The 56,090-nt window shown below is 42.6% G+C and carries 71 protein-coding genes, 1 rRNA gene and 2 other annotated features (1 of these 74 running past the window's edge); all 72 genes read left to right on the forward strand.

Annotated features, from left to right (window positions below):
* The first annotated feature begins 8 nt into the window (after window positions 1–8).
* Window positions 9–124: ribosomal RNA gene (rrf, locus tag LWH95_RS18250) — 5S ribosomal RNA — on the forward strand.
* Between the two features lie 243 nt (window positions 125–367).
* Window positions 368–832, forward strand: coding sequence for a transcriptional regulator CtsR (gene ctsR / locus LWH95_RS18255; protein ID WP_003242054.1), 465 nt, complete (start codon window positions 368–370; stop codon window positions 830–832).
* Between the two features lie 13 nt (window positions 833–845).
* Window positions 846–1,403: a protein-arginine kinase activator protein McsA gene (gene mcsA, locus LWH95_RS18260; RefSeq protein WP_148983322.1), complete on the forward strand. Its 558-nt coding sequence runs from the start codon at window positions 846–848 to the stop codon at window positions 1,401–1,403.
* Window positions 1,403–2,494: a protein arginine kinase gene (locus LWH95_RS18265; protein WP_232920129.1), complete on the forward strand. Its 1,092-nt coding sequence runs from the start codon at window positions 1,403–1,405 to the stop codon at window positions 2,492–2,494. The genes mcsA and LWH95_RS18265 overlap by 1 nt, the downstream gene beginning before the upstream one ends.
* Window positions 2,491–4,923 carry an ATP-dependent protease ATP-binding subunit ClpC gene (gene clpC / locus LWH95_RS18270; RefSeq protein WP_019257273.1) on the forward strand — a complete coding sequence of 811 codons (2,433 nt, stop codon included), beginning with the start codon at window positions 2,491–2,493 and terminating at the stop codon, window positions 4,921–4,923. Before LWH95_RS18265 ends, clpC begins: the two co-directional genes overlap by 4 nt.
* 90 nt (window positions 4,924–5,013) lie before the next feature.
* Complete coding sequence (gene radA, locus LWH95_RS18275) at window positions 5,014–6,390, forward strand: DNA repair protein RadA (RefSeq protein ID WP_003242044.1); 1,377 nt, start codon at window positions 5,014–5,016, stop codon at window positions 6,388–6,390.
* 3 nt (window positions 6,391–6,393) lie between these two features.
* Window positions 6,394–7,476, forward strand: a complete 1,083-nt coding sequence (gene disA / locus LWH95_RS18280) for a DNA integrity scanning diadenylate cyclase DisA (RefSeq protein ID WP_003242042.1) — start codon at window positions 6,394–6,396, stop codon at window positions 7,474–7,476.
* A gap of 114 nt (window positions 7,477–7,590) precedes the next feature.
* Window positions 7,591–8,691, forward strand: coding sequence for a PIN/TRAM domain-containing protein (locus tag LWH95_RS18285; protein WP_003242040.1), 1,101 nt, complete (start codon window positions 7,591–7,593; stop codon window positions 8,689–8,691).
* Window positions 8,692–8,705: 14 nt separating this feature from the next.
* Window positions 8,706–9,404 carry a 2-C-methyl-D-erythritol 4-phosphate cytidylyltransferase gene (gene ispD, locus LWH95_RS18290; protein ID WP_003242038.1) on the forward strand — a complete coding sequence of 233 codons (699 nt, stop codon included), beginning with the start codon at window positions 8,706–8,708 and terminating at the stop codon, window positions 9,402–9,404.
* Entirely contained in the window at window positions 9,397–9,873 is a 477-nt protein-coding gene (gene ispF / locus LWH95_RS18295) for a 2-C-methyl-D-erythritol 2,4-cyclodiphosphate synthase (protein ID WP_003225745.1), read from the forward strand. Before ispD ends, ispF begins: the two co-directional genes overlap by 8 nt.
* 90 nt (window positions 9,874–9,963) lie before the next feature.
* A complete protein-coding gene (gene gltX / locus LWH95_RS18300; protein WP_003242037.1) occupies window positions 9,964–11,415 on the forward strand; it encodes a glutamate--tRNA ligase in 1,452 nt (483 codons plus the stop codon).
* A 2-nt stretch (window positions 11,416–11,417) separates the two neighbouring features.
* Window positions 11,418–11,649 (forward strand) — a binding site (T-box leader).
* Window positions 11,650–11,719: 70 nt separating this feature from the next.
* Window positions 11,720–12,373 (forward strand): serine O-acetyltransferase, encoded by a 654-nt coding sequence (gene cysE, locus LWH95_RS18305; RefSeq protein WP_019257276.1) that lies wholly within the window; start codon window positions 11,720–11,722, stop codon window positions 12,371–12,373.
* Entirely contained in the window at window positions 12,370–13,770 is a 1,401-nt protein-coding gene (cysS, locus tag LWH95_RS18310) for a cysteine--tRNA ligase (protein WP_019257277.1), read from the forward strand. The genes cysE and cysS overlap by 4 nt, the downstream gene beginning before the upstream one ends.
* 3 nt (window positions 13,771–13,773) lie before the next feature.
* Complete coding sequence (locus LWH95_RS18315; protein WP_003242030.1) at window positions 13,774–14,205, forward strand: mini-ribonuclease 3; 432 nt, start codon at window positions 13,774–13,776, stop codon at window positions 14,203–14,205.
* Window positions 14,189–14,938: a 23S rRNA (guanosine(2251)-2'-O)-methyltransferase RlmB gene (gene rlmB, locus LWH95_RS18320; RefSeq protein WP_003242028.1), complete on the forward strand. Its 750-nt coding sequence runs from the start codon at window positions 14,189–14,191 to the stop codon at window positions 14,936–14,938. The genes LWH95_RS18315 and rlmB overlap by 17 nt, the downstream gene beginning before the upstream one ends.
* Before the next feature lie 6 nt (window positions 14,939–14,944).
* Window positions 14,945–15,457: a ribosome-dependent mRNA decay endonuclease Rae1/YacP gene (gene rae1, locus LWH95_RS18325; RefSeq protein ID WP_003242027.1), complete on the forward strand. Its 513-nt coding sequence runs from the start codon at window positions 14,945–14,947 to the stop codon at window positions 15,455–15,457.
* A 62-nt stretch (window positions 15,458–15,519) separates the two neighbouring features.
* A complete protein-coding gene (gene sigH / locus LWH95_RS18330) occupies window positions 15,520–16,176 on the forward strand; it encodes an RNA polymerase sporulation sigma factor SigH (RefSeq protein WP_003225758.1) in 657 nt (218 codons plus the stop codon).
* Window positions 16,177–16,267: 91 nt separating this feature from the next.
* Window positions 16,268–16,417: a 50S ribosomal protein L33 gene (rpmG, locus tag LWH95_RS18335; RefSeq protein WP_003156421.1), complete on the forward strand. Its 150-nt coding sequence runs from the start codon at window positions 16,268–16,270 to the stop codon at window positions 16,415–16,417.
* Window positions 16,418–16,450: 33 nt separating this feature from the next.
* Window positions 16,451–16,630: a preprotein translocase subunit SecE gene (secE, locus tag LWH95_RS18340; protein WP_003242024.1), complete on the forward strand. Its 180-nt coding sequence runs from the start codon at window positions 16,451–16,453 to the stop codon at window positions 16,628–16,630.
* Between the two features lie 183 nt (window positions 16,631–16,813).
* A complete protein-coding gene (nusG, locus tag LWH95_RS18345) occupies window positions 16,814–17,347 on the forward strand; it encodes a transcription termination/antitermination protein NusG (protein ID WP_003225764.1) in 534 nt (177 codons plus the stop codon).
* Window positions 17,348–17,514: 167 nt separating this feature from the next.
* Window positions 17,515–17,940, forward strand: a complete 426-nt coding sequence (rplK, locus tag LWH95_RS18350) for a 50S ribosomal protein L11 (protein WP_003156430.1) — start codon at window positions 17,515–17,517, stop codon at window positions 17,938–17,940.
* Between the two features lie 94 nt (window positions 17,941–18,034).
* Entirely contained in the window at window positions 18,035–18,733 is a 699-nt protein-coding gene (gene rplA, locus LWH95_RS18355; protein ID WP_003242022.1) for a 50S ribosomal protein L1, read from the forward strand.
* 45 nt (window positions 18,734–18,778) lie between these two features.
* Window positions 18,779–18,919: a sequence feature (ribosomal protein L10 leader region), on the forward strand.
* Between the two features lie 65 nt (window positions 18,920–18,984).
* Window positions 18,985–19,485: a 50S ribosomal protein L10 gene (gene rplJ, locus LWH95_RS18360; protein WP_003242020.1), complete on the forward strand. Its 501-nt coding sequence runs from the start codon at window positions 18,985–18,987 to the stop codon at window positions 19,483–19,485.
* A gap of 45 nt (window positions 19,486–19,530) precedes the next feature.
* Complete coding sequence (gene rplL / locus LWH95_RS18365; RefSeq protein ID WP_003156436.1) at window positions 19,531–19,902, forward strand: 50S ribosomal protein L7/L12; 372 nt, start codon at window positions 19,531–19,533, stop codon at window positions 19,900–19,902.
* An 89-nt stretch (window positions 19,903–19,991) separates the two neighbouring features.
* Entirely contained in the window at window positions 19,992–20,597 is a 606-nt protein-coding gene (locus LWH95_RS18370) for a class I SAM-dependent methyltransferase (protein ID WP_003242018.1), read from the forward strand.
* 244 nt (window positions 20,598–20,841) lie between these two features.
* On the forward strand, window positions 20,842–24,423 hold the full coding sequence (gene rpoB, locus LWH95_RS18375) for a DNA-directed RNA polymerase subunit beta (RefSeq protein WP_019257278.1): 3,582 nt from the start codon (window positions 20,842–20,844) through the stop codon (window positions 24,421–24,423).
* Window positions 24,424–24,484: 61 nt separating this feature from the next.
* On the forward strand, window positions 24,485–28,084 hold the full coding sequence (rpoC, locus tag LWH95_RS18380; RefSeq protein WP_003225772.1) for a DNA-directed RNA polymerase subunit beta': 3,600 nt from the start codon (window positions 24,485–24,487) through the stop codon (window positions 28,082–28,084).
* A gap of 178 nt (window positions 28,085–28,262) precedes the next feature.
* Window positions 28,263–28,511 carry a 50S ribosomal protein L7ae-like protein gene (locus LWH95_RS18385; protein WP_003242012.1) on the forward strand — a complete coding sequence of 83 codons (249 nt, stop codon included), beginning with the start codon at window positions 28,263–28,265 and terminating at the stop codon, window positions 28,509–28,511.
* 112 nt (window positions 28,512–28,623) lie between these two features.
* The gene (rpsL, locus tag LWH95_RS18390) at window positions 28,624–29,040 is read left to right on the forward strand and encodes a 30S ribosomal protein S12 (RefSeq protein ID WP_003225781.1); all 417 of its coding nucleotides are present in this window, start codon (window positions 28,624–28,626) and stop codon (window positions 29,038–29,040) included.
* A 41-nt stretch (window positions 29,041–29,081) separates the two neighbouring features.
* Window positions 29,082–29,552 (forward strand): 30S ribosomal protein S7, encoded by a 471-nt coding sequence (gene rpsG, locus LWH95_RS18395; RefSeq protein ID WP_003225784.1) that lies wholly within the window; start codon window positions 29,082–29,084, stop codon window positions 29,550–29,552.
* Between the two features lie 52 nt (window positions 29,553–29,604).
* Window positions 29,605–31,683 carry an elongation factor G gene (gene fusA, locus LWH95_RS18400; protein ID WP_019257279.1) on the forward strand — a complete coding sequence of 693 codons (2,079 nt, stop codon included), beginning with the start codon at window positions 29,605–29,607 and terminating at the stop codon, window positions 31,681–31,683.
* Between the two features lie 119 nt (window positions 31,684–31,802).
* Window positions 31,803–32,993, forward strand: coding sequence for an elongation factor Tu (tuf, locus tag LWH95_RS18405; protein ID WP_003242008.1), 1,191 nt, complete (start codon window positions 31,803–31,805; stop codon window positions 32,991–32,993).
* Window positions 32,994–33,093: 100 nt separating this feature from the next.
* Entirely contained in the window at window positions 33,094–34,053 is a 960-nt protein-coding gene (locus LWH95_RS18410) for an alpha/beta fold hydrolase (RefSeq protein WP_232920130.1), read from the forward strand.
* A gap of 234 nt (window positions 34,054–34,287) precedes the next feature.
* On the forward strand, window positions 34,288–34,596 hold the full coding sequence (rpsJ, locus tag LWH95_RS18415) for a 30S ribosomal protein S10 (RefSeq protein WP_003156464.1): 309 nt from the start codon (window positions 34,288–34,290) through the stop codon (window positions 34,594–34,596).
* A 39-nt stretch (window positions 34,597–34,635) separates the two neighbouring features.
* Window positions 34,636–35,265, forward strand: a complete 630-nt coding sequence (gene rplC / locus LWH95_RS18420) for a 50S ribosomal protein L3 (RefSeq protein WP_003225791.1) — start codon at window positions 34,636–34,638, stop codon at window positions 35,263–35,265.
* A 27-nt stretch (window positions 35,266–35,292) separates the two neighbouring features.
* Window positions 35,293–35,916: a 50S ribosomal protein L4 gene (rplD, locus tag LWH95_RS18425; RefSeq protein WP_003242004.1), complete on the forward strand. Its 624-nt coding sequence runs from the start codon at window positions 35,293–35,295 to the stop codon at window positions 35,914–35,916.
* Window positions 35,916–36,203 carry a 50S ribosomal protein L23 gene (gene rplW / locus LWH95_RS18430; RefSeq protein WP_003225793.1) on the forward strand — a complete coding sequence of 96 codons (288 nt, stop codon included), beginning with the start codon at window positions 35,916–35,918 and terminating at the stop codon, window positions 36,201–36,203. The genes rplD and rplW overlap by 1 nt, the downstream gene beginning before the upstream one ends.
* Window positions 36,204–36,234: 31 nt before the next feature.
* Window positions 36,235–37,068: a 50S ribosomal protein L2 gene (rplB, locus tag LWH95_RS18435; protein WP_003225795.1), complete on the forward strand. Its 834-nt coding sequence runs from the start codon at window positions 36,235–36,237 to the stop codon at window positions 37,066–37,068.
* 57 nt (window positions 37,069–37,125) lie between these two features.
* Window positions 37,126–37,404, forward strand: a complete 279-nt coding sequence (gene rpsS, locus LWH95_RS18440; protein WP_003156472.1) for a 30S ribosomal protein S19 — start codon at window positions 37,126–37,128, stop codon at window positions 37,402–37,404.
* Window positions 37,405–37,420: 16 nt separating this feature from the next.
* Window positions 37,421–37,762, forward strand: a complete 342-nt coding sequence (rplV, locus tag LWH95_RS18445) for a 50S ribosomal protein L22 (protein WP_003156475.1) — start codon at window positions 37,421–37,423, stop codon at window positions 37,760–37,762.
* 3 nt (window positions 37,763–37,765) lie between these two features.
* The gene (gene rpsC, locus LWH95_RS18450; protein WP_003242001.1) at window positions 37,766–38,422 is read left to right on the forward strand and encodes a 30S ribosomal protein S3; all 657 of its coding nucleotides are present in this window, start codon (window positions 37,766–37,768) and stop codon (window positions 38,420–38,422) included.
* Between the two features lies 1 nt (window position 38,423).
* Entirely contained in the window at window positions 38,424–38,858 is a 435-nt protein-coding gene (rplP, locus tag LWH95_RS18455; protein WP_003225801.1) for a 50S ribosomal protein L16, read from the forward strand.
* Window positions 38,848–39,048, forward strand: a complete 201-nt coding sequence (gene rpmC, locus LWH95_RS18460; RefSeq protein ID WP_003156482.1) for a 50S ribosomal protein L29 — start codon at window positions 38,848–38,850, stop codon at window positions 39,046–39,048. The genes rplP and rpmC overlap by 11 nt, the downstream gene beginning before the upstream one ends.
* 22 nt (window positions 39,049–39,070) lie before the next feature.
* On the forward strand, window positions 39,071–39,334 hold the full coding sequence (rpsQ, locus tag LWH95_RS18465) for a 30S ribosomal protein S17 (protein WP_003225804.1): 264 nt from the start codon (window positions 39,071–39,073) through the stop codon (window positions 39,332–39,334).
* Between the two features lie 40 nt (window positions 39,335–39,374).
* On the forward strand, window positions 39,375–39,743 hold the full coding sequence (gene rplN / locus LWH95_RS18470; RefSeq protein ID WP_003225805.1) for a 50S ribosomal protein L14: 369 nt from the start codon (window positions 39,375–39,377) through the stop codon (window positions 39,741–39,743).
* Between the two features lie 36 nt (window positions 39,744–39,779).
* Window positions 39,780–40,091 (forward strand): 50S ribosomal protein L24, encoded by a 312-nt coding sequence (gene rplX, locus LWH95_RS18475; protein ID WP_003156486.1) that lies wholly within the window; start codon window positions 39,780–39,782, stop codon window positions 40,089–40,091.
* Window positions 40,092–40,117: 26 nt separating this feature from the next.
* Complete coding sequence (gene rplE / locus LWH95_RS18480; RefSeq protein ID WP_003225809.1) at window positions 40,118–40,657, forward strand: 50S ribosomal protein L5; 540 nt, start codon at window positions 40,118–40,120, stop codon at window positions 40,655–40,657.
* A gap of 22 nt (window positions 40,658–40,679) precedes the next feature.
* On the forward strand, window positions 40,680–40,865 hold the full coding sequence (rpsN, locus tag LWH95_RS18485) for a 30S ribosomal protein S14 (protein ID WP_003156488.1): 186 nt from the start codon (window positions 40,680–40,682) through the stop codon (window positions 40,863–40,865).
* Window positions 40,866–40,896: 31 nt separating this feature from the next.
* Window positions 40,897–41,295, forward strand: coding sequence for a 30S ribosomal protein S8 (gene rpsH, locus LWH95_RS18490; protein ID WP_003241998.1), 399 nt, complete (start codon window positions 40,897–40,899; stop codon window positions 41,293–41,295).
* 29 nt (window positions 41,296–41,324) lie between these two features.
* A complete protein-coding gene (rplF, locus tag LWH95_RS18495; RefSeq protein WP_003241996.1) occupies window positions 41,325–41,864 on the forward strand; it encodes a 50S ribosomal protein L6 in 540 nt (179 codons plus the stop codon).
* Window positions 41,865–41,896: 32 nt separating this feature from the next.
* Window positions 41,897–42,259, forward strand: a complete 363-nt coding sequence (gene rplR, locus LWH95_RS18500; RefSeq protein WP_003241994.1) for a 50S ribosomal protein L18 — start codon at window positions 41,897–41,899, stop codon at window positions 42,257–42,259.
* Between the two features lie 24 nt (window positions 42,260–42,283).
* On the forward strand, window positions 42,284–42,784 hold the full coding sequence (gene rpsE / locus LWH95_RS18505) for a 30S ribosomal protein S5 (RefSeq protein WP_029316747.1): 501 nt from the start codon (window positions 42,284–42,286) through the stop codon (window positions 42,782–42,784).
* Between the two features lie 13 nt (window positions 42,785–42,797).
* A complete protein-coding gene (rpmD, locus tag LWH95_RS18510; RefSeq protein WP_003156497.1) occupies window positions 42,798–42,977 on the forward strand; it encodes a 50S ribosomal protein L30 in 180 nt (59 codons plus the stop codon).
* A 30-nt stretch (window positions 42,978–43,007) separates the two neighbouring features.
* Window positions 43,008–43,448: a 50S ribosomal protein L15 gene (gene rplO / locus LWH95_RS18515; RefSeq protein ID WP_003225819.1), complete on the forward strand. Its 441-nt coding sequence runs from the start codon at window positions 43,008–43,010 to the stop codon at window positions 43,446–43,448.
* Window position 43,449: 1 nt separating this feature from the next.
* Complete coding sequence (gene secY, locus LWH95_RS18520; RefSeq protein WP_019257282.1) at window positions 43,450–44,745, forward strand: preprotein translocase subunit SecY; 1,296 nt, start codon at window positions 43,450–43,452, stop codon at window positions 44,743–44,745.
* A gap of 54 nt (window positions 44,746–44,799) precedes the next feature.
* Window positions 44,800–45,453 carry an adenylate kinase gene (locus tag LWH95_RS18525; protein WP_003241987.1) on the forward strand — a complete coding sequence of 218 codons (654 nt, stop codon included), beginning with the start codon at window positions 44,800–44,802 and terminating at the stop codon, window positions 45,451–45,453.
* Window positions 45,450–46,196 (forward strand): type I methionyl aminopeptidase, encoded by a 747-nt coding sequence (map, locus tag LWH95_RS18530; RefSeq protein ID WP_003225828.1) that lies wholly within the window; start codon window positions 45,450–45,452, stop codon window positions 46,194–46,196. Before LWH95_RS18525 ends, map begins: the two co-directional genes overlap by 4 nt.
* 311 nt (window positions 46,197–46,507) lie before the next feature.
* Window positions 46,508–46,726 (forward strand): translation initiation factor IF-1, encoded by a 219-nt coding sequence (gene infA, locus LWH95_RS18535; RefSeq protein WP_003156508.1) that lies wholly within the window; start codon window positions 46,508–46,510, stop codon window positions 46,724–46,726.
* Window positions 46,727–46,759: 33 nt separating this feature from the next.
* Window positions 46,760–46,873: a 50S ribosomal protein L36 gene (rpmJ, locus tag LWH95_RS18540; RefSeq protein WP_003156543.1), complete on the forward strand. Its 114-nt coding sequence runs from the start codon at window positions 46,760–46,762 to the stop codon at window positions 46,871–46,873.
* Between the two features lie 22 nt (window positions 46,874–46,895).
* Window positions 46,896–47,261, forward strand: a complete 366-nt coding sequence (gene rpsM / locus LWH95_RS18545) for a 30S ribosomal protein S13 (RefSeq protein WP_003235095.1) — start codon at window positions 46,896–46,898, stop codon at window positions 47,259–47,261.
* Between the two features lie 20 nt (window positions 47,262–47,281).
* Window positions 47,282–47,677 carry a 30S ribosomal protein S11 gene (gene rpsK / locus LWH95_RS18550; protein WP_009966385.1) on the forward strand — a complete coding sequence of 132 codons (396 nt, stop codon included), beginning with the start codon at window positions 47,282–47,284 and terminating at the stop codon, window positions 47,675–47,677.
* Between the two features lie 176 nt (window positions 47,678–47,853).
* Window positions 47,854–48,798, forward strand: a complete 945-nt coding sequence (locus LWH95_RS18555; protein WP_003225835.1) for a DNA-directed RNA polymerase subunit alpha — start codon at window positions 47,854–47,856, stop codon at window positions 48,796–48,798.
* 77 nt (window positions 48,799–48,875) lie between these two features.
* A complete protein-coding gene (rplQ, locus tag LWH95_RS18560; protein WP_003225836.1) occupies window positions 48,876–49,238 on the forward strand; it encodes a 50S ribosomal protein L17 in 363 nt (120 codons plus the stop codon).
* Window positions 49,239–49,368: 130 nt separating this feature from the next.
* Window positions 49,369–50,214, forward strand: a complete 846-nt coding sequence (locus LWH95_RS18565; RefSeq protein WP_003241976.1) for an energy-coupling factor ABC transporter ATP-binding protein — start codon at window positions 49,369–49,371, stop codon at window positions 50,212–50,214.
* Window positions 50,190–51,059, forward strand: coding sequence for an energy-coupling factor ABC transporter ATP-binding protein (locus tag LWH95_RS18570; protein WP_003241974.1), 870 nt, complete (start codon window positions 50,190–50,192; stop codon window positions 51,057–51,059). Before LWH95_RS18565 ends, LWH95_RS18570 begins: the two co-directional genes overlap by 25 nt.
* On the forward strand, window positions 51,056–51,853 hold the full coding sequence (locus LWH95_RS18575) for an energy-coupling factor transporter transmembrane component T family protein (protein WP_232920131.1): 798 nt from the start codon (window positions 51,056–51,058) through the stop codon (window positions 51,851–51,853). The genes LWH95_RS18570 and LWH95_RS18575 overlap by 4 nt, the downstream gene beginning before the upstream one ends.
* A 9-nt stretch (window positions 51,854–51,862) precedes the next feature.
* On the forward strand, window positions 51,863–52,606 hold the full coding sequence (gene truA / locus LWH95_RS18580; RefSeq protein WP_133489342.1) for a tRNA pseudouridine(38-40) synthase TruA: 744 nt from the start codon (window positions 51,863–51,865) through the stop codon (window positions 52,604–52,606).
* A gap of 161 nt (window positions 52,607–52,767) precedes the next feature.
* Complete coding sequence (gene rplM / locus LWH95_RS18585) at window positions 52,768–53,205, forward strand: 50S ribosomal protein L13 (RefSeq protein WP_003241966.1); 438 nt, start codon at window positions 52,768–52,770, stop codon at window positions 53,203–53,205.
* A gap of 20 nt (window positions 53,206–53,225) precedes the next feature.
* Complete coding sequence (rpsI, locus tag LWH95_RS18590; protein WP_003225846.1) at window positions 53,226–53,618, forward strand: 30S ribosomal protein S9; 393 nt, start codon at window positions 53,226–53,228, stop codon at window positions 53,616–53,618.
* Window positions 53,619–54,124: 506 nt separating this feature from the next.
* Window positions 54,125–54,889, forward strand: a complete 765-nt coding sequence (locus LWH95_RS18595) for a class I SAM-dependent methyltransferase (RefSeq protein ID WP_133489344.1) — start codon at window positions 54,125–54,127, stop codon at window positions 54,887–54,889.
* Between the two features lie 197 nt (window positions 54,890–55,086).
* The gene (locus LWH95_RS18600; protein WP_003241961.1) at window positions 55,087–55,530 is read left to right on the forward strand and encodes a YbaK family protein; all 444 of its coding nucleotides are present in this window, start codon (window positions 55,087–55,089) and stop codon (window positions 55,528–55,530) included.
* Between the two features lie 59 nt (window positions 55,531–55,589).
* Window positions 55,590–56,090 carry the 5' portion of an N-acetylmuramoyl-L-alanine amidase CwlD gene (gene cwlD, locus LWH95_RS18605; protein ID WP_003241959.1) on the forward strand. It continues 213 nt past the right edge of the window, so the window shows 501 of its 714 coding nt (coding positions 1–501); it begins with the start codon at window positions 55,590–55,592; its stop codon lies beyond the right edge, outside the window.

Here is a 56,090-nt window from a genome sequence, read left to right on the forward strand (position 1 = left end):
TCAATTTGTTTGGTGGCGATAGCGAAGAGGTCACACCCGTTCCCATACCGAACACGGAAGTTAAGCTCTTCAGCGCCGATGGTAGTCGGGGGTTTCCCCCTGTGAGAGTAGGACGCCGCCAAGCAAGTGAAAAAAGGGCAGCTCATATGAGCTGCCCTTTTTGTATTCTGGTTTATTGGTATCATAAAATTTCATTTAATTGTATAATATAATAACTTTACACTGAATTTTAAACCGACATCAGGTTTTATGGGCTGGGAAAATGGAAATAATAAAGGATAGAGCGAGAAAGTTGAAAATTCTCGAGAAACGCCTTATAGTAAGATTAAAGTCAAATATAGTCAAAGTCAGTAAAGGAGGGGGTTGAGTGGGACATAATATTTCTGACATCATTGAACAATATTTAAAACGAGTGTTAGATCAAAATGGCAAGGAAATTTTAGAGATTAAACGAAGTGAAATTGCAGATAAATTTCAATGCGTTCCTTCCCAAATAAATTATGTCATCAACACCAGATTTACAAGCGAAAGAGGATATATTGTTGAGAGCAAACGCGGGGGCGGCGGTTACATCAGAATCATTAAAATTAAAATGAACAATGAAGTTGTCCTGATCAATAATATTATTTCTCAAATTGGTATCCATTTGTCTCAAGCAGCCTCTGATGACATTATTTTAAGGCTATTAGAAGACAAGGTGATTTCAGAAAGAGAAGCAAAAATGATGGTCAGCGTGATGGACCGCTCGGTTTTACACATTGACTTGCCTGAGCGTGATGAATTAAGAGCGAGAATGATGAAGGCTATGCTGACCTCTTTAAAATTAAAATAAGCAGGTGAAAAGATTGATTTGTCAAGAGTGCCACGAGAGACCAGCCACTTTTCACTTTACAAAGGTTGTTAACGGAGAAAAAATAGAAGTTCATATTTGTGAACAATGTGCCAAAGAAAATAGTGATTCATATGGTATAAGTGCAAATCATGGTTTCTCTATTCATAATTTACTTTCGGGTTTGCTGAATATGGATTCTTCATTACAAAAAGCAGGAACTCAAATGTTCAGTCACTCGGAGCAAATATCTGCTTGTCCGAAATGCGGAATGACCTTTCAGCAATTTAGAAAAGTCGGCCGTTTTGGATGTTCTGAATGTTATAAAACATTTCATAGCAACATTACACCTATCTTACGTAAAGTGCACAGCGGAAACACTGTGCATGCTGGGAAAATTCCGAAACGTATAGGCGGCAATCTTCATGTCAGACGGCAGATTGACATGCTGAAAAAAGAATTAGAATCCTTAATCCATCAAGAAGAATTTGAAAACGCAGCTCATGTGAGAGATCAAATTCGTTCATTAGAACAATCACTCAAAAGTACAGATAGTGAGGAGGAACAGGAGTAATGTCGCTAAAGCATTTTATTCAGGACGCACTAAGCAGTTGGATGAAGCAGAAAGGACCTGAAAGTGACATTGTACTCAGCAGCCGCATACGTTTAGCAAGGAACTTTGAACATATACGGTTCCCTACGCGGTATTCCAATGAAGAAGCCTCATCCATCATACAGCAATTTGAAGATCAGTTTTCAGACCAAGATATTCCCGGAATCGGCAAATTCGTTTTGATCAGAATGAATGAGGCACAGCCTTTAGAAAAGCGTGTACTTGTTGAAAAACATCTAATCAGTCCGAATTTGACAGAGTCTCCTTTTGGCGGCTGTTTGCTTTCTGAAAATGAGGAAGTAAGCGTCATGTTAAATGAAGAGGATCATATTAGAATTCAGTGTCTTTTCCCTGGATTTCAGCTGTTAGAAGCAATGAAAGCCGCAAACCAAGTCGATGACTGGATTGAAGAAAAAGTTGATTATGCTTTCCATGAACAAAGAGGATACTTAACCAGCTGTCCTACAAATGTAGGTACGGGTCTAAGGGCTTCAGTCATGATGCATCTGCCGGCACTGGTTTTAACTAGGCAAATAAATCGAATTATACCGGCAATTAATCAATTAGGCTTAGTTGTTAGAGGAATTTATGGGGAAGGCAGCGAAGCAGTAGGGAATATCTTTCAAATTTCAAATCAGATCACGCTTGGTAAGTCAGAGCAGGATATTGTTGATGACCTTAACAGTGTTGCTGCCCAGCTGATTGAACAAGAACGATCTGCCCGAGAAGCGCTTTATCAAACCTCTAAAATTGAACTTGAGGATAAGGTGTATCGTTCTTATGGGGTCTTGTCCAATTGCCGGATGATAGAATCGAAAGAAACTGCAAAGTGCCTTTCAGATGTTCGGTTAGGCATTGATCTAGGCATTATTAAAGGACTTTCAAGCAACATACTTAACGAATTAATGATTTTGACACAGCCAGGATTTTTACAGCAGTACTCGGGAGGCGCTTTGCGTCCGAACGAAAGGGACATTCGAAGAGCGACTCTCATCAGAGAACGGCTTCACTTAGAAATGAATGGGAAAAGACAGGAGGATGAATCGATATGATGTTTGGAAGATTTACAGAACGAGCTCAAAAAGTACTGGCGCTTGCACAGGAAGAAGCACTTCGTTTAGGTCATAATAACATTGGCACTGAGCATATTTTATTAGGACTGGTACGAGAAGGAGAAGGCATTGCTGCTAAAGCTCTTCAAGCGCTTGGACTTGGTTCAGATAAAATTCAAAAAGAAGTTGAAAGTTTAATCGGACGCGGACAGGAAATGTCTCAAACGATTCATTATACTCCAAGAGCTAAAAAAGTCATTGAGCTTTCAATGGATGAGGCAAGAAAACTTGGTCATTCTTATGTTGGAACAGAACATATTCTTCTTGGTCTGATTCGCGAAGGTGAAGGTGTTGCTGCGAGAGTCCTGAATAACCTCGGTGTCAGCTTAAATAAAGCAAGACAGCAAGTGCTCCAGCTTCTTGGAAGCAATGAAACAGGATCATCAGCAGCAGGAACAAACAGCAATGCGAATACGCCTACGCTTGACAGCTTGGCAAGAGACTTAACTGCTATTGCGAAGGAAGACAGTCTTGATCCTGTCATCGGCAGAAGCAAGGAAATCCAGCGTGTAATCGAAGTGTTAAGCCGCAGAACGAAAAACAATCCTGTTCTCATTGGAGAACCAGGTGTAGGTAAAACGGCGATTGCAGAAGGTTTGGCACAGCAAATTATCAACAACGAAGTTCCCGAAATCTTGCGTGATAAACGCGTGATGACATTAGACATGGGAACAGTGGTTGCCGGCACAAAATACCGCGGAGAATTTGAGGATCGCCTGAAGAAGGTCATGGACGAAATTCGCCAGGCAGGAAATATCATTCTATTCATCGATGAACTCCATACATTAATCGGAGCGGGCGGAGCAGAAGGTGCAATTGATGCATCTAACATTTTAAAACCTTCACTTGCTCGCGGCGAGCTACAATGTATTGGGGCGACGACTCTCGATGAGTACCGTAAATATATTGAAAAAGATGCAGCGTTGGAACGCCGTTTTCAGCCGATCCAGGTTGATCAGCCGTCTGCAGATGAAAGTATTCAAATTTTAAAAGGCTTGCGTGACCGATATGAAGCTCACCACCGCGTATCAATTACAGATGATGCCATTGAAGCTGCGGTTAAGCTTTCTGACAGATATATTTCTGACCGTTTCCTTCCGGATAAAGCAATTGACTTGATCGATGAAGCGGGTTCAAAGGTGAGACTGCGCTCCTTTACAACGCCGCCTAACTTAAAAGAGCTTGAACAGAAACTTGATGAGGTTCGTAAAGAGAAGGATGCGGCAGTGCAAAGCCAAGAGTTTGAAAAAGCAGCTTCCTTGCGTGATACTGAGCAGCGCCTGCGCGAGCAAGTAGAGGATACGAAGAAATCATGGAAAGAGAAGCAAGGACAGGAAAACTCAGAGGTTACTGTTGATGATATTGCGATGGTTGTTTCCAGCTGGACTGGGGTACCTGTATCTAAAATCGCCCAAACTGAAACAGATAAGCTTCTTAATATGGAAAGCATTCTTCACTCTCGTGTCATCGGCCAGGATGAAGCAGTTGTAGCTGTTGCAAAAGCAGTCAGACGTGCAAGAGCAGGGTTAAAAGACCCTAAACGACCAATCGGCTCATTTATTTTCTTAGGCCCTACAGGTGTAGGTAAAACAGAGCTTGCGCGAGCACTTGCTGAATCCATTTTCGGCGATGAAGAAGCTATGATCAGAATTGATATGTCTGAATACATGGAAAAACACTCAACTTCAAGACTTGTCGGTTCACCTCCGGGATACGTAGGATACGATGAAGGCGGCCAATTAACAGAGAAAGTCAGAAGAAAACCTTACTCTGTCGTGCTACTTGATGAGATTGAGAAAGCGCACCCTGATGTTTTCAATATTCTTCTGCAAGTTCTTGAAGACGGACGGTTGACTGATTCTAAAGGACGTACAGTCGATTTCCGCAATACCATTTTAATTATGACGTCAAACGTCGGAGCAAGTGAGCTGAAACGCAATAAATATGTCGGCTTTAACGTTCAGGATGAGACGCAGAATCATAAAGACATGAAAGATAAAGTGATGGGTGAGCTGAAACGTGCGTTCAGACCGGAGTTCATCAACCGGATCGATGAAATCATCGTCTTCCATTCACTTGAGAAAAAACACCTGACTGAAATCGTGTCACTGATGTCTGATCAATTAACGAAACGCCTGAAAGAACAGGATCTTTCTATCGAATTGACAGATGCTGCAAAAGCGAAAGTCGCGGAAGAGGGCGTTGATCTGGAATACGGTGCCCGTCCGTTAAGAAGAGCTATCCAAAAGCATGTAGAGGACCGTTTATCCGAAGAACTCCTCAGAGGAAATATTCATAAAGGACAGCATATTGTTCTCGATGTAGAAGATGGCGAATTTGTCGTAAAAACGACTGCTAAAACGAATTAATATAGAGACGGAAATGAGGCATACAGCATGTAAGTGTATGCCTCACTTTCGTATCAAGAAATAGAACAAGGGAGAGGTCTTACACTATATATGGCTAAAACAAAATCGAAATTCATCTGCCAATCCTGCGGCTACGAGTCTCCAAAATGGATGGGGAAATGTCCGGGATGCGGTGCTTGGAATACAATGGTGGAAGAAATGATTAAAAAAGCACCGGCCAATCGGAGAGCGGCTTTTTCTCATTCTGTTCAAACCGTACAGAAACCTTCACCTATTACATCAATCGAAACATCAGAAGAACCCCGGGTTAAAACCCAGCTTGGCGAATTTAACAGAGTGCTCGGCGGGGGCGTCGTTAAAGGTTCACTCGTTCTAATCGGCGGCGATCCCGGTATCGGAAAGTCAACGTTATTACTGCAGGTTTCCGCTCAATTATCAGATTCATCGAACAGTGTGCTGTATATTTCGGGAGAAGAATCGGTCAAACAAACGAAACTGAGAGCAGACCGTCTCGGCATAAATAATCCGTCGCTGCATGTTTTATCTGAAACCGATATGGAGTATATTTCGTCTGCTATACAAGAGATGAATCCAGCGTTTGTCGTTGTTGACTCTATTCAAACGGTTTACCAAAGCGATATCACATCAGCTCCCGGCAGTGTGTCACAGGTCAGGGAATGTACGGCTGAGCTGATGAAAATTGCAAAAACAAAAGGCATTCCGATTTTTATCGTAGGGCACGTGACGAAAGAAGGGTCCATCGCAGGGCCTAGACTGCTGGAGCATATGGTTGACACTGTTTTATATTTTGAAGGAGAACGTCACCATACTTTCCGTATTTTGCGGGCTGTAAAAAACCGTTTTGGATCTACAAACGAAATGGGCATTTTCGAAATGCGCGAAGAGGGGCTCACTGAGGTTTTGAATCCTTCTGAAATTTTCTTAGAAGAACGCTCGGCGGGATCCGCAGGCTCGAGCATAACTGCTTCTATGGAAGGCACAAGACCGATTCTCGTTGAAATCCAGGCGCTCATCTCGCCAACAAGCTTTGGCAATCCGCGGCGTATGGCAACGGGAATAGACCATAACAGGGTTTCACTGTTAATGGCTGTGTTAGAAAAAAGAGTTGGGCTGCTGCTGCAAAATCAGGATGCTTATTTGAAAGTGGCCGGCGGCGTTAAGCTTGATGAACCGGCAATTGATCTTGCCATTGCGATCAGTATTGCGTCAAGCTTTAGAGACACACCTCCAAATCCTGCAGATTGTTTTATAGGAGAAGTGGGATTAACCGGAGAAGTCCGGCGGGTTTCAAGAATTGAACAGCGTGTGAAAGAAGCGGCTAAGCTTGGTTTTAAACGCATGATCATACCCGCGGCAAATCTGGATGGATGGACAAAACCAAAAGGGATTGAGGTTATCGGAGTAGCAAATGTTGCAGAGGCGCTTCGTACTTCATTAGGAGGATAATAGATGGAAAAAGAGAAAAAAGGGGCGAAACACGAGTTAGACCTGTCATCTATATTGCAGTTTGTTGCTCCGGGTACTCCGCTCAGAGCTGGAATCGAAAATGTACTGAGAGCAAATACAGGCGGTCTGATTGTTGTTGGATATAATGATAAAGTAAAAGAAGTTGTAGATGGCGGTTTCCACATTAACACTGCTTTTTCTCCGGCACATTTATATGAGCTGGCTAAAATGGATGGGGCGATCATTTTAAGTGATTCTGGTCAAAAGATCCTATACGCCAATACACAGCTGATGCCTGAAGCCACAATTTCTTCATCAGAAACAGGAATGCGGCACCGCACCGCCGAAAGAGTAGCTAAGCAGACCGGCTGCCTTGTGATCGCCATTTCTGAAAGAAGGAATGTTATAACGTTATATCAGGAAAGCATGAAGTATACACTAAAAGACATAGGATTTATTTTAACAAAAGCGAATCAAGCCATTCAAACTCTTGAAAAATATAAAACGATTCTGGACAAAACCATTAATGCATTGAATGCTTTAGAGTTTGAGGAACTTGTTACATTCAGCGACGTTCTGTCTGTGATGCACCGTTATGAAATGGTATTGAGAATCAAAAATGAAATTAACATGTATATCAGGGAACTGGGAACAGAAGGTCATTTGATTAAGCTACAAGTCATTGAACTGATTACGGATATGGAAGAAGAGGCCGCTTTATTTATTAAGGATTATGTGAAAGAAAAGATTAAAGATCCATTTGTTCTCTTGAAAGAGCTGCAGGATATGTCCAGTTATGATTTGCTGGATGATTCCATTGTTTATAAGCTTCTCGGTTATCCGGCTTCTACAAATCTTGATGATTATGTATTGCCTAGAGGATACAGGCTGTTAAATAAGATACCGCGTCTTCCGATGCCGATTGTTGAAAATGTTGTAGAAGCATTTGGAGTCCTCCCAAGGATTATTGAGGCGAGTGCAGAAGAATTAGATGAAGTAGAGGGAATCGGTGAAGTACGAGCCCAAAAAATCAAAAAAGGTTTAAAACGCCTGCAAGAGAAGCATTATTTAGACAGACAGCTGTGATTTCGGTTAAAACCTTATGAAAACGGGTATATAAATCTTGGTTTTTGTTTATTCTGATATTCGTAGGATGCATAAAACCTTGTGAAATAAAATGTTTAAAAAGGAGGTGGGGGTATGTTAAAACGAATAGTTCAGGCGTTCTTCATTATCTTTGGCGGCGTTGTTGGTATATTTTTAATACCTGAATTGTTTGTACTGTTAAGTATACAGGACATACCTTTAATAACAAACGCATATACGTCTGCGGCAATAGGTGCAATTATCTTTTTTCTCATCAGTATATGGGGTACAGATTACGTTGTGAACTGGGTGAAGTGGATAGAGGATTCATTGTTAAAAGCGCCGGTTCCAGATTTGTTATTTGGAAGTCTTGGCCTGGTTTTTGGACTTATAATCGCTTATCTTATCGTAAATGTTATTCCTTTAGACAATATACCTTACCGCATATTCAGCACAATCATCCCTGTATTTTTAGCGTTCTTCCTCGGTTATCTCGGCTTCCAGGTGGGCTTTAAGAAAAAGGATGAACTGATCAGCCTGTTTTCTATTTCTGCCAGAATGCAAAAGAAAAAAGGAACAGCCGATGAAGAACATGAGGTTCAGGACAAGAAGCTGAAAATTTTGGACACAAGTGTTATTATTGATGGGAGAATAGCAGATATTTGTCAGACTGGTTTTTTAGAGGGAATAATCGTGATACCGCAGTTTGTCCTTGAGGAATTGCAGCACATTGCTGACTCTTCAGATGTTTTAAAACGAAACAGAGGACGCCGCGGTCTTGATATCCTGAACCGCATTCAAAAAGAGTTAGACATTGAAGTTGAAATTTATGAAGGCGACTTTGAAGATATTCAGGAGGTTGACAGTAAGCTCGTTAAACTCGCTAAGCTGACATCCGGGGTCGTCGTGACGAATGATTTTAATTTAAATAAAGTATGCGAGCTTCAAAAGGTAGCAGTATTAAACATTAATGACCTTGCCAATGCGGTCAAGCCTGTTGTGCTTCCTGGCGAGGAAATGAATGTTCAGGTCATTAAGGACGGGAAAGAGCATAATCAGGGAGTTGCCTACTTGGATGACGGTACGATGATTGTCGTTGAAGAAGGACGTAATTATATCGGCAAACATATTGATGTACTCGTTACAAGTGTGCTGCAGACAGCAGCGGGACGAATGATTTTTGCTAAGCCCAAGCTGTTGGAGAAGGCGCTGTAAAGGGAGAAAAAACAATGAGTTATGATGTGGTCATTCCTGCAGCCGGACAGGGAAAACGGATGAAGGCAGGGAGAAATAAACTGTTCATTGAGCTGAAAGGAGACCCGGTGATCATTCACACGTTAAGAGTGTTTGACAGCCACCGGCCGTGCGAAAAAATCATTTTGGTGATAAATGAGCGCGAGCGGGAGCACTTTCAGAAATTGCTGACGGATTATCCGTTTCAAACCGCTATTGAGCTTGTGGCAGGCGGAGATGAGCGACAGCACAGTGTTTATAAGGGGCTGAAAGCCGTAAAACAAGAAAAGATTGTCCTTGTACATGACGGCGCCCGCCCTTTTATAAAACATGAACAAATTGACGAACTGATCGCAGAAGCGGCACAGACAGGAGCGGCCATCCTTGCTGTCCCGGTAAAAGATACGATTAAACGCGTTCAAGATTTACAAGTCAGTGAGACGATTGAACGTTCAAGCTTGTGGGCTGTCCAAACGCCACAAGCTTTTCGTCTTTCTTTATTGATGAAAGCTCACGCTGAGGCCGAGCACAAGGGATTTTTAGGGACGGATGACGCCAGCCTCGTTGAACAGATGGAAGGCGGTTCGGTCCGTGTTGTAGAAGGCAGCTATACAAATATTAAGCTGACGACGCCAGACGATTTGACGTCAGCTGAAGCTATCATGGAATCAGAAAGTGGGAGTAAACATGTTTAGAATTGGACAAGGATTTGATGTGCATCAATTAGTGGAGGGCCGTCCTCTGATCATTGGCGGAATTGAAATCCCGTATGAAAAAGGGCTGCTCGGCCATTCTGATGCAGATGTATTGCTTCATACTGTCGCTGACGCATGCCTGGGAGCTGTGGGAGAAGGCGACATCGGCAAGCATTTTCCTGACACTGATCCTGAGTTCAAGGACGCTGACTCTTTTAAATTACTTCAGCATGTCTGGGGGATCGTGAAACAGAAGGGGTATGTCCTTGGAAACATTGACTGCACCATCATTGCGCAAAAGCCGAAGATGCTGCCGTACATAGAAGATATGAGAAAAAGAATCGCTGAAGGGCTCGAGGCAGACGTTTCTCAAGTGAATGTAAAAGCAACAACGACAGAAAAGCTTGGATTTACAGGCCGAGCGGAAGGAATAGCGGCTCAGGCGACAGTACTGATACAAAAAGGCTAACTTGTTTTGATGCCGGGTCTATTTGGTGGTAGAATAGATTCATACATTTTTGCCTGAGGCCATACATGACATGAAAGGAAGTATTTGAAAATGGGAAACGAAGTACGCGTCCGTTATGCACCGAGTCCAACCGGACATTTGCATATTGGAAATGCCAGAACGGCGCTTTTTAATTATTTATTTGCCCGCAATCAAGGCGGTAAGTTTATTATTCGTGTTGAGGACACTGATAAAAAGCGCAACATTGAGGGCGGAGAACAAAGCCAGCTGAATTATCTGAAATGGCTTGGTATTGACTGGGATGAGAGTGTGGATGTCGGCGGTGAGTACGGCCCATACCGTCAGTCAGAGCGTAACGATATCTATAAAGTGTACTATGAAGAGCTTCTTGAAAAAGGGCTTGCTTATAAATGTTACTGTACGGAAGAAGAGCTTGAAAAAGAGCGTGAAGAGCAGATTGCCCGCGGAGAAATGCCGCGTTATTCCGGAAAACACAGAAATCTGACTCAAGAAGAACAGGATAAATTTATTGCTGAAGGCAGAAAGCCAAGTATTCGTTTCCGAGTGCCGGAAGGAAAAGTGATTGCCTTTAACGATATCGTAAAAGGCGAAATTTCTTTCGAATCAGATGGCATTGGCGACTTTGTTATTGTGAAAAAGGACGGAACGCCGACTTACAACTTCGCGGTAGCTATTGATGACTACTTAATGAAAATGACACACGTATTGCGCGGTGAGGATCATATTTCTAACACACCGAAACAGATTATGATTTATCAAGCATTCGGATGGGATATTCCTCAGTTCGGACACATGACGCTGATCGTAAATGAAAGCCGTAAAAAGCTCAGCAAACGCGATGAGTCCATTATTCAATTCATTGAGCAGTATAAAGAGCTTGGCTACTTGCCGGAAGCGCTGTTCAACTTTATCGGCCTGCTTGGATGGTCACCGGTTGGAGAAGAAGAGTTATTCACAAAAGAACAGTTTATTGAAATTTTTGATGTAAACCGTTTATCTAAATCACCAGCTTTGTTTGATATGCATAAGCTAAAATGGGTTAACAACCAATATGTGAAGAAGCTGGATCTTGATCAGGTTGTTGAACTGACTCTGCCGCATTTGCAAAAAGCCGGCAAAGTTGGCACTGAGCTTACTGCTGAAGAACAAGAATGGGTTCGCAAACTGATTTCCCTGTATCATGAGCAATTAAGCTACGGTGCGGAAATTGTTGAGCTGACTGATTTGTTCTTTACGGATGAGATCGAGTATAATCAAGAAGCAAAAGCTGTTCTGGAAGAGGAACAGGTCCCTGAAGTGCTCAGCACATTCGCTGCGAAGCTTGAAGAGCTTGAGGAGTTCACTCCGGATAACATCAAAGCATCGATCAAAGCAGTGCAGAAAGAAACTGGCCATAAAGGGAAAAAATTATTTATGCCGATCCGTGTTGCTGTAACAGGGCAAACTCACGGTCCGGAACTGCCGCAATCAATTGAATTGATCGGTAAAGAGACTGCAATTCAGCGTTTAAAAAACATCTAAATAGATGATTGTTGACAGGGAAGAGTATAAAGCTTTAGGCCATTACAGAAAGGATCTTCATTGGCTGAGAGAGATCCATGAGCCGGGTTTTAGAAGTGCGCCCTTAAGACCTTTGAAGAACGTTTTTTCAAAATCAGTATTCAAAGGCGGCCGCCGCCGTTACAGGCTGAAGTTGGGAGAGCAGAAGTCTGCTTTTCAAACAGAGTGGAACCGCGCGGTTAAAGCGTCTCTGTCATGTTTTCATGCAGAGGCGCTTTTTTTATTGGGTAAAGAGGAAATCAGATAGAGAAATGGGGGGAAGCATGTGTTTTTTAGAATGCTAAAAGAAGACATTGATACAGTGTTCGATCAAGATCCAGCAGCAAGAAGCTATTTTGAAGTGATTTTAACTTATTCCGGTTTACATGCTATATGGGCGCATCGGATTGCACATGCTTTATATAAACGAAAATTTTATTTCCTTGCACGCCTTATATCTCAAGTAAGCCGATTTTTTACAGGGATAGAAATCCACCCCGGCGCTACAATCGGGAGAAGATTTTTCATAGACCACGGTATGGGGGTTGTCATTGGGGAGACATGTGAAATCGGCAATAACGTAACCGTTTTTCAGGGGGTTACCCTCGGGGGAACGGGGAAAGAAAAGGGAAAAAGGCACCCAACGATTAAAGATGACGCATTGATAGCCACAGGTGCTAAAGTGCTCGGTTCAATTACCGTCGGTGAGGGCTCAAAGATTGGCGCTGGTTCAGTAGTGTTGCACGATGTTCCTGATTTTTCAACAGTTGTCGGCATCCCTGGACGGGTCGTTGTACGAAATGGCAAAAAAGTAAGACGCGATTTAAACCATCAGGATTTGCCCGATCCGGTTGCTGATCGCTTTAAGTCTTTGGAACAGCAGATTTTAGAGCTGAAGGCAGAACTTGAAGACAGAAAAGAAAGGATCAATCAAAAATGACAATCACTCTTTATAATACATTGACTAGACAGAAGGAAACATTCGTTCCTCTAGAAGAGGGGAAAGTGAAAATGTACGTGTGCGGACCGACGGTTTACAATTACATTCACATCGGGAACGCGCGTCCGGCTATCGTTTATGATACGATTCGAAACTATCTGGAGTATAAAGGCTATGATGTGCAGTATGTCTCTAACTTCACAGATGTAGACGATAAATTAATTAAAGCGGCAAATGAACTCGGTGAGGATGTACCTACCATTTCAGAGCGTTTTATTAAAGCATACTTTGAAGATGTAGGGGCGCTCGGCTGCCGAAAAGCCGACCTTCATCCGCGAGTGATGGAAAACATGGATGCGATTATCGAATTCGTAGATCAGCTCGTGAAAAAGGGTTACGCTTATGAATCAGAAGGTGACGTTTATTTCAAAACAAGAGCATTTGAAGGATACGGTAAGCTTTCTCAGCAATCAATTGATGAACTGAGATCAGGTGCACGCATCCGGGTTGGCGAGAAAAAAGAAGATGCTCTTGATTTTGCACTGTGGAAAGCGGCGAAAGAAGGAGAAATCTCTTGGGATAGCCCTTGGGGAAAAGGACGTCCGGGCTGGCACATTGAATGCTCAGCGATGGTCAAAAAGTATCTGGGTGACCAGATTGATATCCATGCGGGCGGACAGGATTTAACCTTCCCTCACCATGAAAACGAGATTGCGCAATCTGAGGCGCTGACAGGCAAAACGTTTGCAAAGTACTGGCTTCATAATGGCTATATCAATATTGATAATGAAAAAATGTCAAAATCACTGGGCAACTTTGTGCTTGTGCATGACATCATTAAACAGCATGATCCGCAGCTTTTGAGATTCTTTATGCTTTCTGTTCATTATCGTCACCCGATTAACTATTCAGAAGAGCTTCTTGAGAATACAAAAAGCGCATTTAACCGTTTGAAAACAGCGTACAGCAACCTTCAGCACCGTCTGAACAGCAGCACCAATTTAACGGAAGATGACGGTCAATGGCTGGAGAAAGTTGAAGAGCAACGCAAAGCATTTGAAGAAGCGATGGACGATGATTTTAATACGGCGAATGCCATTTCTGTCCTGTTCGACTTAGCGAAGCATGCCAATTACTACCTTCAGAAAGATCATACGGCTGATCATGTGATTAAGGCGTTTATTGAGATGTTTGACCGCATTGTGTCTGTCCTCGGGTTTTCATTGGGTGAGCAGGAACTGCTCGATCAAGAGATTGAAGACTTAATCGAAAAAAGAAATGAAGCGCGCCGGAATCGCGATTTTGCATTGTCAGATCAGATCCGCGACCAGCTGAAAAGCATGAATATCATTCTTGAAGATACAGCTCAAGGCACTCGCTGGAAACGGGGAGAATAACGGATGCTTGATTTTGAAACGATAAAAGATTCAAAGCAGCTTAACGGTCTTGCGCTTGCTTATATAGGTGATGCCATTTTTGAAGTGTATGTCAGGCATCACCTGCTTAAGCAGGGTTTTACCAAACCAAATGATCTTCATAAGAAATCAAGCCGGATCGTTTCGGCAAAGTCACAGGCTGAGATCCTATTCTTTCTGCAGGATCAATCATTTTTTACGGAAGAAGAGGAAGCGGTGCTGAAAAGAGGCAGAAATGCAAAGTCGGGAACGACACCTAAAAATACAGATGTTCAGACGTACCGCTACAGTACAGCATTTGAAGCGCTGCTGGGCTACCTTTTTCTAGAGAAAAAAGAGGAAAGACTTAGTCAGCTCGTTGCCGAAGCTATACAATTCGGGACGTCAGGGAGGAAAACAAATGAGTCAGCAACATGATTACGTCATAGGGAAAAATGCAGTGATCGAGACGTTAAAATCAGATCGTAAGCTGTATAAGCTGTGGATGGCGGAAAACACCGTAAAGGGACAAGCACAGCAGGTGATTGAGCTTGCGAAAAAGCAGGGTATCACGATTCAGTATGTCCCGAGAAAAAAACTCGATCAAATGGTGACAGGGCAGCATCAAGGCGTAGTGGCACAGGTTGCAGCGTATGAGTATGCGGAACTGGACGATTTATATAAAGCGGCCGAAGAAAGAAATGAACAGCCTTTCTTCCTCATTCTGGACGAGCTTGAAGACCCTCATAATCTCGGTTCCATTATGAGAACAGCTGATGCGGTCGGCGCCCATGGCATCGTGATTCCAAAACGGAGAGCTGTCGGGCTGACAACAACAGTGGCAAAAGCTTCAACAGGGGCAATTGAGCACATTCCTGTAGTAAGAGTCACCAATTTGGCGCGGACGTTAGAAGAAATGAAAGAGCGGGGTATCTGGGTTGTCGGAACAGATGCATCCGCGCGTGAGGATTACCGCAATATGGACGGCAACATGCCTTTGGCTTTAGTCATCGGAAGCGAAGGAAAAGGGATGGGCCGCCTTGTTAAAGAAAAGTGTGATTTTCTCATTAAACTCCCGATGGCCGGGAAGGTAACTTCACTGAATGCATCTGTTGCGGCTGGTCTTTTGATGTATGAAGTCTACCGGAAACGAAACCCTCTGGGAGAATAAAGACCCATGGATATCCTGTTAGTAGACGGATACAACATGATTGGAGCCTGGCCGCAGCTGAAGGATTTAAAAGCGAACAGTTTTGAAGAGGCGCGAGACGTACTGATTCAGAAAATGGCAGAATATCAATCGTATACAGGAAACAGGGTTATTGTTGTTTTTGACGCGCATCTCGTAAAAGGGCTTGAGAAAAAACACACCAACCACAGAGTTGAAGTGATTTTTACAAAAGAAAATGAGACGGCTGATGAGCGGATAGAAAAGCTTGCTCAGGCTTTGAATAATGTCGCGACTCAAATTCACGTTGCGACATCTGACTACACTGAGCAGTGGGCGATTTTCGGACAGGGGGCATTGCGGAAATCGGCCCGGGAGCTTTTGAGAGAGGTAGAAGCGATTGAAAGGCGAATAGAAAGACGAGTAAGAAAAATCACTTCCGAAAAGCCGGCGGGTAAAATTGCTTTATCGGAAGAGGTTTTGAAAACGTTTGAAAAGTGGAGGCGGGGAGACTTAGATTAAGTTGACGCTTTTTTGCCCAATACTGTATAATATTTCTATCTACGTGCGCCGGGGGGATCGGAGTGAATCTACAGAACAACAAGGGAAAATTCAACAAAGAGCAGTTTTGCCAGTTGGAGGACGAGCAGGTCATTGAAAAGGTTCATGTTGGGGACAGTGATGCGTTAGATTACTTGATTACGAAGTACCGAAACTTTGTTCGGGCAAAAGCAAGATCCTATTTTTTAATAGGAGCGGACAGAGAGGATATTGTTCAGGAAGGTATGATAGGCCTCTATAAGTCTATTCGTGACTTCAAAGAGGACAAGCTTACCTCATTCAAAGCTTTCGCAGAATTATGTATTACCCGCCAAATTATTACCGCAATAAAGACAGCTACTCGCCAGAAACACATTCCTTTGAATTCCTACGTCTCATTAGATAAACCGATTTTTGATGAAGAATCAGACCGAACGCTGCTTGATGTCATTTCAGGAGCGAAAACCTTAAATCCTGAAGAAATGATCATCAATCAGGAAGAATTTGATGATATTGAAATGAAAATGGGAGAACTATTAAGTGATTTAGAGAGAAAAGTACTCGTCTTATATCTCGACGGAAGAAGTTACCAAGAGATTTCGGATGAACTGAACCGACATGTGAAATCGATTGACAATGCCCTTCAGCGTGTGAAACGCAAGCTGGAGAAGTACTTGGAAATTCGCGAAATCAGTTTGTAATAGGTATTTATGTTATATTGACAGTATTTTTCTGACTATGATATGTTACTAAAGATAAAGATAATGTCTATTTAGAAAAAGGTGTAATGACATGAGAAAAAAGATTACGCTAGCATGCAAGACATGCGGAAACCGTAATTATACGACAATGAAGAGCTCTGCATCAGCGGCTGAGCGATTAGAAGTAAAGAAATACTGCAGTACTTGCAATTCACATACAGCTCATCTTGAAACAAAATAGTTTTTGCGCTTTTAAATTGTGGAGGTCTTTTACATGCGTATTATGAGATTCTTTAAAGATGTTGGGAAAGAAATGAAAAAGGTAAGCTGGCCTAAAGGAAAAGAGTTAACGCGTTATACCATTACGGTGATTTCAACAGTTATCTTTTTTGTTATCTTTTTTGCCCTCCTTGACACAGGAATTTCTCAATTAATTCGTTTAATAGTTGAATAATGATCAGCAATACGTGCTATAATAGATCATAATATCACTTGCCAAAACCCGTTCAGCGGGTTTTTTATTGTGGCTTAAAATGAAAGTTATCATAGGCTTGCCGCCTATTTTTTGCTTGAAGCGTTATTGGTAATTCACAAAAACCAAATGCGGGGAGGGAAGGACTGGACAGTCCTGAAGAGAATGGAAAAGAATTGGTATGTTGTTCACACGTACTCTGGTTATGAGAATAAAGTAAAAGCCAACTTGGAAAAACGTGTTGAATCAATGGGGATGCAGGATAAAATTTTCCGTGTAGTTGTACCTGAAGAAGAAGAAACGGATATCAAGAACGGCAAGAAAAAAGTAGTGAAAAAGAAAGTATTCCCTGGTTATGTGCTTGTAGAAATTGTAATGACAGACGACTCTTGGTATGTTGTCCGCAACACGCCGGGCGTTACTGGATTCGTAGGATCTGCCGGCTCTGGTTCAAAACCGACGCCGCTTCTTCCAGGCGAAGCAGAAACCATTCTGAAGAGAATGGGCATGGACGAACGCAAAACTGACATTGACTTTGAACTGAAAGAGACAGTGAAAGTGATAGACGGACCTTTTGCCAACTTTACTGGATCAATTGAAGAGATTGATTATGATAAAAGCAAGGTCAAAGTTTTCGTTAATATGTTTGGCCGTGAAACACCGGTTGAGCTGGAATTTACCCAAATCGATAAATTGTAATGTGAAAAAACTTGAAATTGCTATATATAAATGATAATATAGCAAAGGTACGTCTTGGACTTATCCAAGGCAACTAGCTTGATATTTCGTCATTCATATAAAGAATGAAACCTTGAGTGGGAGGGTTTACCCTATTACCACATCACGGACTTAAGGAGGTGTGTCTCGTGGCTAAAAAAGTAGTAAAAGTTGTAAAATTGCAAATTCCTGCTGGAAAAGCTAACCCAGCACCACCAGTTGGACCTGCACTTGGTCAAGCCGGTGTTAACATCATGGGATTCTGTAAGGAGTTTAACGCTCGTACAGCTGACCAAGCTGGTTTAATCATTCCTGTTGAAATTTCGGTTTACGAAGACCGTTCATTTACATTTATTACAAAAACTCCACCTGCTGCAGTATTGCTTAAAAAAGCGGCTGGAATTGAGTCTGGTTCTGGTGAACCAAACCGTAATAAAGTGGCAACCGTTAAGCGCGATAAAGTACGCGAAATCGCTGAAACGAAAATGCCTGACTTAAACGCAGCAGACGTTGAAGCGGCAATGCGCATGGTTGAAGGTACTGCCCGCAGTATGGGTATTGTAATCGAGGATTAATTTGTTTCTTGTCGGGTTGCGAGTTTTAACAAGTTCGCAACCCTTATTCGTGGGAGGTTATTCCGCTATAACCACATAAGGAGGAAATTTTAAAATGGCTAAAAAAGGTAAAAAGTACGTTGAAGCTGCTAAGCTTGTAGATCGTTCAAAAGCTTACGACGTTTCTGAAGCAGTAGCTCTCGTTAAAAAAACAAACACAGCTAAATTCGACGCTACAGTTGAAGTGGCTTTCCGTCTTGGGGTTGACCCTCGTAAAAACGACCAGCAAATCCGTGGAGCAGTTGTGCTTCCAAACGGAACTGGTAAAACTCAGCGTGTTCTCGTTTTCGCAAAAGGCGAAAAAGCGAAAGAAGCTGAAGCTGCTGGTGCAGATTACGTTGGCGATACTGACTACATCAACAAAATTCAACAAGGCTGGTTCGATTTCGATGTAATCGTAGCTACACCTGACATGATGGGTGAAGTTGGTAAAATCGGTCGTGTACTTGGACCAAAAGGTTTAATGCCAAACCCTAAAACTGGTACAGTTACTTTCGAAGTTGAAAAAGCAATCGGCGAAATCAAAGCTGGTAAAGTTGAATACCGCGTTGATAAAGCTGGAAACATTCATGTTCCTATCGGTAAAGTTTCTTTCGAGGATGAAAAACTTGTTGAGAACTTCACAACAATGTACGATACAATCCTGAAAGCTAAACCTGCTGCAGCAAAAGGCGTTTACGTGAAAAACGTTGCTGTAACATCTACTATGGGACCTGGTGTCAAAGTAGACTCTTCAACTTTTAACGTAAAATAATATTGACATGACATCAACATTCTGATATGATTCAAAATGTTGTAAAATAGAATATCATTTATACCGTAGACAGTAGGGGCCTAACCGCTTAATTATCCTACCGAGGTGTATATTATCACAGCTATTACGTTACGTATGCTTGTATATACAGCCTCCATGTCTCATGGAGGCTTTTTATATGGAATCCGTCGTCTCAGTCGTGATCACCTAACGGTATAAGTGTTACACAAGAATCTACAGGAGGTGTAACCATGAGCAGCGCAATTGAAACAAAAAAAGTTGTTGTTGAAGAAATTGCTTCTAAACTGAAAGAAAGTAAATCAACGATCATCGTTGACTATCGCGGACTTAACGTTTCTGAAGTAACAGAACTTCGTAAACAGCTTCGCGAAGCTAACGTTGAGTTCAAAGTTTACAAAAATACGATGACTCGCCGTGCGGTTGAACAAGCTGAGCTTAATGGTTTGAATGATTTCTTAACTGGACCGAACGCGATTGCATTCAGCACTGAAGATGTTGTCGCTCCGGCTAAAGTTCTTAATGAGTTCGCTAAAAATCACGAAGCTCTTGAAATCAAAGCTGGCGTTATCGAAGGTAAAGTTTCTACTGTTGAAGAAGTGAAAGCTCTTGCTGAACTTCCATCACGCGAAGGCTTGCTTTCTATGTTGCTTAGCGTACTTCAAGCTCCAGTTCGCAACTTTGCTCTTGCTGCAAAAGCTGTGGCAGAACAAAAGGAAGAACAAGGCGCTTAATCTAATCAGTTTTTCATAAATTAAAACAAAATGGAGGAATTACAAATGGCTTTAAATATCGAAGAAATCATTGCTTCCGTTAAAGAAGCAACTGTACTTGAATTGAACGACCTAGTAAAAGCAATCGAAGAAGAATTTGGCGTAACTGCTGCTGCTCCTGTAGCTGTAGCTGGCGGAGCTGCTGCAGGCGGAGCTGCTGAAGAGCAAAGCGAATTCGACCTTATCCTTGCTGGTGCAGGTTCTCAAAAAATCAAAGTTATCAAAGTTGTACGTGAAATCACTGGTCTTGGCTTGAAAGAAGCTAAAGAACTTGTTGACAACACTCCAAAACCACTTAAAGAAGGTATTGCTAAAGAAGAAGCTGAAGAGCTTAAAGCTAAACTTGAAGAAGTTGGCGCTTCTGTAGAAGTTAAGTAATCTTCACTTACCTGTAGGGGAAGCTCGCTTTTATGAGGCGGGCTTTTTCTTTGCCATTCTTTAAGCCATGAAAAAAGGAGGTTCCGAGTATGAGTGAGCATTATTATTCAGAAAAACCTTCAGTAAAAAGCAACAAGCAAACCTGGTCTTTTAGGCTTCGTAATAAAGATTTCACGTTTACCAGTGACAGCGGGGTTTTTTCTAAAAAGGAAGTTGATTTTGGCTCCCGTCTGCTGATTGATTCTTTTGAAGAGCCTGAAGTTGAGGGCAGCTTTCTTGATGTAGGCTGCGGGTACGGCCCGATAGGTCTATCGCTGGCCAGCGACTTTAAAGACCGGACCATCCACATGATTGACGTTAATGAGAGAGCTGTAGAGCTATCAAATGAAAATGCAGAACGAAACGGAGTAACAAACGTTAAGATTTATCAGAGTGATTTGTTTTCGAACGTTGATTCTGCTCAAACATTTGCTTCTATTCTTACAAATCCCCCAATCCGAGCCGGAAAAAAAGTTGTCCATGCTATCTTTGAGAAAAGCGCTGAACACTTAAAAGCTTCAGGTGAGTTGTGGATCGTCATACAGAAAAAGCAAGGCGCGCCTTCTGCCATTGAAAAGCTCGAGGAACTGTTCGATGAAGTTTCTGTCGTTCAAAAAAAGAAAGGCTATTATATCATAAAAGCAAAAAAAGTTTGACTCGGTATTTTAGCTATGTTAATATTATAAAATGCCAATGTATATATTTTGCTTGATATGATGAATTGTCAATATCTATGTATAAATTATACAAGTATGGAAATGCTAATAAAATCGGTATTTGTTTTTGGATGTGGTTTTCTTAATTAGAAACCCTTTTTTCTTTTGTCTTGTAAAAGTATTTCTTTCTTTGGAAGAGATGCTTATTACACATATAATACGCATGATTTGAGGGGTGAATCAGTTGACAGGTCAACTAGTTCAGTATGGACGACACCGCCAGCGCAGAAGCTATGCTCGCATTAGCGAAGTGTTAGAATTACCAAATCTCATTGAAATTCAAACCTCTTCTTATCAGTGGTTTCTTGATGAGGGTCTTAGAGAGATGTTTCAAGACATATCACCAATTGAGGATTTCACTGGTAACCTCTCTCTTGAGTTCATTGATTATAGTTTAGGTGAGCCTAAATATCCTGTAGAGGAATCAAAAGAACGTGATGTGACTTACTCAGCTCCGCTAAGAGTGAAGGTTCGTTTAATTAACAAAGAAACTGGAGAGGTAAAAGACCAAGATGTCTTCATGGGTGATTTCCCTATTATGACAGATACAGGTACTTTTATCATTAACGGTGCGGAACGCGTTATCGTTTCCCAACTTGTTCGGTCTCCAAGTGTATATTTCAGTGGTAAAGTAGACAAAAACGGTAAAAAAGGTTTTACCGCAACTGTCATTCCAAACCGTGGCGCATGGTTAGAATACGAAACTGATGCGAAAGATGTTGTTTATGTCCGCATTGATCGCACACGTAAGTTGCCGGTTACGGTTCTTTTGCGTGCTCTCGGCTTCGGCTCCGATCAAGAGATTCTTGATCTCGTAGGAGAGAACGAATACCTGCGAAATACGCTTGATAAAGATAACACAGAAAACAGCGACAAAGCGCTGCTTGAAATTTACGAGCGTCTCCGTCCTGGAGAGCCGCCTACAGTAGAAAATGCGAAAAGCTTGCTTGATTCTCGTTTCTTTGATCCGAAACGATACGATCTTGCAAATGTAGGACGCTATAAAATTAATAAAAAACTTCATATTAAGAATCGCCTCTTTAATCAGAGACTTGCTGAAACGCTTGTTGACCCTGAAACAGGAGAAATCTTGGCTGAAAAAGGTCAGATTCTTGATAGAAGAACACTTGATAAAGTACTGCCATACTTAGAAAACGGAATCGGTTTCAGAAAGCTGTATCCGAATGGCGGCGTTGTTGAAGATGAAGTAACTCTTCAATCAATTAAAATCTTTGCTCCGACTGATCAAGAAGGAGAACAGGTTATTAATGTAATCGGCAATGCTTACATTGAAGAAGAGATCAAAAACATTACACCTGCTGATATTATTTCTTCTATCAGCTACTTCTTCAACCTGCTGCACGGAGTAGGCGACACAGATGATATCGATCATCTTGGAAACCGCCGTTTACGTTCTGTAGGTGAGCTTCTCCAGAACCAATTCCGTATCGGTTTAAGCCGTATGGAGCGTGTGGTTCGTGAGAGAATGTCAATTCAAGATACGAATACAATTACACCTCAGCAGCTGATTAATATTCGTCCTGTTATTGCGTCCATTAAAGAGTTCTTTGGAAGCTCTCAGCTTTCTCAATTCATGGATCAGACGAACCCGCTTGCTGAATTAACGCATAAGCGCCGTCTGTCAGCATTAGGACCGGGCGGATTAACACGTGAACGTGCCGGAATGGAAGTGCGTGACGTTCACTACTCCCACTATGGCCGTATGTGTCCGATTGAAACGCCTGAGGGCCCGAACATCGGTTTGATCAACTCACTTTCATCTTATGCAAAAGTAAACCGTTTTGGTTTTATCGAAACGCCATATCGCCGTGTTGACCCTGAAACAGGGAAGGTAACTGGCAGAATCGATTACTTAACTGCTGATGAAGAGGATAACTATGTTGTCGCTCAAGCGAACGCTCGTCTTGATGACGAAGGCGGATTTATTGATGACAGCATCGTAGCCCGTTTCCGCGGAGAGAACACCGTCGTTTCCAGAAACCGTGTGGACTACATGGATGTATCGCCTAAGCAGGTTGTTTCTGCTGCGACAGCATGTATCCCGTTCCTAGAAAACGATGACTCCAACCGTGCCCTCATGGGAGCGAACATGCAGCGTCAGGCTGTGCCTTTGATGCAGCCGGAAGCACCATTCGTTGGTACTGGTATGGAATACGTATCAGGTAAAGACTCTGGTGCCGCTGTTATTTGTAAACATCCTGGTATCGTTGAACGCGTAGAAGCGAAAAACGTCTGGGTTCGCCGTTATGAAGAAGTAGACGGTCAAAAAGTAAAAGGAAACCTGGATAAATACAGCCTGCTGAAATTTGTCCGCTCTAACCAAGGTACGTGCTACAACCAGCGTCCGATCGTAAGTGTCGGCGATGAAGTGGTAAAAGGAGAAATCCTTGCTGACGGTCCTTCTATGGAGCTTGGTGAACTTGCACTTGGCCGTAACGTAATGGTCGGCTTCATGACATGGGATGGCTACAACTATGAGGATGCCATCATCATGAGTGAACGCCTTGTGAAGGATGATGTTTATACATCTATCCACATCGAAGAATACGAATCAGAAGCACGTGATACGAAACTTGGACCTGAAGAAATCACTCGCGATATTCCAAACGTCGGTGAAGATGCGCTTCGCAATCTTGATGACCGCGGAATCATCCGTATTGGGGCAGAAGTAAAAGACGGAGATCTTCTTGTTGGTAAAGTAACGCCTAAAGGTGTAACTGAACTGACTGCTGAAGAACGCCTGCTTCACGCCATCTTTGGTGAAAAAGCCCGCGAGGTTCGTGATACTTCTCTTCGTGTGCCTCACGGCGGCGGCGGAATTATCCACGACGTTAAAGTCTTCAACCGTGAAGATGGAGACGAACTTCCTCCGGGTGTTAACCAGTTGGTACGCGTATATATCGTTCAGAAACGTAAGATTTCTGAAGGGGACAAAATGGCCGGTCGTCACGGTAACAAAGGTGTTATCTCTAAGATTCTTCCTGAAGAGGATATGCCTTACCTTCCTGACGGCACACCAATTGACATCATGCTTAACCCGCTGGGCGTACCATCACGTATGAACATCGGGCAGGTATTGGAGCTTCATATGGGTATGGCCGCTCGTTACCTTGGCATCCACATTGCATCTCCTGTATTTGACGGAGCGCGTGAAGAGGATGTTTGGGAAACACTTGAAGAAGCCGGCATGTCTCGTGACGCCAAAACGGTGCTTTACGACGGACGTACTGGAGAGCCGTTTGATAACCGCGTATCTGTCGGTATCATGTACATGATTAAACTGGCTCACATGGTTGACGATAAACTTCATGCGCGCTCTACAGGTCCTTACTCACTTGTTACGCAGCAGCCTCTTGGCGGTAAAGCGCAATTTGGCGGACAGCGTTTCGGTGAGATGGAAGTTTGGGCACTTGAAGCTTACGGTGCGGCTTACACTCTTCAAGAAATTCTGACTGTTAAGTCTGATGACGTGGTTGGACGTGTGAAAACATATGAAGCCATCGTTAAAGGCGACAACGTTCCAGAACCAGGTGTTCCGGAATCATTCAAAGTATTAATCAAAGAACTTCAAAGCTTAGGTATGGATGTCAAAATCCTTTCCGGTGATGAAGAAGAAATAGAAATGAGAGATTTAGAAGACGAAGAAGATGCGAAACAAGCTGACGGTCTGGCATTATCAGGTGATGAAGAGCCGGAAGAAACAGCATCTGCAGACGTTGAACGCGATGTAGTAACAAAAGAATAATCTCTAGTTATAAAGGCAAGTGACATCGGTTAATCCGAAGATAAAAAGGGAGGTAGGCCCCTTGCTAGATGTGAACAATTTTGAGTATATGAACATCGGTCTTGCTTCACCGGATAAAATCCGTTCATGGTCTTTTGGTGAAGTGAAAAAGCCTGAAACGATAAACTATCGTACGTTAAAACCTGAAAAGGACGGTCTATTCTGCGAACGCATTTTCGGACCGACTAAGGACTGGGAATGTCATTGCGGGAAGTACAAGCGAGTTCGTTATAAAGGCGTAGTTTGTGACCGCTGCGGAGTCGAAGTAACACGGGCTAAAGTCCGTCGTGAGAGAATGGGGCACATTGAACTGGCTGCCCCAGTTTCCCACATTTGGTATTTCAAAGGTATTCCAAGCCGTATGGGTCTTGTGCTGGATATGTCACCTCGTGCTTTAGAAGAAGTCATTTACTTTGCTTCTTACGTTGTAACTGATCCTGCAAACACACCGCTTGAAAAGAAACAGCTTCTGTCTGAGAAAGAATACCGTGCTTATCTTGATAAATACGGTAATAAATTCCAAGCATCAATGGGTGCAGAAGCGATTCATAAACTTCTTCAAGATATCGATCTTGTAAAAGAAGTTGATATGTTAAAAGAAGAGCTGAAAACATCACAAGGACAGCGCCGTACTCGTGCGATCAAACGCCTTGAAGTTTTAGAAGCCTTCCGTAACTCAGGAAACAAGCCTTCTTGGATGATCCTTGATGTGCTCCCTGTTATTCCTCCTGAGCTTAGACCGATGGTTCAGCTAGATGGCGGACGTTTTGCGACTTCTGATTTGAACGACCTTTATCGTCGTGTCATCAACCGTAACAATCGTTTGAAACGCCTTTTGGACCTTGGTGCGCCTAGCATTATCGTTCAAAACGAAAAACGTATGCTTCAAGAGGCTGTCGATGCCCTAATTGACAACGGCCGCCGCGGACGTCCTGTAACGGGTCCTGGTAACAGACCGTTAAAATCTCTTTCTCACATGCTGAAAGGGAAGCAAGGCCGTTTCCGTCAAAACCTTCTTGGTAAACGTGTCGATTACTCCGGACGTTCTGTAATCGTTGTTGGTCCTCATTTGAAAATGTACCAATGCGGTTTACCGAAGGAAATGGCGCTTGAGCTTTTCAAACCTTTCGTTATGAAAGAACTTGTTGAAAAAGGTCTTGCTCACAACATTAAGAGTGCGAAACGTAAAATTGAGCGCGTACAGCCTGAAGTATGGGATGTACTGGAATCAGTTATTAAGGAGCATCCGGTACTTCTGAACCGTGCCCCTACACTTCACAGATTAGGTATTCAGGCGTTTGAACCAACGCTTGTTGAAGGACGCGCAATCCGCCTTCACCCGCTCGTATGTACAGCTTATAACGCTGACTTTGACGGTGACCAAATGGCGGTTCACGTACCATTATCTGCTGAAGCACAAGCTGAAGCACGCATCTTGATGCTTGCTGCTCAAAACATCTTGAACCCTAAAGATGGTAAACCGGTTGTAACACCGTCTCAGGATATGGTACTGGGTAACTATTACCTGACACTTGAGCGTGCCGGTGCTGTCGGTGAAGGTATGGTCTTCAAGAATACAGACGAAGCGCTTCTTGCTTATCAAAACGGATATGTTCACCTTCATACGAGAGTAGCTGTTGCAGCTAACTCCCTTAAGAATGTGACATTTACCGAAGAACAGCGCTCAAAATTGTTAATTACAACTGTTGGTAAGCTTGTCTTCAATGAAATTCTTCCGGAATCATTCCCTTACATGAATGAGCCAACGAAGAGCAACATTGAAGAGAAAACACCTGACCGTTTCTTCTTAGAAAAAGGTGCCGATGTTAAAGCTGTCATTGAACAGCAGCCAATCAATGCACCGTTTAAAAAAGGTATTCTGGGTAAAATCATCGCGGAAATCTTTAAACGATTCCATATCACGGAAACGTCTAAAATGCTTGACCGCATGAAAAACCTAGGTTTCAAATATTCAACAAAAGCTGGTATTACAGTTGGGGTTTCTGACATCGTCGTACTCGATGATAAACAAGAAATTCTTGAGGAAGCGCAAAGCAAAGTTGATAACGTCATGAAGCAATTCCGACGTGGTCTAATCACAGAAGAAGAACGCTATGAGAGAGTTATCTCTATCTGGAGTGCTGCAAAAGACGTTATCCAAGGCAAACTGATGAAATCACTTGATGAGCTCAACCCGATCTACATGATGAGTGACTCTGGTGCCCGTGGTAACGCGTCTAACTTTACGCAGCTTGCCGGAATGCGCGGCCTGATGGCCAACCCGGCTGGACGTATCATTGAATTACCGATCAAATCAAGTTTCCGTGAAGGTCTGACAGTATTGGAGTACTTTATCTCCACTCACGGTGCGCGTAAAGGTCTTGCCGATACCGCCCTTAAAACTGCTGACTCAGGTTACCTTACACGCCGTCTCGTTGACGTTGCGCAGGATGTTATCATCCGTGAAACTGATTGCGGAACTGACCGAGGCATCCTTGCTAAGCCACTTAAAGAAGGAACTGAAACCATTGAGCGCTTAGAAGAACGCTTAATCGGCCGTTTTGCACGAAAACAAGTGAAGCACCCTGAAACAGGTGAAGTGCTTGTAAATGAAAACGAACTGATCGATGAAGATAAAGCACTGGAGATTGTAGAAGCCGGCATTGAAGAAGTGTGGATCCGTTCTGCCTTCACATGTAATACGCCTCATGGTGTATGTAAACGATGCTATGGCCGAAATCTTGCAACTGGCTCCGATGTTGAAGTCGGTGAAGCGGTCGGTATCATTGCTGCCCAATCAATCGGTGAGCCTGGTACACAGTTAACAATGCGTACATTCCATACAGGCGGGGTTGCCGGAGACGATATCACACAGGGTCTTCCGCGTATCCAAGAGCTTTTCGAAGCGCGTAATCCGAAAGGTCAGGCAACAATTACAGAAATCGACGGTACAGTCGTTGAGATCAATGAAGTTCGTGATAAGCAACAGGAAATTGTGGTTCAAGGCGCAGTGGAAACACGTTCTTATACGGCACCTTATAACTCCCGCCTGAAAGTAGCGGAAGGAGATAAAATTACTCGAGGCCAAGTACTGACAGAAGGTTCAATCGATCCGAAAGAGCTTCTTAAAGTGACTGACCTGACAACTGTTCAAGAGTATCTTCTCCATGAGGTTCAAAAGGTTTACCGTATGCAGGGTGTTGAAATCGGTGATAAACACGTAGAAGTAATGGTTCGCCAGATGCTTCGCAAAGTTCGTGTGATTGACGCTGGTGACACTGATGTGCTTCCAGGTACATTGCTTGATATTCACCAATTTACTGAAGCGAACAAAAAGGTATTGCTTGAAGGCAATCGTCCTGCTACAGGCCGTCCTGTCTTACTCGGTATTACAAAAGCATCTCTTGAAACTGATTCATTCTTATCTGCTGCTTCCTTCCAGGAAACAACACGTGTCCTTACAGACGCAGCGATCAAAGGTAAGCGTGACGAGCTTCTCGGCTTGAAAGAGAATGTTATCATCGGTAAGCTTGTTCCTGCTGGTACAGGTATGATGAAATACCGTAAAGTAAAACCAGTTTCAAATGTTCAGCCGACTGAAGACATGGTTCCGGTTGAATAACTGATTTAAAGCTGCTGAAAGACTGCCAAAACAGTCTTTCAGCAGATATTTTTAATAAAAAATCACTCTATGAGAAGTACGAAACTAAAAAATGTCATACCTTGTTGACATTCGTCTCCTAGAATGATAATATAACCAAGGTGCTCGAAATAAACCTGTTACTTTGGAGGATATGTTTATGTCTTATGATAAAGTATCACAGGCCAAATCAATTATTATTGGTACGAAGCAAACAGTGAAAGCTCTAAAACGAGGTTCAGTAAAGGAAGTAGTCGTTGCAAAAGACGCAGATCCGATCCTCACGTCAAGTGTTGTTTCACTTGCGGAAGATCAAGGTATCTCTGTCTTAATGGTTGAATCCATGAAAAAGCTCGGCAAAGCCTGCGGAATTGAGGTAGGAGCAGCCGCTGTTGCCATTATTTTATAACGTACTTTTGTTTTTACGTAAGATTTATCTTATGTAAAGACATTGTTTTTTGCCTTTTGATGAACCACCTGGGTATGTGGGTTATAAAACGTAACGAAGGGAGGAAAAAATCATGCCTACAATTAATCAGCTAATTCGCAAAGGACGCGTGAGTAAAGTAGAAAACTCAAAGTCTCCTGCACTTAACAAAGGATACAACAGCTTTAAAAAAGAGCACACTAATGTATCTTCTCCACAAAAACGCGGGGTATGTACTCGTGTTGGTACAATGACACCGAAAAAACCGAACTCAGCACTTCGTAAATATGCTCGTGTTCGTTTAACTAACGGAATCGAGGTTACTGCTTACATTCCTGGTATCGGTCACAACCTGCAAGAGCACAGTGTTGTACTTATCCGCGGCGGACGTGTAAAAGACTTACCAGGGGTACGTTACCACATCGTTCGTGGTGCGCTTGACACTGCTGGAGTTGAAAACCGTGCACAAGGCCGTTCTAAATACGGTACGAAAAAACCTAAAGCAAAATAATAAACGAAAATACGCATAATTGATGAAGGGAGGATATTCAGATGCCACGTAAAGGTCCTGTAGCAAAAAGAGACGTTTTACCTGATCCGATTTACAACTCTAAGCTTGTATCTCGTCTAATCAACAAAATGATGATCGATGGTAAAAAAGGTAAGTCTCAAACAATCCTATACAAGTCATTCGATATCATTAAAGAACGTACTGGCAATGATGCAATGGAGGTTTTCGAACAAGCATTGAAAAACATCATGCCTGTACTTGAAGTAAAAGCACGCCGTGTAGGTGGTGCGAACTACCAAGTTCCTGTAGAAGTTCGTCCTGAACGTCGTACGACTCTTGGACTTCGCTGGTTAGTTAACTACGCGCGTCTTCGCGGAGAAAAAACGATGGAAGAGCGTTTAGCTAACGAAATCCTTGACGCAGCTAACAACACTGGTGCTGCTGTTAAGAAACGTGAAGATACTCATAAGATGGCTGAAGCAAACAAAGCATTTGCTCACTATCGTTGGTAGGATTTATATACTAAAAAACACAATTTCCTAATAAGGAAGGAGAAATTACCCAATGGCAAGAGAGTTCTCCTTAGAAAATACTCGTAATATCGGAATCATGGCTCACATTGATGCCGGTAAAACGACTACTACAGAACGTATCTTGTTCTATACTGGTCGTATCCACAAAATTGGTGAAACTCACGAAGGAGCTTCACAAATGGACTGGATGGAGCAGGAACAAGAACGTGGTATCACAATCACTTCCGCTGCGACAACTGCACAGTGGAAAGGATACCGCGTAAACATCATCGATACTCCAGGACACGTAGACTTCACAGTTGAAGTTGAACGTTCTCTTCGTGTACTTGATGGTGCTGTTGCTGTACTTGACGCGCAATCAGGCGTTGAGCCTCAAACAGAAACTGTTTGGCGTCAGGCAACAACTTACGGAGTACCGCGTATCGTTTTTGTTAACAAAATGGACAAAATCGGTGCAGACTTCCTTTACTCTGTAGGAACTTTAAGAGACCGTCTTCAAGCAAACGCTCATGCAATTCAATTGCCGATCGGTGCTGAAGATAACTTCGAAGGTATCATCGATCTTGTAGAAAACGTTGCGTATTTCTACGAAGATGACCTCGGAACTCGCTCTGATGCGAAAGAAATCCCTGAAGAGTACAAAGAGCAAGCTGAAGAGCTTCGCAACAGTCTCATTGAAGCTGTATGTGAGCTTGATGAAGAGCTTATGGACAAATACCTTGAGGGTGAAGAAATCACTATTGACGAGTTAAAAGCAGGTATCCGTAAAGGTACATTAAATGTTGAATTCTACCCTGTTCTTGTTGGTTCTGCCTTCAAAAACAAAGGTGTTCAACTAGTACTTGATGCTGTTCTTGACTACCTTCCTGCACCAACTGACGTTGCTGCAATCAAAGGTGTACGTCCTGATACAAATGAAGAGATTGAGCGCCATTCTTCTGATGATGAGCCATTCTCTGCATTAGCATTTAAAGTTATGACTGACCCTTACGTTGGTAAGTTGACGTTCTTCCGTGTGTACTCTGGAACACTTGATTCCGGTTCATACGTGAAAAACTCTACTAAAGGCAAACGTGAGCGTGTTGGACGTATCCTTCAAATGCACGCTAACAGCCGTGAAGAAATCTCTACTGTATACGCAGGCGATATCGCAGCTGCTGTAGGTCTAAAAGATACGACTACTGGAGATACTCTATGTGATGAGAAGGATCTTGTTATCCTCGAATCAATGGAATTCCCAGAACCAGTTATCGACGTTGCTATTGAGCCTAAATCAAAAGCCGACCAAGATAAAATGGGTATCGCTTTAGCGAAACTTGCTGAAGAAGATCCTACATTCCGTACTCAAACAAACCCAGAAACTGGCCAAACGATCATCTCTGGTATGGGTGAACTTCACCTTGATATCATTGTTGACCGTATGAAACGCGAATTTAAAGTAGAAGCCAACGTTGGTGCTCCTCAGGTTGCGTACCGTGAAACATTCCGTTCCGGTGCAAAAGTTGAAGGTAAATTCGTACGTCAGTCTGGTGGACGCGGTCAGTTCGGACACGTTTGGATCGAATTCGAACCAAACGAAGAAGGCGCTGGCTTTGAATTTGAAAATGCGATTGTCGGTGGGGTAGTTCCTCGTGAATACATCCCAGCTGTTCAAGCAGGTCTTGAAGATTCACTTGAAAATGGTGTACTAGCAGGCTTCCCGCTTATCGACATTAAAGCAAAACTTTTCGATGGTTCTTACCATGATGTTGACTCAAACGAAATGGCATTTAAAATTGCTGCTTCTATGGCATTGAAAAATGCAGTCAGCAAATGTAACCCAGTTCTTCTTGAACCAATCATGAAAGTAGAAGTGGTTATTCCAGAAGAATACATGGGAGATATCATGGGTGATGTTACTTCACGTCGCGGACGCGTAGAAGGTATGGAAGCACGCGGTAACGCTCAAGTTGTTCGTGCTATGGTTCCTCTTGCTGAAATGTTCGGTTACGCTACTGCACTTCGTTCTAATACGCAAGGTCGCGGTACGTTTACTATGCACATGGATCACTACGAAGAAGTGCCGAAGAGCATTGCAGAAGAAATTATCAAAAAAAATAAAGGCGAATAATTGATTTTGCCGCTTAACTCAAGTATAACTACTATTGTAAGATGAGGAAGTGAAAGCTTTCTTTCACTTCCTATCACTCTATACATTACTAATTAAAAGCTCTTAAGGAGGATTTTAGAATGGCTAAAGAAAAATTCGACCGTTCCAAATCACATGCCAATATCGGTACAATTGGACACGTTGACCATGGTAAAACAACTTTAACTGCTGCTATCACAACAGTACTTCATAAGAAATCTGGTAAAGGTACAGCTATGGCGTACGATCAAATTGATGGTGCTCCAGAAGAACGTGAGCGCGGTATCACAATCTCTACTGCACACGTTGAGTACGAAACTGAAACTCGTCACTATGCACACGTTGACTGCCCAGGACACGCTGACTATGTTAAAAACATGATCACTGGTGCTGCGCAAATGGACGGAGCTATCCTTGTAGTATCTGCTGCTGATGGCCCAATGCCACAAACTCGTGAGCACATCCTTCTTTCTAAAAACGTTGGTGTACCATACATCGTTGTATTCCTAAACAAATGCGACATGGTAGACGACGAAGAGCTTCTTGAACTAGTTGAAATGGAAGTTCGCGATCTTCTTAGCGAATACGACTTCCCTGGTGATGATGTACCAGTAATCAAAGGTTCTGCTCTTAAAGCTCTTGAAGGTGACGCTGAGTACGAAGCGAAAATCTTCGAACTTATGGATGCGGTTGATGAGTACATCCCAACTCCAGAACGCGACACTGAAAAACCATTCATGATGCCAGTTGAGGATGTATTCTCAATCACTGGTCGTGGTACAGTAGCAACTGGCCGTGTAGAACGCGGACAAGTTAAAGTCGGTGACGAAGTTGAAATCATCGGTCTTCAAGAAGAGAACAAGAAAACAACTGTTACAGGTGTTGAAATGTTCCGTAAGCTTCTTGATTATGCTGAAGCTGGTGACAACATTGGTGCCCTTCTTCGCGGTGTATCTCGTGAAGAAATCCAACGTGGTCAAGTACTTGCGAAACCAGGTACAATCACTCCGCACAGCAAATTCAAAGCTGAAGTTTACGTTCTTTCTAAAGAAGAGGGTGGACGTCATACTCCATTCTTCTCTAACTACCGTCCTCAGTTCTACTTCCGTACAACTGACGTAACTGGTATCATCCATCTTCCAGAAGGCGTAGAAATGGTTATGCCTGGAGATAACACTGAAATGAACGTTGAACTTATCTCTACAATCGCTATCGAAGAAGGAACTCGTTTCTCTATTCGTGAAGGCGGACGTACTGTTGGTTCAGGCGTTGTTTCTACAATCACTGAGTAATAGTATGATGATAAACGAGACCCCCTGTGGGTCTCGTTTTTTTGTTTACTTGTCTTTTTCTTGTATAATAAGACCTATCATATCCGAGGGGCTAATTTTTATGATTCCTGAAAAGAGATCAATCGCAATCATGAAAGAACTGAGCATTGAAAATACAAAACAAATGCTGATGATTAATGGGGCTGATGTAAAAAATCCATTGCTGCTTTTTTTACATGGCGGACCGGGGACCCCCCAAATCGGTTATGTTAGGCATTATCAAAAAGAGCTTGAACAGCATTTTACAGTAGTACATTGGGATCAAAGAGGATCCGGGCTTTCTTATTCAAAACGAATTCCTCATCACTCCATGACAATCAGCCATTTTGTTAAAGATGCAATTCAAGTCACTCAATGGCTCCTAGACCATTTTTCAAAAACAAAACTATATCTTACTGGCCATTCTTGGGGCTCACTGCTAGCGCTCCATGTACTGCAGCAGCATCCGGATTTGTTTTATGCGTATTATGGAATCAGCCAGGTTGTTAACCCTCACTATGAAGAATCAGCTGCTTATCATTATCTACGTGAAATGTCTGATACAAAGAGAGTGAGTATAGTATCTTTGCTTATACGCTTCATTGGCCCTCCGCCTTGGGAGAAGGATATCCAGCATATTATCTATCGGTTTTGTGTCGAGATGGGCAGGGGAGGATTTACTCACCATCGTCGTCAAAGCCTTGCTATATTATTTCAAATGCTTACTGGTAATGAGTATGGAATAAAAAACATGCACAAATTCCTCAATGGACAGCGATTCACAAATAAACATTTAACTGATGAGTTGTACAATTTTAATGCATTCAAATCAGTTCCTTCTATTAAAGTACCGTGCTTTTTCATTTCGGGGAGACATGATTTAATTGTTCCTGCTGAAATATCGAAACAGTATTATCAAGAGCTTGAGGCACCTGAAAAGCGCTGGCTTCAATTTGAGAATTCGGCTCACAGCCCGCATGTCGAGGAGCCGTCATTATTCGCAAGCACACTGAGTAGCCACGCACTGTACCACTTACGATAGATCCTTGATAAATAAGAAAAACACCTGTATAATAAAAAAAGTGTGCAAAACCATGCATATTCTAAATAAGTCTTGCAACATACGTCTATTTTCTGTATAATGGTGTATGTTGGTCTTTGACTGCGATGAAGTGAGAGGTTGCTGACACACCCGGCCGCTTTGCCATGGCAAGGTGTTCAGGTTTTTCTCACGGAGAACTGTCTAACTTGATGTAGGCGAAAAGGAGGGAAAATAATGGCAAAACAAAAAATTCGTATTCGTTTGAAAGCATATGATCATAGAATCCTTGATCAATCTGCAGAGAAGATTGTTGAAACGGCAAAACGTTCTGGTGCTAGCGTATCTGGTCCGATCCCGTTACCGACTGAAAAATCAGTTTACACAATCCTTCGTGCGGTGCACAAATACAAAGATTCTCGTGAGCAATTTGAAATGCGTACACATAAACGTTTAATCGATATTGTGAACCCAACACCACAAACTGTTGATGCTCTCATGCGATTAGACTTACCATCTGGTGTCGATATCGAAATCAAACTTTAATTCTAAAATATAGAATGATCTTAATAGGAGGTGTGACGAATGACCAAAGGAATCTTAGGAAGAAAAATTGGTATGACGCAAGTATTCGCTGAAAATGGTGATCTTATTCCGGTAACTGTTATCGAGGCTGCTCCAAACGTTGTTCTTCAAAAGAAATCAACTGAAAACGACGGTTATGAAGCAATCCAGCTTGGTTTTGACGACAAGCGTGAAAAGCTTTCTAACAAACCTGAAAAAGGGCACGTTGCAAAAGCGGAAACTGCTCCTAAGCGCTTCGTTAAAGAATTACGCGGAGTGGAAATGGATGCGTATGAAGTTGGTCAGGAAGTCAAGGTTGAAATTTTCTCTGCTGGAGAAATCGTAGATGTAACAGGAGTATCTAAAGGTAAAGGTTTCCAAGGTGCGATCAAGCGCCACGGACAATCTCGCGGACCTATGTCTCACGGTTCACGCTACCACCGTCGTCCTGGTTCAATGGGACCTGTAGATCCTAACCGTGTATTCAAAGGTAAATTATTACCTGGACGTATGGGCGGAGAGCAAATCACTGTTCAAAACCTTGAAATCGTAAAAGTTGATGCAGAACGCAATCTTCTTTTGATCAAAGGTAACGTACCTGGTGCGAAGAAATCTTTAATCACTGTTAAAAGTGCTGTTAAATCTAAATAACTCTCTTAGGAAAGGAGGAAATTGATCATGCCAAAAGTAGCATTATACAACCAAAACGGTTCTACTGCTGGTGACATCGAATTAAACGCTTCTGTATTTGGTATCGAACCAAATGAGAGTGTTGTATTCGACGCTATTCTTATGCAAAGAGCTTCCTTACGTCAAGGATCTCATAAAGTAAAAAATCGTTCTGAAGTACGCGGCGGAGGTCGTAAACCATGGCGTCAAAAAGGTACTGGACGTGCCCGTCAAGGTTCTATCCGTTCACCGCAATGGCGCGGAGGTGGTGTCGTATTCGGCCCAACACCACGCAGCTATTCTTATAAATTACCTAAAAAAGTTCGCCGCTTGGCAATCAAATCAGTATTGTCTTCTAAAGTGAACGACAACAACATCATCGTTCTTGAAGATCTTACTCTTGATACGGCTAAAACAAAAGAAATGGCAGCTATCCTTAAAGGGTTATCTGTTGAGAAAAAAGCTTTAATCGTAACTGCGGATGCTAACGAAGCAGTGGCTTTATCTGCTCGCAATATTCCTGGAGTTACTGTAGTTGAAGCTAACGGAATCAACGTTTTAGACGTTGTCAACCACGAGAAGCTTCTGATTACAAAAGCAGCGGTTGAAAAAGTAGAGGAGGTGCTTGCATAATGAAAGATCCTCGTGATGTTCTAAAGCGCCCCGTCATTACTGAACGTTCTGCTGATTTAATGGCTGAAAAGAAATATACTTTTGAAGTTGATGTAAGAGCTAACAAAACAGAAGTGAAAGACGCGGTTGAAAGCATCTTTGGTGTGAAAGTTGACAAAGTCAACATCATGAACTACAAAGGTAAATCAAAACGTGTCGGACGCTACACTGGTATGACTAGCCGTCGCAGAAAAGCGATCGTAAAACTTACTGCAGACAGCAAAGAAATCGAAATTTTTGAAGCTTAATTATCTGTAAAAAGAAGGAGGGAAATTCAAAATGGCGATTAAAAAGTATAAACCGACCTCTAATGGACGTCGTGGCATGACAACTTCAGATTTTGCTGAAATCACGACTGACAAGCCGGAAAAATCCTTGCTTGCTCCCCTTCACAAAAAAGGTGGACGTAACAACCAAGGTAAATTGACTGTACGTCACCAAGGTGGCGGACATAAACGCCAATACCGTGTTATCGACTTCAAACGCGATAAAGATGGTATACCTGGACGCGTTGCTACAGTTGAATACGATCCAAACCGTTCAGCTAACATCGCTCTAATCAACTATGCAGACGGAGAAAAACGTTACATTCTTGCTCCTAAAGGAATTCAAGTGGGTACTGAAATCATGTCAGGTCCTGAAGCTGACATTAAAGTAGGTAATGCACTACCACTTATCAACATCCCTGTTGGTACAGTTGTGCATAACATTGAATTAAAACCTGGTAAAGGCGGACAGCTCGTACGTTCAGCTGGTACATCTGCTCAGGTTCTTGGTAAAGAAGGTAAATACGTTCTTGTACGTCTTAACTCTGGAGAAGTTCGCATGATTCTTTCTGCTTGCCGTGCTTCTATCGGTCAAGTAGGTAACGAACAGCACGAACTTATCAACATTGGTAAAGCTGGACGTTCTCGCTGGAAAGGCATCCGTCCTACAGTTCGTGGTTCTGTAATGAACCCTAACGATCACCCACACGGTGGTGGTGAAGGACGTGCGCCAATCGGACGTAAATCACCAATGTCTCCATGGGGCAAACCGACTCTTGGATTCAAGACACGTAAGAAAAAGAACAAATCCGATAAATTTATCGTACGTCGTCGTAAAAATAAATAACGGGGTTGTCTACGGTTCACTTCGGACCGTAGTGCAATCACGAAGGGAGGTTCCAAAATGGCTCGCAGCTTGAAAAAAGGACCATTTGTCGATGGACACTTGATGACAAAAATCGAGAAATTAAATGAAACAGACAAGAAACAAGTCGTAAAAACTTGGTCTCGTCGTTCTACTATTTTCCCACAGTTTATTGGTCACACAATCGCAGTCTATGACGGACGTAAACACGTGCCTGTATTCATCTCTGAAGATATGGTAGGGCACAAGTTGGGTGAATTCGCTCCAACTCGTACGTACAAAGGTCATGCTAGTGATGACAAAAAAACAAGACGCTAAGAGAGGAGGCTTTTAAATGCAAGCTAAAGCTGTTGCAAGAACAGTCCGTATTGCTCCTCGTAAAGCACGTCTAGTAATGGACCTGATTCGAGGCAAGCAAGTAGGTGAGGCAGTATCAATCTTGAACCTTACACCAAGAGCTGCTTCTCCAATTATCGAGAAAGTATTAAAATCCGCTATTGCAAATGCTGAGCATAACTATGAAATGGACGCTAACAACCTGGTTATTTCTCAAGCATTCGTTGACGAAGGCCCTACGTTAAAAAGATTCCGCCCACGTGCTATGGGACGTGCGAGCCAAATCAACAAACGTACGAGCCACATTACAATCGTTGTATCAGAAAAGAAGGAGGGATAAGTAGTGGGTCAAAAGGTAAATCCAGTCGGTCTTCGTATCGGAGTCATTCGTGATTGGGAATCTAAGTGGTACGCTGGTAAAGATTACGCTGACTTCCTGCACGAAGATTTAAAAATTCGTGAATACATTAGCAAACGCCTTTCTGACGCTTCTGTTTCTAAAGTAGAAATCGAGCGTGCAGCAAACCGCGTTAACATTACGATCCACACAGCTAAGCCTGGTATGGTTATTGGTAAAGGCGGTTCTGAAGTTGAAGCACTTCGCAAAGCCCTTAACAGCCTTACTGGCAAGCGTGTACACATTAACATTCTTGAAATCAAAAGAGCAGATCTTGATGCACAGCTAGTTGCTGACAACATCGCTCGTCAATTAGAAAACCGTGTTTCTTTCCGCCGTGCACAGAAACAACAAATCCAACGTACTATGCGCGCTGGAGCACAAGGTGTGAAAACAATGGTTTCTGGTCGTCTTGGCGGTGCAGATATCGCTCGTTCTGAATACTACAGTGAAGGAACTGTTCCATTGCACACATTACGTGCGGACATTGACTATGCAACATCAGAAGCTGATACTACTTACGGTAAGCTTGGTGTAAAAGTCTGGATCTATCGTGGAGAGGTTCTTCCTACTAAGAAGAAAACTGAGGAAGGAGGAAAATAATATGTTATTACCAAAACGCGTTAAATATCGCAGAGAGCATCGCGGAAAAATGCGTGGCCGTGCGAAAGGCGGTACTGAAGTACATTTCGGTGAGTTCGGTATCCAAGCTCTTGAAGCTTCTTGGATCACTAACCGTCAAATCGAAGCTGCACGTATTGCGATGACTCGTTACATGAAACGTGGCGGTAAAGTTTGGATCAAAATTTTCCCTTCTAAACCTTACACTGCTAAACCACTTGAGGTACGTATGGGATCCGGTAAAGGGGCTCCAGAAGGTTGGGTAGCTGTTGTAAAACCGGGCAAAGTTTTATTTGAAATTTCTGGTGTGTCTGAAGAGGTTGCTCGTGAAGCGCTTCGTCTTGCATCTCACAAATTGCCAATTAAAACGAAGTTCGTAAAACGTGAAGAAATTGGTGGTGAATCAAATGAAAGCTAATGAAATTCGTGACCTTACCACTGCTGAAATTGAACAAAAAGTAAAGTCTCTTAAAGAAGAACTTTTCAATCTTCGCTTTCAATTAGCGACAGGACAACTTGAAAATACTGCTCGCATTCGTGAAGTGCGCAAAGCTATCGCGCGCATGAAAACTGTGATTCGTGAAAGAGAAATTGCTGCTAATAAATAATCACTGAGGGGAGGTCGTGAGCATGAGCGAACGTAACCAACGCAAAGTTTACCAAGGCCGTGTTGTTTCTGACAAAATGGATAAAACCATCACTGTTGTTGTTGAAACATACAAAAAACATACACTTTACGGTAAACGCGTAAAATACTCAAAAAAATTCAAAGCACATGATGAAAATAATCAAGCTAAAATCGGTGACATCGTAAAGATCATGGAAACTCGTCCATTGTCTGCAACTAAGCGTTTCCGTCTAGTTGAAGTTGTCGAAGAAGCTGTTATTATCTAATAAAGTTCGGAATTCTTTTTCCGAAGGGAGGTAACAAATAATGATTCAACAAGAGACTCGTTTAAAAGTAGCTGACAACTCTGGCGCACGTGAAGTACTTACTATTAAAGTTCTTGGTGGTTCTGGACGTAAAACAGCTAACATTGGTGATGTAATTGTTTGCACGGTTAAACAAGCAACACCAGGAGGCGTTGTCAAAAAAGGTGAAGTCGTAAAAGCTGTTATCGTTCGCACGAAAAGCGGAGCGCGCAGAAGTGACGGTTCATACATCAGCTTCGATGAGAATGCATGTGTTATCATCCGTGACGACAAGAGCCCACGCGGAACTCGTATCTTCGGACCAGTTGCTCGTGAATTGCGTGAAAACAACTTTATGAAAATTGTTTCTCTAGCTCCAGAAGTTATCTAATGAAATAAATGCCTTACTCAAGGAGGTGCGATCAGGATGCATGTAAAAAAAGGCGATAAAGTTATGGTTATCTCTGGTAAAGATAAAGGCAAACAAGGAACAATCCTTGCTGCTTTCCCTAAAAAGGACCGCGTTTTAGTTGAAGGTGTTAACATGGTAAAGAAACACTCTAAACCAACTCAAGCTAACCCTCAAGGCGGTATTTCTAATCAAGAGGCGCCAATTCATGTATCAAACGTTATGCCGCTCGATCCTAAAACAGGTGAAGTGACTCGCGTAGGATACAAAGTGGAAGATGGCAAAAAAGTTCGTGTTGCAAAAAAATCTGGGCAAGTTCTAGATAAATAGTATTAAAAGGAAGGGAGGTCTATCTCATGAACCGCCTTAAAGAAAAGTACAATAAAGAAATTGCACCTGCTTTAATGACTAAGTTCAACTATGATTCAGTCATGCAAGTGCCTAAAATCGAAAAAATCGTAATCAACATGGGTGTTGGTGACGCTGTTCAAAACGCGAAAGCAATCGACAGTGCTGTTGAAGAATTAACGTTTATCGCAGGTCAAAAACCTGTCGTTACTCGTGCGAAGAAATCAATTGCTGGATTCCGTCTTCGTGAGGGAATGCCTATCGGTGCGAAAGTAACTCTTCGCGGAGAGCGCATGTATGATTTCCTTGATAAACTTATTTCTGTATCTTTACCGCGTGTACGTGACTTCCGCGGGGTTTCTAAAAAATCTTTCGACGGTCGCGGTAACTACACACTTGGTATCAAAGAACAGTTAATCTTCCCTGAAATTGACTACGATAAAGTAACAAAGGTTCGCGGAATGGACATCGTTATCGTAACAACTGCTAATACTGACGAAGAAGCTCGTGAGCTATTAACTCAAGTAGGTATGCCGTTCCAGAAATAATCAATGAAAGGGAGGCGAAATCGTGGCTAAAAAGTCTATGATTGCGAAACAACAACGTACACCAAAGTTTAAAGTACAAGAGTACACACGCTGTGAACGCTGCGGACGTCCGCATTCAGTCATTCGTAAATTTAAACTTTGCCGTATTTGTTTCCGTGAGCTTGCATATAAAGGACAAATTCCTGGCGTGAAAAAAGCCAGCTGGTAATCCCCAAGAAAGGGAAGGAGGTAATTATATAATGGTTATGACAGATCCAATTGCAGATATGCTAACTCGTATTCGCAATGCAAACATGGTACGTCATGAGAAGCTTGAAATTCCTGCTTCTAAATTGAAAAGAGAAATTGCTGAAATTTTAAAGCGTGAAGGTTTCATTCGTGACGTTGAGTTCGTAGAAGACAGCAAACAAGGTATCATCCGCGTTTTCTTGAAATACGGACAAAACAACGAGCGCGTTATCACTGGTCTTAAAAGAATCAGCAAGCCTGGTTTGCGTGTTTATGCTAAATCAAATGAAGTACCTCGCGTACTTAACGGTCTTGGAATCGCGATTATTTCTACATCACAAGGTGTTTTAACGGACAAAGAAGCCCGTGCAAAACAAGCTGGTGGAGAAGTTCTAGCATACGTTTGGTAAGAAGTTTAACATGAATGGAGGTGTTTGGTATGTCTCGTGTAGGTAAGAAGTTACTTGAGATTCCTTCTGATGTTACAGTAACGTTAAACGATAACAACACTGTAGCTGTGAAAGGACCAAAAGGAGAATTAACTCGTACGTTTCACCCTGATATGGAAATTAAAGTAGAGGACAATGTGCTTACAGTCACTCGTCCTTCTGATCAAAAAGAGCACCGTGCACTGCATGGTACAACTCGCAGTCTGCTTGGCAACATGGTTGAAGGTGTATCTAAAGGATTTGAAAGAGGTTTGGAATTAGTCGGTGTCGGTTACCGTGCGTCTAAATCCGGAAATAAACTTGTTTTAAACGTTGGATACTCTCACCCTGTTGAGATCGTTCCTGAAGAAGGCATCGAAATCGAAGTTCCTTCTCAAACTAAAGTAGTTGTAAAAGGTACAGACAAAGAACGTGTAGGAGCTATTGCTGCTAACATCCGCGCTGTACGTTCTCCAGAGCCTTACAAAGGTAAAGGAATCCGCTACGAAGGTGAAGTTGTTCGCCGCAAAGAAGGTAAATCTGCTAAGTAAGATCGCTTAAAGTGAAGAAAGGAGTGACCTAGATGATTACGAAAACTAGCAAAAATGCTGCTCGTCTTAAAAGACATGCTCGTGTTCGCGCTAAACTTTCCGGTACTGCTGAAAGACCGCGTCTGAACGTTTTCCGTTCTAACAAGCACATTTACGCTCAAATCATCGATGATGTAAATGGTGTTACACTTGCTAGTGCATCTACTCTCGATAAAGACTTGAACGTTGAAAGCACTGGAGATACTTCTGCTGCTACTAAAGTTGGAGAATTAGTTGCAAAACGCGCTGCTGAAAAAGGCGTTTCTGACGTAGTATTTGACCGTGGCGGATACTTATACCATGGACGTGTAAAAGCTTTGGCTGATGCCGCTCGTGAAGCTGGACTTAAATTTTAATAAAAGAAGGAGGGACACATGATTATGCGTCGTATTGACCCAAGCAAATTAGAGTTAGAAGAACGCTTAGTTACGGTTAACCGCGTAGCGAAAGTTGTTAAAGGTGGTCGTCGTTTCCGCTTCGCAGCTCTAGTCGTTGTCGGTGACAAAAACGGACACGTAGGATTCGGTACTGGTAAAGCACAAGAAGTACCAGAAGCGATCCGCAAAGCTGTTGAAGATGCGAAAAAGAATTTAATTGAAGTACCAATGGTTGGAACTACAATTCCACATGAAATCATCGGACGTTTCGGTGCAGGTAACATCTTGTTAAAACCTGCTTCTGAAGGTACTGGAGTTATCGCTGGAGGCCCTGTACGTGCGGTACTTGAGCTTGCTGGTGTATCTGACATCCTTTCTAAGTCTTTAGGTTCTAACACACCGATCAACATGATTCGTGCAACACTTCAAGGCTTAAGTGAACTTAAGCGTGCTGAAGAGGTTGCGAAGCTTCGTGGAAAATCTGTAGAAGAACTGTTAGGATAAGGAGGGAACATTAATGGCTAAATTAGAAATTACCCTCAAACGAAGTGTAATCGGTCGCCCGGAAGATCAACGCGTTACTGTTAGAACGCTTGGTTTAAAGAAAACAAACCAAACTGTTGTTCATGAAGACAACGCTGCGATCCGTGGCATGATTAATAAAGTATCTCATTTAGTTTCTGTTAAAGAACAATAAAAATAATTGATCGGATAAGGAGGTGTCCTAATGAAACTTCATGAATTAAAACCTTCAGAAGGTTCACGCAAAACGCGTAATCGCGTAGGTCGTGGTATTGGTTCTGGCAACGGTAAAACAGCTGGTAAAGGTCACAAAGGTCAAAACGCTCGTTCTGGCGGCGGTGTACGCCCAGGATTCGAGGGGGGACAAATGCCTTTATTCCAACGTCTTCCTAAACGCGGTTTTACTAACATCAACCGCAAGGAATACGCTGTAGTCAACCTAGACAAATTGAACGGTTTTGCAGAAGGAACGGAAGTCACTCCTGAACTTCTTCTTGAGACTGGTGTTATTAGCAAACTTAATGCAGGAGTAAAGATTCTTGGCAACGGTAAATTAGAGAAAAAATTAACTGTAAAAGCCAATAAATTCTCTGCTTCTGCGAAAGAAGCTGTTGAAGCTGCTGGCGGTACAGCTGAGGTGATCTAACTTGTTTAAAACAATCTCCAACTTTATGCGTGTGAGTGATATCAGGAATAAAATCATATTCACTTTACTCATGCTTATCGTCTTTCGCATAGGTGCGTTTATTCCTGTGCCTTATGTTAACGCTGAAGCGTTACAGGCACAGTCTCAAATGGGTGTTTTTGATCTCCTTAATACATTTGGCGGCGGTGCGCTTTACCAATTCTCCATTTTTGCAATGGGAATTACTCCTTATATCACGGCTTCGATCATCATTCAGCTGCTTCAGATGGATGTTGTACCGAAGTTTACCGAGTGGTCTAAGCAAGGTGAAGTTGGCCGCCGTAAATTAGCTCAGTTCACAAGGTACTTTACGATTGTGCTTGGTTTCATCCAGGCGTTAGGTATGTCATACGGATTCAACAATCTGGCAAACGGTATGCTGATTGAAAAATCCGGTATATCGACTTATCTCATCATTGCTTTAGTGCTCACTGGCGGAACTGCCTTTTTAATGTGGCTTGGAGAACAAATTACGTCTCATGGAGTAGGCAACGGAATATCGATCATTATCTTCGCGGGGATTGTGGCTAGTATTCCAAAAACGATTGGACAAATATATGAGACTCAATTTGTCGGCAGCAACGATCAGTTGTTTATTCATATTGTGAAAGTCGCACTTCTTGTGATTGCGATTTTAGCAGTTATTGTTGGAGTTATTTTCATTCAGCAAGCCGTACGGAAAATTGCGATTCAATATGCTAAAGGCACAGGTCGTTCACCTGCTGGCGGTGGTCAGTCTACACACCTTCCATTGAAAGTGAACCCTGCAGGGGTTATTCCTGTAATCTTTGCGGTTGCGTTTTTGATAACGCCGCGGACGATCGCGTCATTCTTTGGAACAAACGATGTGACAAAGTGGATTCAAAACTACTTTGATAATACGCATCCGGTGGGTATGGCGATATATGTTGCGTTGATTATTGCCTTTACGTACTTTTATGCTTTTGTACAGGTTAATCCTGAACAAATGGCTGATAACCTTAAAAAACAGGGTGGCTATATCCCGGGGGTTCGTCCAGGGAAAATGACTCAAGATAGAATTACGAGCATTTTGTATCGACTTACGTTTGTGGGTTCTATATTCTTAGCCGTGATTTCCATTCTTCCTATCTTTTTCATTCAATTCGCTGGATTGCCTCAAAGTGCACAAATTGGCGGAACATCTTTGTTAATTGTTGTCGGGGTAGCCTTGGAGACAATGAAACAACTAGAAAGCCAGTTGGTGAAACGAAACTACCGTGGATTTATGAAAAACTAGAGGAAATGGATTTATCCATTCCCTCTTAATAAAGAGAGGACGGGGGAAATCCGAATGAACTTAGTCTTAATGGGGCTTCCTGGTGCCGGTAAAGGCACACAGGGCGAACGAATTGTTGAGGATTATGGGATTCCTCATATCTCAACAGGAGATATGTTCCGTGCTGCTATGAAAGAAGAAACACCACTCGGACTCGAAGCAAAATCTTATATCGATAAGGGAGAGCTCGTACCTGACGAAGTCACAATCGGAATTGTAAAAGAAAGACTTGGCAAAGACGATTGTGAAAGAGGTTTTCTTCTGGACGGATTTCCGCGAACAGTCGCTCAAGCCGAAGCTCTTGAAGAAATTCTTGAGGAATACGGCAAGCCGATTGATTATGTCATTAACATTGAAGTCGACAAAGATGCTCTGATGGAGCGTCTGACTGGACGCAGAATTTGCAGTGTTTGCGGCACAACCTATCATTTAGTCTTTAATCCGCCGAAAACGCCGGGTATTTGTGATAAAGACGGAGGCGAACTCTATCAACGGGCAGATGATAATGAGGAAACCGTCTCTAAACGGCTTGAGGTAAACATGAAGCAAACTCAGCCTTTACTCGATTTCTATTCTGAGAAAGGGTATCTTGCAAACGTGAATGGCCAACAGGACATTCAAGACGTTTATGCAGATGTGAAGGATCTTCTTGGAGGATTAAAAAAATGATTATCTGTAAAACCCCACGTGAACTTGGTATCATGCGGGAAGCAGGGCGAATCGTGGCTTTAACTCATGAAGAGCTAAAAAAGCACATTAAACCAGGAATCTCGACAAAAGAATTGGATCAAATTGCCGAACGTTTTATTAAGAAGCAGGGTGCAATCCCATCTTTTAAGGGGTATAATGGGTTTCGCGGGAGCATTTGCGTATCAGTTAATGAAGAACTCGTTCACGGCATTCCTGGCAGCAGGGTGCTGAAGGACGGTGACATCATCAGTATTGATATCGGTGCTAAATTAAATGGTTATCATGGTGACTCTGCATGGACATATCCGGTAGGAAACATCAGCGATGATGACAAAAAACTTCTGGAAGTGACAGAGGAGTCTTTATATAAAGGCTTGCAGGAAGCAAAACCAGGTGAACGTTTGTCGAATATTTCCCACGCAATACAAACGTATGTCGAAAATGAGCAGTTTTCAGTTGTTAGGGAGTATGTCGGACATGGTGTTGGTCAAGACTTGCATGAGGACCCGCAAATTCCTCATTACGGTCCGCCCAACAAAGGACCACGGCTCAAACCTGGCATGGTTCTCGCTATTGAACCTATGGTGAACGCTGGCAGCCGCTACGTGAAAACATTGGCTGATAACTGGACGGTTGTAACGGTAGATGGGAAAAAGTGTGCTCATTTTGAACATACGATTGCGATTACGGAAACGGGTTTTGATATACTGACGAGAGTCTAGGTGATGAAAATAATTCTGAAGACAGATGTTTTTCCGGCTTGATAGGGCAGAAAGTTTGGATGAACATTGGCAGGACCGAATTCACCTTGCCGTTGTCATTGGGATTGTTGACCATCATCAATGTACTAACAGCAGACGGAGAAATGCGTACATTACATTCTCCTAAGAAAAAGAATATCAATCATTTAACCCTTTATGATTGCGTATCTCCGGAAGTTCAGAACAGTATAAACGAAACAGGGCGTGTGACAAACTTCTTTTGAAATTTGTCAGAAAGCAAGTTACTGATTTGAAGAAGGGAGAACACTTGAATGGCGAAAGACGATGTAATTGAAGTGGAAGGTACGATAGTCGAAACACTGCCAAACGCGATGTTCAAAGTTGAACTTGAAAATGGCCACACTGTTTTGGCTCACGTATCTGGTAAAATCCGCATGCACTTCATTCGCATTTTACCTGGAGACAAAGTTACGGTAGAATTATCTCCATATGACTTAACTCGTGGCAGGATTACGTACCGTTACAAATAAAGCACTCCGGAAACTGAAGGAGGTTGGAAACACATGAAAGTGAGACCATCAGTTAAACCAATCTGCGAAAAATGTAAAGTTATTCGCAGAAAAGGAAAAGTAATGGTGATCTGTGAAAATCCAAAGCATAAACAAAAACAAGGATAATTTATAAGGAGGTGCCCAGAGAATGGCTCGTATTGCTGGTGTAGATATCCCACGTGACAAACGTGTTGTTATTTCTTTAACATACATCTTCGGAATTGGCCGCACAACGGCTCAGCAAGTTTTAAAAGAAGCTGGAGTTTCAGAAGATACTCGTGTGCGTGATCTTACTGAAGAAGAACTTGGTAAAATCCGTGATATTATTGACAAACTGAAAGTAGAAGGTGACCTTCGCCGTGAAGTTTCTCTTAATATCAAACGTCTGATCGAAATCGGAAGCTACCGCGGAATCCGTCATCGCAGAGGATTACCTGTTCGCGGACAAAACTCTAAAAACAATGCGCGTACTCGTAAAGGTCCGCGTCGTACTGTAGCTAACAAGAAAAAATAAGTAAAGGAGGTTCTTAAACAATGGCTGCTGCTCGTAAATCTAACACGCGTAAACGTCGCGTGAAAAAGAATATTGAGTCTGGAATTGCTCATATTCGTTCAACTTTCAATAACACGATCGTTACGATCACTGACACTCATGGTAATGCTATTTCTTGGTCTAGTGCCGGAGCTTTAGGATTCAGAGGTTCTCGTAAATCTACTCCTTTTGCTGCACAAATGGCTGCAGAAACAGCTGCTAAAGGTTCAATCGAACATGGTCTTAAAACTCTAGAGGTTACTGTTAAAGGACCTGGTTCAGGCCGTGAAGCTGCAATCCGTGCACTTCAAGCTGCTGGACTAGAAGTCACTGCTATCAGAGACGTAACTCCTGTTCCTCATAACGGATGCCGTCCACCAAAACGTCGCCGCGTGTAATTTGTTTGTATAGATTTTGTGTCCCTGTCAATAATGGGTTATGATACAGTTATTTATGAAACGAATGCACCGACTCGTTGCCTGAGCACATACGGGACTAAACAATGGGGAATTTCGGATGGAATCTCATATGATTCTATTCGAGGTTTCGACGTTTTGAAGGAGGGTTTTAAGTAATGATCGAGATTGAAAAACCAAAAATCGAAACGGTTGAAATCAGCGACGATGCCAAATTTGGTAAGTTTGTCGTAGAGCCACTTGAGCGTGGATATGGTACAACTCTGGGTAACTCCTTACGTCGTATCCTCTTATCCTCACTCCCTGGTGCCGCTGTAACATCAATCCAGATAGATGGTGTACTGCACGAATTCTCGACAATTGAAGGCGTTGTGGAAGATGTTACAACGATTATCTTACACATTAAAAAGCTTGCATTGAAAATCTACTCTGATGAAGAGAAGACGCTAGAAATTGATGTACAGGGTGAAGGAACTGTAACGGCAGCTGATATTACACACGATAGTGATGTAGAGATCTTAAATCCTGATCTTCATATCGCAACTCTTGGTGAGAATGCGAGTTTCCGAGTTCGCCTTACTGCTCAAAGAGGACGTGGGTATACGCCTGCTGACGCAAACAAGAGAGACGATCAGCCAATCGGCGTGATTCCGATCGATTCTATCTATACGCCAGTTTCTCGTGTATCTTATCAGGTAGAGAACACTCGTGTAGGCCAAGTTGCAAACTATGATAAACTTACACTTGATGTTTGGACTGATGGAAGCACTGGACCGAAAGAAGCCATTGCGCTTGGTTCAAAGATTTTAACTGAACACCTTAATATATTCGTTGGTTTAACTGACGAAGCTCAGCATGCTGAAATCATGGTTGAAAAAGAAGAAGATCAAAAAGAGAAAGTTCTTGAAATGACAATTGAAGAATTGGATCTTTCTGTTCGCTCTTACAACTGCTTAAAGCGTGCGGGTATTAACACGGTTCAAGAGCTTGCGAACAAGACGGAAGAAGATATGATGAAAGTTCGTAATCTAGGACGCAAATCACTTGAAGAAGTGAAAGCGAAACTAGAAGAACTTGGACTCGGACTTCGCAAAGACGATTGACTAGTTTCCCTTGTGAACTAGGATTTTCGTGTGTTTATTATTCAGATACAGCATTTCAATAAAGGAGGGGACATCACATGTCATACAGAAAACTAGGACGTACGAGTGCACAGCGTAAAGCTATGCTTCGTGATCTTACAACTGATTTGATCATCAACGAAAGAATCGAAACAACTGAAACACGTGCGAAAGAACTTCGCTCTGTAGTTGAAAAAATGATCACGCTTGGCAAACGCGGTGATCTTCACGCTCGCCGTCAAGCTGCTGCATACATCCGCAACGAGGTTGCAAACGAAGAAAATAACCAAGATGCACTTCAAAAATTATTCTCTGACATTGCAACTCGTTACGAGGAGCGCCAAGGTGGATACACACGTATTATGAAGCTTGGTCCTCGCCGTGGTGACGGAGCACCAATGGCAATTATCGAATTGGTTTAATCACATATTTTTTGTGTATCTAAAGAAGGGCGGGACAGTTTCTAACTGGATCTATGCCCTTTTTTTAGATACTGCAACTTTTTATATAGAGAGAAAAGCAGAGCATTAGCTGAGAGGAGGCCGGTTTTCCATGAATCAAAATCAGTTGATATCGGTAGAGGATATCGTTTTTCGATATCGGAAAGACGCAGAAAGACGAGCACTAGACGGCGTCTCCCTGCAGGTGTATGAGGGTGAATGGCTTGCAATTGTAGGTCATAACGGTTCAGGGAAGTCAACACTGGCTCGGGCATTGAATGGTTTAATCCTTCCTGAATCAGGCGACATAAAGGTTGCCGGGATTCAATTGACAGAGGATTCGGTTTGGGAAGTGCGTAAGAAAATAGGTATGGTCTTTCAAAATCCGGATAACCAATTTGTCGGAACGACAGTTCGCGATGATGTGGCTTTTGGTTTAGAAAACAATGGTGTACCGCGGGAAGAAATGATTGAGAGAGTAGACTGGGCAGTAAAACAGGTGAATATGCAAGATTTTCTCGATCAAGAGCCGCACCATCTCTCCGGAGGCCAAAAGCAGAGAGTGGCGATTGCGGGGGTTATTGCCGCACGTCCTGATATTATTATCTTAGATGAAGCAACATCTATGCTTGACCCGATCGGGCGAGAAGAAGTGCTTGAAACGGTAAGACATTTAAAGGAGCAGGGCATGGCGACTGTCATTTCCATCACACATGATCTGGATGAGGCAGCAAAAGCAGACAGAATCATTGTCATGAATGGCGGTAAAAAATATGCCGAAGGGCTGCCTGAAGAGATTTTTAAATTGAATAAGGAACTTGTTCAAATCGGGCTTGATTTACCCTTCTCATTCCAGCTTAGCCAGCTTTTAAGAGAAAATGGACTGGCTTTGGAAGAAAATCATTTGACCCAGGAAGGGCTGGTGAAAGAGCTATGGACATTACAATCAAAGATGTAGAGCATCGTTATCAGATGAAGACGCCGTTTGAGCGCCTTGCACTGTATGATATCAATGCATCGATTAAAGAAGGCAGCTATGTAGCTGTTATCGGGCATACAGGCTCTGGTAAGTCCACTCTTCTTCAGCACTTGAACGGTCTTTTGAAGCCGACGAAGGGACAGATATCACTAGGCAGCACTGTTATTCAGGCAGGGAAAAAGAATAAAGAGCTGAAAACCCTTCGTAAAAAAGTCGGAATCGTTTTCCAATTTCCTGAGCATCAATTATTCGAAGAAACAGTTCTAAAAGATATTTCGTTCGGACCGATGAATTTTGGTGTGAAAAAAGAGGATGCTGAACAAAGGGCAAGAGAGATGCTGAAGCTTGTAGGTTTATCAGAAGAGCTTCTGGACAGATCGCCTTTTGAATTAAGTGGAGGGCAAATGCGCAGAGTTGCGATTGCCGGCGTACTTGCAATGGATCCTGAAGTGCTTGTTCTTGATGAACCGACTGCAGGATTGGACCCAAGAGGGCGAAAAGAGATTATGGACATGTTTTATGAGCTTCATCAACGGGGGAACCTGACGACGATCCTTGTGACACACAGCATGGAGGATGCAGCCGCATACGCTGATGAAATGATTGTCATGCATAAAGGCACGATCCAAGCATCAGGCAGTCCGCGTGATTTATTTTTAAAAGGTGAAGAGATGGCTGGCTGGGGGCTGGATCTTCCGGAAACGATAAAATTCCAAAGACAGCTGGAAGCTGCACTAGGTGTCAGATTTAAAGAGCCTATGCTCACAATTGAAGATGCCGCTGCTGAAATCCGTGCTCTTTTTCAGGGGGAGAAGACCTTATGATGGACAGCATGATTATCGGCAAGTATGTACCGGGCTCTTCACTTGTACATCGGCTTGACCCAAGAACAAAGCTTATCACGATCTTTTTATTTGTCTGTATCGTATTCCTAGCCAATAATGTGCAGACATATGCGCTGCTTGGATTATTTACAGTAGGCGTCGTTTCATTAACAAGAGTTCCTTTCTCTTTTTTAATGAAAGGGTTAAAGCCTATCATCTGGATTGTCCTATTTACGTTCCTGCTTCACATTTTAATGACACATGAAGGGCCGGTTATCTTTCAATTAGGCGTTTTCAAAATCTACGAGGGCGGTTTGGTTCAAGGGATATTCATTTCTCTTAGATTCGTCTATCTGATTTTAATCACAACCCTATTAACGCTGACGACAACACCGATTGAGATTACTGATGGAATGGAGCAGCTGCTGAATCCATTGAAAAAAATAAAGCTTCCTGTTCACGAGCTCGCTCTTATGATGTCAATTTCTTTGCGGTTTATCCCGACCTTGATGGAGGAGACAGATAAGATCATGAAGGCTCAGATGGCGCGAGGCGTTGACTTTACAAGCGGACCTGTCAAAGACAGAGTGAAGGCTATTGTCCCGCTTCTTGTCCCTCTCTTCGTCAGTGCATTCAAACGCGCCGAAGAGCTTGCTGTGGCAATGGAAGCAAGGGGCTATCAAGGCGGAGAGGGACGTACGAAATACAGAAAGCTGGTATGGACAGGAAAAGATACTTCTGTCATTGTCAGCTTGCTGATTTTGGCTGCTTTGTTATTTTTCTTAAGGACTTAGAGGTGCTGTATGAGACTGAAATGCACGATTTCTTATGACGGACATTTGTTTAATGGATATCAGGTGCAGCCGGGCAAAAGAACGGTTCAGGATGAACTTGAGAAGGCCTTGGCTGTCCTGCATAAGTCGAAAGACAGAATTCCGGTCATTTCGTCAGGAAGAACAGACAGCGGGGTTCACGCAGCCGGACAGGTGATTCATTTTGATACTTCGCTGTCTATCCCGACGGAGAGATGGCCGTATGCCTTAAATGCACTGCTTCCAGACGATATCGCAGTCAAACAGGCAGAAATTGCGGATGATGGGTTCCATGCACGATTTAGCGCAGTTAAAAAGGAATATCGCTACTTTGTATACACGGAGAAACACCCGGACGTATTTAAACGGCATTACGCTTACCATTTTTCATATCGCCTCAATGTGCAGAACATGAGAGAAGCGGCAAAGCATCTTTTAGGAACACATGATTTTACAAGCTTTTGTGCGGCTAAAACGGAAGTGCAGGACAAAGTGAGAACGATTTACGAACTCGATTGGACTGAGACTGATGACGGCCTGCAAATGCGGATCACAGGCAGCGGTTTCCTATATAATATGGTCAGAATTATTGCGGGTACTTTGCTGGATGCAGGTATTGGAAAAATTTCTCCCGATGATGTGAAATCCATGCTGGAAGCGAAGGACCGCGAAGCAGCAGGGCGCACAGCACCGGGACACGGACTGTACTTATGGAGCGTTTACTATGACAACTAAACCAGGTGTATAATATTTTCTTGACAGAGTCTGCATAAAGTTATAAGATATCATATGGTATGTATTTCAACCCCACGATAAGCCCCGGAACTTATTGTGTTGTGAAATAGAACGTAATCGAAGTTTATTGAAAATGACAGATCATTTAGGAGGGAAATTCAATGCGTACAACACCTATGGCTAACGCAAGTACTATTGAACGCAAGTGGTTAGTTGTTGATGCTGCTGGTAAGACTTTAGGTCGTCTTTCTTCAGAAGTTGCAGCTATCCTTCGCGGAAAACACAAACCAACTTACACACCGCACGTTGATACTGGAGATCATGTGATCATCATCAACGCTGAAAAAATCGAGTTAACTGGTAAAAAGTTAACTGACAAAATCTACTACCGTCACACTCAACATCCAGGCGGATTAAAATCAAGAACTGCTCTTGAAATGCGTACAAACTACCCTGAGAAAATGCTTGAGCTTGCTATCAAAGGCATGCTTCCAAAAGGTTCTCTAGGTCGTCAAATGTTCAAAAAATTGAACGTATACCGTGGTTCTGAGCATCCACATGAAGCACAAAAACCTGAAGTTTACGAACTTCGCGGTTAATTAAAAAGGAGGTTACCAATTTGGCACAGGTTCAATATTACGGTACTGGCCGTCGTAAAAGCTCTGTAGCGCGTGTGCGCTTAGTTCCAGGAGAAGGTCGTATCGTCGTTAATAATCGTGAAATCAGCGAGCACATCCCATCTCCAGCTCTAATCGAAGATATCAAACAACCATTAACTTTGACTGAAACAGCTGGAACTTATGATGTTTTAGTAAACGTACATGGAGGCGGCTTATCTGGTCAAGCTGGAGCAATCCGTCATGGTATCGCTCGTGCTTTGCTTGAAGCAGATCCAGAATACCGTGCAACACTTAAACGTGCAGGTCTTCTGACTCGTGACGCTCGTATGAAAGAACGTAAAAAATACGGTCTTAAAGGCGCTCGTCGTGCACCTCAGTTCTCAAAACGTTAATTTTACGTTTTCAAAGCTCTCGACCCTGTGTTGGGAGCTTTTTTATTTTCATAAAATGCCCATATACAATTCTTAGCACACCCCCGCATTCAGTAAAAATAAATAAATGAACGCTTAATGAAGTCTAAGCAAATTGCTTGATTATAAACAGCCCTGTTGTAATAATCATGGTATCTTTCATTTCGTTACAAGCTAATTTACTTGAATGATGATTGGAAAGGTGGTCAAAGTTTTTAATGGCCATGTCGCCAATCCAGTTCATTTTAACAACTGGTCTCCCACCTGTTCAATCTCACAGCTGATTCTTCATCTGTCCGGATGAATATTAGTTCTTCACTAATGACATCATTTGATGAGATAAGTGTAAATCTTTTGACGTAAATCACATATCTCCTTTGTGATTTTTTTGCGTTTTTATGAATTTTTTTCTAAATATGCAAAGGGAAAGCGATATCAATCTAGAAATATTTGTTATACTCTATACAATAAAATAAGGAGAACGATTCATGAATGCGTTAAAACATAATAGCAAAGCCTGGGATCAAAAAGTAGAAGTAGGCAATGAATGGACTGTTGCTGTTGAGCAACATGTCATCGAACAAGCGAAAAAAGGCAATTGGGATATAAGGGTAACACCAATGAAAGATGTTCCGAAGGATTGGTTTCCCCCTGTCAAAGGACTGAAGGTGCTTTGTTTAGCATCAGGAGGCGGCCAGCAAGGTCCGATTTTGGCAGCTGCAGGAGCGGATGTCACTGTATTAGATAACTCGGAAAAACAGCTGGACCAGGATAGAATGGTTGCTGAACGCGACGGCCTCACAATACATACTGTCAAAGGAAGCATGGACGATCTCAGTCAATTTCAGGATGAATCATTTGACGTCATTATACATCCTGTTGCCAATGTTTTTGTTGAGAATGTCCTCCCGGTCTGGAAGGAAGCGCACCGAGTACTGAAAAGAAACGGCGCCCTAATTTCAGGTTTTGTAAATCCAGTCGTATTCCTGTTTGATGTAGAGTTAGAACAGCAAGGTATTCTAAAAGTAAAACACTCCATTCCATATGCCGACTCAGAAGATCTTCCAAAACATAAAGTGAAAAAACTGATTGAAAATAATGAGGCTCTGGAATTCGGCCATTCCCTAGAAGACCAAATCAAGGGCCAAATTGATGCCGGTTTTATCGTCACTGGTTTTTATGAAGATAAAGGCGGGTTTGTATTGGACCAATATATTCATACATATTCTGCAACAAGAAGCGTGAAATTATGAAAAGCAGCGACCTATTAGAGGAGCTGCTTTTTTAGTAATCACTTGCGGAACGCTTGTTCTGAACCCTGTAGAAAGCTGCTAAATCCTCTTCTTTTTATCAATCTCTGCACCTTCATTTGGGCGAATTTCCAACCGAATTCGGGCATGGTTTCACCATCCAAACCTCAAAATAACCGGTAAAAGGAGAGTGAATTTGTATGGCAGAGGTACTGTCTTTTATGGATGTGAAACGCCAAAAGGATTTTGAATTAGAAAAGAACTTGCTCAAAGAACTCTCTCTGAGGCAAATCATTCAGTCTGTTAAAGACTGTCTGGAACCATTATTTCCGTTTTTACATGATGAAAGAGATATTATTAGCGAAGGCTGTATTGATTTTGCTATAGAAGCTTATTTGTTAGGCGGACGTTTTGGGATATTCGGCTATTACGGAGAATCCATGCAGAGCATCAGTGCGCGCTCAGCAAGAGAAGAAGAAGAGCTTCGTCTGGAGTTTTTTGATTATCTTTATAATTGGATACACGAGCAATACGCAACATTTGATAAAAATACGGTCTATGAAGCAGCATGCAAGTTCATTAAAGACTGGTGGACAGAGGGATTTGTCCAAAGAGAAAAACAGTGTAAGCTTCGCATGCGATAATCATATTTCCCGGCCCTGTCCCATAGTTATGTAATAACGGACAAGCGGGAGGGGAAGGGATGAGGAAAAAGCTTAAATGGCTCAGTTTTTTGCTAGGCTTCATCGTATTACTATTTCTATTCAAGTATCAGTTCAGCAATAACGATTCTTGGAAGCCGTGGAGCCTGCCCTTGAGCGGGAAAATTATATATCTAGATCCAGGTCATGGCGGGCCTGACGGCGGAGCAGTCGGCGGAAAGATGTTAGAGAAGGATGTAACCTTGGAAGTGGCCTTTAGAGTCAGGGATTACCTTCAGGAACAAGGAGCGCTTGTCATCATGACCAGGGAAAGTGATACCGATCTCGCTCCAGAAGGAACGAAGGGCTACAGCAGACGAAAAGCGGAAGACTTAAGACAGCGAGTCAAATTAATAAACCATTCAGAGGCTGAACTCTATATCAGCATTCACCTCAATGCGATTCCATCACAAAAGTGGAGCGGAGCCCAAAGCTTTTATTACGGAAAATATGCGGAAAATGAGAAAGTCGCAAAATACATTCAGGATGAATTGAGAAGAAAC

It is taken from the genome of Bacillus sp. G16 (assembly GCF_021282335.1).
In the GTDB taxonomy this organism is placed as follows: Bacteria; Bacillota; Bacilli; order Bacillales; family Bacillaceae; genus Bacillus; species Bacillus inaquosorum.

Bases quoted from the DNA above. Each gene is read 5' to 3' on its own strand.
- rplL (WP_003156436.1), top strand. From the start codon at position 19,531: ATGGCTTTAAATATCGAAGAAATCATTGCTTCCGTTAAAGAAGCAACT.
- rpmD (WP_003156497.1), top strand. From the start codon at position 42,798: ATGGCTAAATTAGAAATTACCCTCAAACGAAGTGTAATCGGTCGCCCG.
- rplJ (WP_003242020.1), top strand. From the start codon at position 18,985: ATGAGCAGCGCAATTGAAACAAAAAAAGTTGTTGTTGAAGAAATTGCT.
- LWH95_RS18555 (WP_003225835.1), top strand. From the start codon at position 47,854: ATGATCGAGATTGAAAAACCAAAAATCGAAACGGTTGAAATCAGCGAC.
- LWH95_RS18575 (WP_232920131.1), top strand. From the start codon at position 51,056: ATGATGGACAGCATGATTATCGGCAAGTATGTACCGGGCTCTTCACTT.
- cysS (WP_019257277.1), top strand. From the start codon at position 12,370: ATGACAATCACTCTTTATAATACATTGACTAGACAGAAGGAAACATTC.
- rplC (WP_003225791.1), top strand. From the start codon at position 34,636: ATGACCAAAGGAATCTTAGGAAGAAAAATTGGTATGACGCAAGTATTC.
- rpsE (WP_029316747.1), top strand. From the start codon at position 42,284: ATGCGTCGTATTGACCCAAGCAAATTAGAGTTAGAAGAACGCTTAGTT.
- rlmB (WP_003242028.1), top strand. From the start codon at position 14,189: ATGAGTCAGCAACATGATTACGTCATAGGGAAAAATGCAGTGATCGAG.
- rpmC (WP_003156482.1), top strand. From the start codon at position 38,848: ATGAAAGCTAATGAAATTCGTGACCTTACCACTGCTGAAATTGAACAA.
- LWH95_RS18565 (WP_003241976.1), top strand. From the start codon at position 49,369: ATGAATCAAAATCAGTTGATATCGGTAGAGGATATCGTTTTTCGATAT.
- clpC (WP_019257273.1), top strand. From the start codon at position 2,491: ATGATGTTTGGAAGATTTACAGAACGAGCTCAAAAAGTACTGGCGCTT.
- disA (WP_003242042.1), top strand. From the start codon at position 6,394: ATGGAAAAAGAGAAAAAAGGGGCGAAACACGAGTTAGACCTGTCATCT.
- rplV (WP_003156475.1), top strand. From the start codon at position 37,421: ATGCAAGCTAAAGCTGTTGCAAGAACAGTCCGTATTGCTCCTCGTAAA.
- rpsG (WP_003225784.1), top strand. From the start codon at position 29,082: ATGCCACGTAAAGGTCCTGTAGCAAAAAGAGACGTTTTACCTGATCCG.
- secE (WP_003242024.1), top strand. From the start codon at position 16,451: ATGCGTATTATGAGATTCTTTAAAGATGTTGGGAAAGAAATGAAAAAG.
- rpsJ (WP_003156464.1), top strand. From the start codon at position 34,288: ATGGCAAAACAAAAAATTCGTATTCGTTTGAAAGCATATGATCATAGA.
- LWH95_RS18595 (WP_133489344.1), top strand. From the start codon at position 54,125: ATGAATGCGTTAAAACATAATAGCAAAGCCTGGGATCAAAAAGTAGAA.
- rpsQ (WP_003225804.1), top strand. From the start codon at position 39,071: ATGAGCGAACGTAACCAACGCAAAGTTTACCAAGGCCGTGTTGTTTCT.
- ispF (WP_003225745.1), top strand. From the start codon at position 9,397: ATGTTTAGAATTGGACAAGGATTTGATGTGCATCAATTAGTGGAGGGC.
- LWH95_RS18285 (WP_003242040.1), top strand. From the start codon at position 7,591: ATGTTAAAACGAATAGTTCAGGCGTTCTTCATTATCTTTGGCGGCGTT.
- rplX (WP_003156486.1), top strand. From the start codon at position 39,780: ATGCATGTAAAAAAAGGCGATAAAGTTATGGTTATCTCTGGTAAAGAT.
- LWH95_RS18570 (WP_003241974.1), top strand. From the start codon at position 50,190: ATGGACATTACAATCAAAGATGTAGAGCATCGTTATCAGATGAAGACG.
- fusA (WP_019257279.1), top strand. From the start codon at position 29,605: ATGGCAAGAGAGTTCTCCTTAGAAAATACTCGTAATATCGGAATCATG.
- rpsH (WP_003241998.1), top strand. From the start codon at position 40,897: ATGGTTATGACAGATCCAATTGCAGATATGCTAACTCGTATTCGCAAT.
- rplA (WP_003242022.1), top strand. From the start codon at position 18,035: ATGGCTAAAAAAGGTAAAAAGTACGTTGAAGCTGCTAAGCTTGTAGAT.
- tuf (WP_003242008.1), top strand. From the start codon at position 31,803: ATGGCTAAAGAAAAATTCGACCGTTCCAAATCACATGCCAATATCGGT.
- rplF (WP_003241996.1), top strand. From the start codon at position 41,325: ATGTCTCGTGTAGGTAAGAAGTTACTTGAGATTCCTTCTGATGTTACA.
- LWH95_RS18265 (WP_232920129.1), top strand. From the start codon at position 1,403: ATGTCGCTAAAGCATTTTATTCAGGACGCACTAAGCAGTTGGATGAAG.
- rae1 (WP_003242027.1), top strand. From the start codon at position 14,945: ATGGATATCCTGTTAGTAGACGGATACAACATGATTGGAGCCTGGCCG.
- rpsS (WP_003156472.1), top strand. From the start codon at position 37,126: ATGGCTCGCAGCTTGAAAAAAGGACCATTTGTCGATGGACACTTGATG.
- map (WP_003225828.1), top strand. From the start codon at position 45,450: ATGATTATCTGTAAAACCCCACGTGAACTTGGTATCATGCGGGAAGCA.
- radA (WP_003242044.1), top strand. From the start codon at position 5,014: ATGGCTAAAACAAAATCGAAATTCATCTGCCAATCCTGCGGCTACGAG.
- rpmG (WP_003156421.1), top strand. From the start codon at position 16,268: ATGAGAAAAAAGATTACGCTAGCATGCAAGACATGCGGAAACCGTAAT.
- LWH95_RS18385 (WP_003242012.1), top strand. From the start codon at position 28,263: ATGTCTTATGATAAAGTATCACAGGCCAAATCAATTATTATTGGTACG.
- rplO (WP_003225819.1), top strand. From the start codon at position 43,008: ATGAAACTTCATGAATTAAAACCTTCAGAAGGTTCACGCAAAACGCGT.
- nusG (WP_003225764.1), top strand. From the start codon at position 16,814: ATGGAAAAGAATTGGTATGTTGTTCACACGTACTCTGGTTATGAGAAT.
- LWH95_RS18410 (WP_232920130.1), top strand. From the start codon at position 33,094: ATGATTCCTGAAAAGAGATCAATCGCAATCATGAAAGAACTGAGCATT.
- ispD (WP_003242038.1), top strand. From the start codon at position 8,706: ATGAGTTATGATGTGGTCATTCCTGCAGCCGGACAGGGAAAACGGATG.
- rplW (WP_003225793.1), top strand. From the start codon at position 35,916: ATGAAAGATCCTCGTGATGTTCTAAAGCGCCCCGTCATTACTGAACGT.
- truA (WP_133489342.1), top strand. From the start codon at position 51,863: ATGAGACTGAAATGCACGATTTCTTATGACGGACATTTGTTTAATGGA.
- rpmJ (WP_003156543.1), top strand. From the start codon at position 46,760: ATGAAAGTGAGACCATCAGTTAAACCAATCTGCGAAAAATGTAAAGTT.
- LWH95_RS18525 (WP_003241987.1), top strand. From the start codon at position 44,800: ATGAACTTAGTCTTAATGGGGCTTCCTGGTGCCGGTAAAGGCACACAG.
- LWH95_RS18370 (WP_003242018.1), top strand. From the start codon at position 19,992: ATGAGTGAGCATTATTATTCAGAAAAACCTTCAGTAAAAAGCAACAAG.
- LWH95_RS18315 (WP_003242030.1), top strand. From the start codon at position 13,774: ATGCTTGATTTTGAAACGATAAAAGATTCAAAGCAGCTTAACGGTCTT.
- rpsM (WP_003235095.1), top strand. From the start codon at position 46,896: ATGGCTCGTATTGCTGGTGTAGATATCCCACGTGACAAACGTGTTGTT.
- rplP (WP_003225801.1), top strand. From the start codon at position 38,424: ATGTTATTACCAAAACGCGTTAAATATCGCAGAGAGCATCGCGGAAAA.
- rplD (WP_003242004.1), top strand. From the start codon at position 35,293: ATGCCAAAAGTAGCATTATACAACCAAAACGGTTCTACTGCTGGTGAC.
- infA (WP_003156508.1), top strand. From the start codon at position 46,508: ATGGCGAAAGACGATGTAATTGAAGTGGAAGGTACGATAGTCGAAACA.
- rplE (WP_003225809.1), top strand. From the start codon at position 40,118: ATGAACCGCCTTAAAGAAAAGTACAATAAAGAAATTGCACCTGCTTTA.
- rpsK (WP_009966385.1), top strand. From the start codon at position 47,282: ATGGCTGCTGCTCGTAAATCTAACACGCGTAAACGTCGCGTGAAAAAG.
- rplR (WP_003241994.1), top strand. From the start codon at position 41,897: ATGATTACGAAAACTAGCAAAAATGCTGCTCGTCTTAAAAGACATGCT.
- rpsL (WP_003225781.1), top strand. From the start codon at position 28,624: ATGCCTACAATTAATCAGCTAATTCGCAAAGGACGCGTGAGTAAAGTA.
- rplM (WP_003241966.1), top strand. From the start codon at position 52,768: ATGCGTACAACACCTATGGCTAACGCAAGTACTATTGAACGCAAGTGG.
- gltX (WP_003242037.1), top strand. From the start codon at position 9,964: ATGGGAAACGAAGTACGCGTCCGTTATGCACCGAGTCCAACCGGACAT.
- rplB (WP_003225795.1), top strand. From the start codon at position 36,235: ATGGCGATTAAAAAGTATAAACCGACCTCTAATGGACGTCGTGGCATG.
- rplN (WP_003225805.1), top strand. From the start codon at position 39,375: ATGATTCAACAAGAGACTCGTTTAAAAGTAGCTGACAACTCTGGCGCA.
- LWH95_RS18600 (WP_003241961.1), top strand. From the start codon at position 55,087: ATGGCAGAGGTACTGTCTTTTATGGATGTGAAACGCCAAAAGGATTTT.
- rplQ (WP_003225836.1), top strand. From the start codon at position 48,876: ATGTCATACAGAAAACTAGGACGTACGAGTGCACAGCGTAAAGCTATG.